The following is a 56497-nucleotide window of genomic DNA, read 5'->3' on the forward strand; positions in this document are numbered from 1 at the left end:
ACCCCATACACACCCCACCCCCACCCAACCCCACGGAACCGCCGCCCCCGGCTCCGGCGTCCTTCCAGGCGTGCAACAGCGTCATGAGCTGGGCGGTAGTGCCGCCATACGACTCCGGGCCGTGAGCGGCGTACTGCTCTTCGCGCATCTCGCGCTGGTCGGCTGGCTGACTCTGCGCCCGCTCGACGTCCCCTGGGCCGCGGCCGCGAACCTGACGCCGCTGGAAGGCATCCGCACCGACCTCGCCTACGGCCCCGTGGAGGCCGCCCGCCGCATCGGCGAGGGCCTGGCCCTGCTGGCCCCGCTGGGGGTCCTGCTGCCCATGGCCGGCGGACGGCTCACACCCTCGCTGCTGGCGTCCTTCGTCCGCACCACCGCCGCGGCCGCGCTGATCTCGCTCGGGATCCTGTTCCTGCAGACCGGGGTGCCCGGCCAGGTCGTGGACGTGGACGCGGTCCTGCTGAACGCGACCGGGGTCGCGGTCGCCCACCTCGCCGTCGTACCGGCCCTCCGGTCCCGCCTGCGCCGTACGCACCCGGCCGCGGCCGCCGGCCCGGAACCGCACCCCGCACCTGGCACCCGCGGCGCGGCCCAGGGCCTCATCCCGCAGCCCGGCACCGGGGGCGGCACCACCCCCACCAGCAGCGGCGCCGGCACTCAGGGATCAACCCCGAGAATTCCCAGGGTCGGAATAGCTCCCTGGAGTGAGGTTCTCTCCGTCGTCCCACGCGAGTATTGAGACATCGCAGAAAGCGAGACGAACCCAAGGAGAGAAAGCCATGAGCGCGCCCCTTATCCGCCCGACCAACGGACGAATGATCGGCGGCGTCTGCGCCGGCCTCGCGCAGCGCTTCGGAACCTCCGCCACCACCATGCGGGTCATCTTCGTCGCATCGTGCCTGCTGCCCGGCCCGCAGTTCCTCATATACCTGGCCCTGTGGGCACTGCTGCCCTCCGAGAAGTCCCCCAAGGCCGCCTGGTAAACATTCGGAGGGCCGGGCCCAGCCCTCCGAAAAGGACCGAGGCCAGAACCGGCAACCAGGAACGGCAACCGGCACCCAGCACCCAGCACCCAGCACCCAGCACCCAGCACCCAGCACCCAGCAAAGGCAACCCGCAACCACCAACCACCCACCACCCACCACCCACCACCCACGGGCAACGGGCAACCGGCAGCCGACAACCGGCAACCCCCAACCCCCAACCCCCAGCCCCCAACCCCCAACCCGAGCAGAATTCCTCCCCCGAGCCGCCAACGCCCGAACGGAAGGAATGCAGCACCGCGTCAGCGAACCGCCGCGCCCAGCTTCTCCAACTGCCGGTCCGCGAGCTCGTGCGGGACCTGAACCGGCTGCCCACCACTGGTGGCAGCGACGTTCAGGGCCATCAGCCGCACCACCGTGCTGCCCTCGCGCACGACGACGACGTGGACCGGGGCGGAGACACCCGCCGCCGCGGCAGTGGTGGTCCAGCTGACGCTCTCGTCACCGCCGACCTTGTACGCGACGCCACGGACGTCCTTGTACGTCCCGGTCTGCTTCTCGACCGTGGCGGAGAACCCGTCGCCGCACGCCGCGATCGCCTCGCGCAGCCGGGAGACGAGGTGCTTGGCCTCCACCTCGCTGTAGGCACTCAGCGACACGGACACGGCAAGACCGAGCTGCTTCTGGGAGCCGACGCCCCGGTTGACGGTCTCGCCCGCGGCCGGGTCGGGCTTGTCACCCATGATGTCCGCGAGCGGCTGGCAGGTCTTCTTGTCGGCCTGGGGCTGCCCGTCGGGCGCATTGGGGTTCTTGGCCTGCGCGGAGATCTGGTAGCCGGCCAGGTCGCCCTGGACCAGTGCGGCCCGCTCCAGCGGCGTACGGGCGGTCGGTACCGCCGTCGACCCGGGTGCGCCGGGGCTCGCGCTCGCTGCGGGCGTCGCCGGCACGCCGGAGCTCTTCCCCTCGGGCCGGTTCTCCGTGCGTCCCCCTCCGCCACCACCACCGCTGCCGCTGCCGCTGCCACCGCCGCTGCCCGCACAGCCCGTGGCGAGCAGGAGAAGGGGCACGGAGAGGAGCGCGGCCGCGCCCCGAGCCGTCACACGCATGTCTCGGAACTTCTTCATCCGCGAACCTCATCATCCGCATGTCGTACGGGAGTTGGTGGCGATGCTGGCACAGCACGCGGCGGGGCGCACACCTCGTCGAAGAGGTGTGCGCCCCGTTCGGTACGCGTTCGATCGCCGCATGATTGACGACCACCACTACCCCGGTGCAACCGCCGCGCAGTCACCGCGCAACGCCCACGAACCGGCACACGAGCGGCAGCGCGGGCCCTCACCCGAGCCGACGGGCGCGCAGCGCGGGCAACCGAACGGTCACGCGCCGCCGTTGAGGAGACCGCCCGCGGCCGGGAGGCCGCCGAGGAGGCCCTGGACCGGGTCGGAGGCGTCGCTGCTGGACTGCTGGACACCCTCCTCCGAGGCCTGGGCGTGGTTGAGGGTGTTGCCGAGCGGCCCGGCGACACCGGTGACGGTGTTCAGTGCGTCGGCCACACCCACCGCCGGGGCGGCGGAAGCGGTGCCGGCGGCGGCTGCGGCGAAAGCGGCACCGATGACGGCGACACCGAGGGTCTTGGCAGCTGACTGCTTCATGAAATCTCGTCCTTGCGACGGGGAACTGAGCGGCTCCGCAAACTAGCCACCCCAAACCCCCTCCCGCAAACATCCTTAAATAAGAAGAAGCGCCCGGGAGTCGAACTCCCGAGCGCCTCCCTTCGCCGTACCGGATCGGCGATTCCGCCTTACGCGGAGACAGACCCGCTGGTGGAGGCGGTCTGCCGGAAAAGCCACTCGGACTTCAGCTCCGCGTAACCCGGCTTGATCACGTCGTTGATCATCGCCAGTCGTTCATCGAAAGGAATGAACGCCGACTTCATGGCATTGACGGTGAACCACTGCATGTCGTCGAGCGAATAGCCGAAGGTGTCGACGAGGTGCTCGAACTCCCGGCTCATGCTCGTGCCGCTCATCAGGCGGTTGTCGGTATTGACCGTGAGACGGAAGTGCAGGCGGCGCAGCAACCCGATCGGGTGCTCGGCGTACGAGGCCGCGGCGCCCGTCTGCAGGTTCGAGGTCGGGCACATCTCCAGGGGGATGCGCTTGTCGCGGACGTACGAGGCCAGCCGGCCCAGCGTCACGCTGCCGTCGGCGGCGACCTCGATGTCGTCGATGATCTTCACGCCGTGTCCGAGCCGGTCGGCGCCGCACCACTGCAGCGCCTGCCAGATCGACGGCAGGCCGAAGGCCTCGCCCGCGTGGATCGTGAAGTGGTTGTTCTCCCGCTTCAGGTACTCGAACGCGTCGAGGTGACGGGTGGGCGGGAAGCCCGCCTCGGCACCCGCGATGTCGAAGCCGACGACGCCGTTGTCCCGGTAGCGGTTGGCCAGTTCGGCGATCTCCAGCGCGCGGGCGGCGTGCCGCATGGCGGTGAGCAGCGCGCCGACGCGGATGCGGTGACCGTTGGCCTTCGCGCGGCGCTCGCCCTCGCGGAAGCCCTCGTTGACGGCCTCGACGACCTCTTCGAGCGTCAGGCCGCCCTCGAGGTGCTGCTCAGGGGCGTAACGGATCTCGGCGTAGACGACGCCGTCCTCGGCGAGGTCCTCGGCGCACTCGGCGGCGACGCGGAACAGCGCGTCGCGGGTCTGCATGACGGCGCAGGTGTGCGCGAACGTCTCCAGGTAGCGCGGCAGGGAACCGGAGTCCGCGGCCTCGCGGAACCAGATGCCGAGCTTGTCGGCATCGGTCTCGGGGAGGCTCTCGTAGCCCGCCTCGGCGGCGAGCTCGATGATCGTCCCGGGGCGCAGACCGCCGTCCAGGTGGTCGTGCAGCAGCACCTTCGGGGAGCGGCGGATCTGATCCGGCGTGGGCAGGTTGGGGGTCTCGCTCGTCATTTCCAAACTCTAACTCCTACGCGCGTAGAGCGAGCGGCCGACGGTCTGGGTCGATACGTAACAGTGACCGTGCGGACGGGTGGCGTACACCTACCCGTCTGAGAGTGTTCCGCCATGGCACAGCAGACGGCCCGTCTGGGACGGGCGAACGGCTCGGGCTCCGCGGTCAGCGGGGTGGTGCTCCTCCTCCCGGGATCCGCCCCCTTCGCTCCCGGCCTCCGCGCTTTACCCCCGTTCTTCTCCCTTCCTTCGTCATCACCAGCGCCGGCTCCCCCGCCGTCTCCCCGTCCCGCCCTCCTCCCGCCTTCACCCCTGTCCCCCCTCTCGCCCCTGTCCCCCCTCTCACCCCTGTCCCCCCTCTCACCCCTCTCCCCCGGCCCGCTCCGCGCCCTCGCCCGCGCGCTCGCCAAGGCCGGTGCGACGGAGGGGCTGGTCACGCACGTGGTGCAGTACGGCGGCCGGCGGGCGGACTTCGCCCTGGACGCGGCATGGGGCGCGGACGAGGCGCAGCGCCGCTACGGGGACGTGCCGATCTGCCTCGCGGGGTACGGGGCCGGAGGGCTGGCGGCGTTGCGGGCAGCCGGACACGAGGCAGTCAACTCGGCCCTCGCGCTCGCGCCTTGCATTCCGGAAGCCGAGGAGGGGCCCTCTCCCGAACCGGTGAAACACCTCGCCGGACGCCAGGTGTTGATCGTGCACGGCACCAACGACACCAGAACCGACCCGGAGTTGTCCTTCCGGCTCGCGGCGCGGGCGAAGAAGGCGAACCGCAGTACGTGCCGCTTCGAAGTGCATTCGGACGGACACGGGTTGCGCGAGCACCGCACAGAAGTCATAGCGCTGGCCGTGGACTTCGTACTGGGCGCGGTCTTCTCGGGCCGGTACTCACGACCGGTGACCGACGCGCTCGCGGCACCTCCGCCCCTGGGCCTGCGCATGCCCCTGGCCTCCGGATTCGGCCGCTCCCTGCGGGGGTGACGCGCCCGCGACCCGAGCCGGACCCACCAGACCCGCCGGACCCACCCCCACCCGTCGTCCACCCCACCCGTCGTCCACCCCACCCGTCGTCCACCCCCACCCGTCGCCGTCCACCCCACCCCTCGTCCACCCCCACCCGTCGCCCACCCCCATCCCACCCCTCACGCCACGTACGGCTCCTGCCCGTCCGGCAGGAGGCGCCCGCGGCGCGAGAGGAGGAAGCGCTTGAAGGCGGCGACCGGCGGGGTGTCGGGGTGGCCGTCGAGCCAGGCGACGCCGATCTCGCGGACCGCCCGCGGGGCCGTCACGGTCAGCTCGACCACCCCGGGCCGGGCCACCGCCGGGGGCGGCAGCAGGGCCACGCCGAGCCCCGCCGCCACCAGGCCGCGCAGGGTCTCGGCCTCCTCCCCCTCGAAGGCGACCCGCGGCCTGAAGCCCGCCTCGGCGCAGAGGTCGTCGGTGATCCGTCGGAGCCCGTAGCCCGGTTCGAGGGTGACGAAGGTTTCCTCGGCGGCCTCCGCGAGGCGGATCCGCTTGCGCGTGGCGAGCCGGTGGTCGTCCGGCACCACCAGCCGCAGCCGCTGCTCGTCGAGGCGCCGTCCCACCAGGTCCGGGGCCTCCGGCACGGGAGAGGTCAGGCACAGGTCCAACTCCCCGGCCCGCAACCGTTCCAGCATCGCCTCGCCGTAGTTCTGGACGAGGGAGAAGCGGACGTGCGGATGGTCCACCCGGAAGGCCCGGATCAGTCCGGGTACGGTCTCCGAACCCATGGTGTGCAGGAAACCGAAGGCGACGTGGCCGGTGGCGGGGTCGGCGTCCGCCCGGACCGCGTGCGCGGCCCGGGCGATCTCGGCGAGCGCCCGGTCGGAGCCGGCGAGGAAGGAACGCCCGGCGGGGGTGAGGGACACGCTGCGACCCCGGCGGGCGAACAGCGCCACGCCCAGATCGGCCTCCAGCCGGACCATGGCGCGGCTCAACGTCGGCTGCGGAACGCCGAGTTCGTGGGCGGCGCGGGTCACGTGCTCGTGGCGGGCGACGGCCGCGAACCAGGCCAGCCGCGGGGCGAGCAGGTTTGTCACGGCGATGTCTTCTTCGTAACGGCTCATTGACAAGCACCCCCGTGAGCTCCACTTATGCGGCAGCGTATCGATTTTCGCGATTCGACGCATTGGACGCATGAAATACGGCGGCCTAGTTTTGACGTATGCCTCCCGCTCATACCGGGGCACCCGTCACCACGGGTGCCTCCACCCCGTCGTCCCTCGAACCCGCCGAACCCGCCGAAGCCGCCGAAGCGCCCCGAGCCGCAGTCGCCGAAGCCCCCCGGCCGGCCCCCGAGCGGCACGAGCCCGGCTCCGCCGGCTACCGCCGCATGAGCCTCGCGCTCTTCGCCGCCGGCCTGGCGACCTTCGCGCTCCTCTACTCCACGCAGGCCCTGCTGCCCGCCGTCTCCGCCGGGTTCGGCGTGACGGCCGGCCAGGCCAGCTGGACCGTCTCCGCGGCCACCGGCGCGCTCGCCCTCTTCGTACTGCCGCTCAGCGCCCTCTCCGAGCGCGTGGGCCGCACCCGGATGATGACGGTCTCCCTGGCGCTCGCGGTCGGTGTCGGCCTGCTGGTGCCGTTCGCGCCGAACCTCACCACGCTGGTCGTGCTGCGCGCCGTGCAGGGCGCAGCCCTGGCCGGACTGCCGGCGAGCGCGATGGCGTACCTGGCGGAGGAGGTCCGGCCGAAGGCGCTGGTCGGCGCCATCGGACTGTTCGTCGCGGGCAACTCGATCGGCGGCATGAGCGGCCGGCTGGTCACCGGTTGGGCGGCCCAGCTGTGGGGCTGGCGGGCCGGGCTGGCGGCGGTGGGCGTGCTGGCGCTGGCCTGCGCGCTGGTCTTCCGGGCGCTGCTGCCCCGGGCACGCTTCTTCGCCCCCGCCGCGATCGACCCGCGGTCCCTGGCCCGTACCGTCGGCGGCCACCTGCGCGACCCCCTGCTGCTGCGCCTCTACGGCATCGGCGCGCTCTTCATGACGGTCTTCGGCGCGGTCTACACCGTGATCGGCTACCGCCTGGTCGACGACTTCTCCCTGCCGCAGGGCGTGGTGGGCTCGGTGTTCCTGGTCTACCTCGTCGGTACGGCCTCCTCGGCAGCCGCCGGTCAGCTGGTGGCCCGCACCGGCCGCCGCGGGGCGCTGTACCTGGCCGTGTCGACCACGGCGGCCGGGCTGCTGCTCTCGCTGGCGGACGGCCTGGCCCCGATCCTGCTCGGCCTGGTGCTGATCACGGCCGGCTTCTTCGCCGGTCACGCGGTGGCCTCGTCCTCGGTGAGCCGGGCGGCGAAGACCGGGCGGGCACAGGCCTCGGCCCTGTACCAGTCCGCGTACTACCTGGGGTCCAGCGCGGGCGGCACGCTCGGCGCGGTCGCCTACCACGCGGGGGGCTGGTCGGCCACGGTCGCACTGGGGCTGGTGGCGGTGCTCGGCGTCGTGTCGATCACCCTGTACGGGACCCGGGTGGCACGCCTGGAAGAGCGGCGCCTGACCCGGCACCGGCTGGCGCGGGCGGCCTGACCACCCGCACCGGACCCGGCCCGCACCAGGCCCGGCCCGTACCAGGCCGGCCGCACCGGACCCCGCCTGCACCGGACCCGGCCCGCACCAGGCCCGGCCCGCACGGGACCAGGCCCGCCCCGGACCTGCCCCCCCCCGCCTACGGTCCGTAGCCCCGCCTACACCGTAAGTACGGTCCGATCTACGGCCTCCCGGAGCGCAACTACGAGCCCTCCTCGTGCATCTCTTCTTCCAAGAGGACATGACGCACCGCGGGAGCACACGCCCGCGGGAGCAGGTGGAAAGCGGAGGGCGCCGTGGGGGCGACGGGCACGACCGGCACGAAGACGACAGAGGCAGCGGCGGCGGGGATACGGCGGTTCCGCCCCGGCCGCAGGGCCGGGCTGGCGGGGGCGGTGGCCGCGCTGACCGTACCGCTCGCGCTGGCGGCGGGCACGGGCTCCGCACATGCGGCCTCGTGCACCGCCGGCACCGGGCCGTACCAGAAGCAGGTGGAGAAGTTCCTCGGGCGACCGGTGGACGGCCGCCAGTCGGTCGCGGACTGCCAGGCGACCAAGGCCTTCCAGGCCAAGCACGGCATCACCCCGACCATCGGGTACGCGGGACCGGTGACGTGGCGGACGATGAACACGATGCTGGCGCAGCGGGCGGCCGGCCGTAACCCGAACAAGGCGGGCACCTGCCCGACCAACCGGGGCCGGATCGCGTGCGTGGACCTGACCCGGCAGCTCAGCTGGATCCAGGACGGGGCGACCCTGAAGTACGGGCCGGTGCCGGTGCGCACGGGCAAGGACGGCACGGAGACCCGGACCGGGCTGAAGAAGATCTACTACCGGGACATCGACCACTGGTCGAGCCTGTACCACGTGTCGATGCCGTACTCGCAGTTCTTCGACGGCGGGCAGGCGTTCCACTCGGTGACGAAGAGCATGTGGAACCCGCCCGGCTCGGCCGGCTGCGTGAACATGACGCCGACCGACGCGAAGGCGTACTGGAACCTGCTCAAGAACGGTGAGGACGTCTTCGTGTACGGGCGGAAGCCGGGCACCTGACGGCACCGCACCGGCATTCCGGTGCTTCGGCGGGCCGTTGTCAGTCCCCTCGGGTAGCTTCCCATGCGTAGGGATCTATCTGGGGGACTGATCACCATGAGCGACCTCGCCACACCCGCGGCGCGTCCGGACCTGGACGAGGCGTTGGACCGCTACCGCGTCGAGCTGACCGGGTACTGCTACCGGATGCTCGGCTCGTCCTTCGACGCCGAGGACGCGGTGCAGGACACGTACGTGCGTGCCTGGCGCTCGTACGAGAAGTTCGAGGGGCGGTCCTCGCTGCGCTCGTGGCTGTACCGGATCGCGACGAACGTCTGCCTGGACCTGCTCAACGCGGGGAACAAGCGGGCCCGCCCGATGGACCTGACCGAGCAGGGCCGGCAGGCCTCCGCGGTGCTCAACACCCGCCCCGAGGTCACGTGGCTGGAGCCGGTGCCGGACGCGCGGGTGCTGCCGCAGGCACCGGCCGACCCTGCGGAGCTGGCGCAGGCGAAGGAGTCGGTGCGGCTGGCGTTCGTGGCCGCGCTCCAGCACCTGCCGGCCAAGCAGCGGGCGGTACTCATCCTGCGCGAGGTGCTCGCGTGGAAGGCGGACGAGGTCGCGGAGCTGCTCGACACGTCGGTCGCGTCGGTGAACAGCGCCCTGCAGCGGGCGCGCGCCACCATGTCGGCGCAGCAGGTCAAGCGGACCGAGTCGGCGGACCCGCTGGACGAGGAGCAGCGCTCGCTGCTGGCCCGCTACCTGGAGGCCTTCGAGGCGTACGACATCACGGCGCTGACCGCGCTGCTGCACGAGGACGCGGTGCTGTCGATGCCGCCGTTCGACCTGTGGCTGCAGGGCCGGGCCGACATCGCGGCCTGGCACCTGAACCAGGGCATCGGCTGCAAGGGCTCGCGCCTGATCCCGACGACGGCGAACGGGATGCCGGCGTTCGGCCAGTACCGGCCGAGCGCGTCGGGCCAGGGGCACGAGCCGTGGGCACTGCAGGTGCTGGAGGTGTCAGGCGGGCGGATCGTGGGGCTCAACGCCTTCCTCGACACCGACCGGTGGTTCCCCCTCTTCGGCCTCCCGGAACGGCTCGCCTAGGCGCCCACCGTTTCGACCCGGTCCGGGCTCCGGGTCCCGTCCCCGTCCCCCGTCCGCTTCCGCGTCCGGGTCCAGCCGCGGGCCGGACTCGCGGTTCGGGTCCCGGGCGCCGGGGGCGAAGAGCTCGGCGAGCCCCGTCAGGTCCAGGAGCGCCGCCAGCCCGGGCGGGATGCCGGTCAGCCGGAGGCTTCCGCCCTGGCGGCGGGCGGTCAGCGCCAGGCGCGCCAGGGCGTCGAGGGTGGGCAGGCCGGGGCGGGTCAGCGCGCTGAGGTCGCAGACGACCTCGCGCACGCCGCGCCGGTAGCGGGCGGCCAGGGCCTCGCACAGTGCGGGCACGTCTTCGGCCCGCAGGGCGGGCCCGGGCAGGGGCAGCTCCTCCGTGATCGTCACGCAAGGTTGACCCGTGCGAGGCGCGTAACTCATCGGTAGCGCACCGTCCGCCGCCGGGCGGCCGCACGCGCCGCTTCGGCGCCGGCGCGCCATGGTGAGTGAAAGGGCGGGTGGGGGAACGACCCCGCAGGGCGACGGCCTCGCACGCCAGACGGCCCGCACCCGGCGCCGGGGGGATGCCGGGCCGGGTGCGGGCCGTCGAACGGTGGTGCCGTCAGGCGGTGCGCGAGCCGTTGAGCGGCGTACGGGCCGTCAGGCGGTGTGCGAGCCGACGACCGGTGTGCCGAGCTGTCGCGCGGTGTGCGAGCCGTCGCGCGGTGTGCGGGCCGTCAGGCGATGCGGTCCAGGACGATCGGGGTCGCGGAGAACGCGGTACCGGCCGGCGCGATGTCGTACGTGCCCTCCAGGGACTTCAGGGCGTAGTCGAACTTCTCCGGGGTGTCCGTGTGCAGGGTCATCAGCGGCGCCCCCGCCGTAACCGTGTCGCCCGGCTTCGCGTGCAGCTCGATGCCGGCGCCCGCCTGCACCGGGTCTTCCTTGCGCGCGCGACCGGCGCCCAGGCGCCAGGCGGCGACACCCACGCCGTACGCGTCGAGGCGGGTCAGGACGCCGGACGACGGGGCCGTGACGACGTGCTGCTCGCGCGCCACCGGCAGGGTCGCGTCCGGGTCGCCGCCCTGGGCGGCGATCATCCGGCGCCAGTGGTCCATGGCGGAGCCGTCGGCCAGCGCCTTCGCCGGGTCGGCGTCCTTGATGCCGGCCGCTTCGAGCATCTCCTTCGCCAGGGCGATGGTCAGCTCGACCACGTCGGCCGGGCCGCCGCCGGCCAGGACCTCGACCGACTCGCGGACCTCCAGCGCGTTGCCGGCGGTCAGGCCCAGCGGGGTGGACATGTCGGTGAGCAGGGCGACGGTCTTGACGCCGGAGTCGGTGCCGAGGCCGACCATGGTGCGGGCCAGCTCGCGCGCGTCGTCGATGTTCTTCATGAAGGCGCCGGAGCCGACCTTCACGTCGAGGACCAGGGAGCCGGTGCCCTCGGCGATCTTCTTGGACATGATCGAGGAGGCGATCAGCGGGATGGCCTCGACGGTGCCGGTGACGTCGCGCAGCGCGTAGAGCTTCTTGTCGGCGGGGGCGAGCCCGTCGCCGGCGGCGCAGATGACGGCGCCGGTGGTGTCCAGGACGTTCAGCATCTCCTCGTTGGAGAGCAGGGCGCGCCAGCCGGGGATGGACTCCAGCTTGTCGAGCGTGCCGCCGGTGTGGCCCAGGCCCCGGCCGGAGAGCTGCGGCACGGCCGCGCCGCAGGCGGCGACGAGCGGGGCCAGCGGGAGCGTGATCTTGTCGCCGACGCCGCCGGTGGAGTGCTTGTCGGCGGTCGGGCGGGACAGGGAGGAGAAGTCCATGCGCTCGCCCGAAGCGATCATGGCGGCGGTCCAGCGGGCGATCTCGGCCCGGTTCATGCCGTTGAGCAGGATCGCCATGGCGAGGGCGGACATCTGCTCGTCGGCCACCTCGCCGCGGGTGTAGGCGTCGATGACCCAGTCGATCTGCTCGGGGCTCAGCTCGCCACGGTCCCGCTTGGTGCGGATGACGGAGATGACGTCCATGGATGACTACCTTTCCGGCGGTGACGGCGGTGACGTGCCGTTTCGTACATCGTCGTACAGATACGCGACTCTACGCGCATAGAGGCGGGGCGCAAGGGGCCCCACGGAAGAGAGGAGGAGAAGCGGACGGCCCTCCCGCGTCCGTGCGGAAGGGCCGTCCTACGAGGCCCCGGGCCTAGGCCTACTTCAGGTGGTCCGGGCCGAAGGCCTGCGGCAGCATCGCGGAGAGCGGCAGGACGCCCTCCGGCGTGTCCACCTGCAGGTCCGGCCCGCCGAACTCGTGGAGGAGCTGGCGGCAGCGGCCGCACGGCACCAGGAGGCCGCCCCGGCCGTCCACGCAGGTGAAGTGCGTGAGCCGACCGCCGCCGGTGGCCGCGAGCTGGGAGACCAGCCCGCACTCGGCGCACAGGCCGAGCCCGTAGCTGGCGTTCTCCACGTTGCAGCCGGTGATGACCCGGCCGTCGTCCACCAGCGCGGCCACGCCGACCGGGAAGCCCGAGTAGGGGGCGTACGCCCGGGACATGGCGTCCCGGGCGGTGGCCCGCAGGGCCTCCCAGTCGACCGCGGAGGCCGCGGGCGCCGCAGACGCCGCGGAATCCTCGGACGCCGCGGAGTGCCCGGCGGCCGGACCGGAGCCGGACGTGGTCACTTGCCCTGGCCCTTGCGGTACGGCAGGCCGTCGGCCTTCGGCATCCGCAGTCGCTGTGCGGACAGCGCGAGGACCAGCAGGGTGGTGACGTACGGGGCCGCGTCCACGAACTGGCTCGGCAGGACGTCGGTGAGGGCGTACCAGACGAACACGCCGGCGCCGACGGCCAGCGCGATGCCGGCCTGCCAGTGCTTGCGCTTGTACAGCTGCCAGGCCGCGGCCAGGACGAGCAGGATGCCGACCAGCAGCAGCATCGCGTGGACGTTCTCGGCACCGCCGCGCAGCTTGAGGCTGTCGGTGAAGCCGAACAGGCCGGCACCCATGGCCATGCCGCCCGGCATCCAGTTACCGAAGATCATCGCGGCGAGACCGATGTAGCCGCGGCCGCCGGTCTGGCCCTCCTGGTAGATGCCGGTGGAGACGATGGCGAGGAAGGCGCCGCCGAGGCCGGCCAGGCCGCCCGAGACGACCACGGCGATGTACTTGTACTTGTACACGTTCACGCCGAGGGACTCGGCCGCGGTGGGGTTCTCGCCGCAGGAGCGCAGGCGCAGGCCGAACGCGGTCCGCCACAGCACCCACCAGGTGGCGGGGATCAGCAGGATCGCGATGATCGTGAGCAGCGACAGGCTGGTGACCAGGCCGCCGAGCACGCCGGCGAGGTCCGAGATCAGGAACCAGTGCTTGGCCTGCAGGTCGGACAGGCCGTCGGACAGTCCCGGGATCGTGATGTCGGTGATCGGGTCGATGCGCGGGGACTGCTTGGAGGAGCCGCCCGGAGCCTCGGCGAACGTGTAGTTCGACAGGTACTGGGTGATGCCGACGGCGAGGATGTTCACGGCCACACCGGAGACGATGTGGTTGACGTTGAACGTCACGGTGATGATCGCGTGCAGCAGGCCGCCGAGGGCGCCGCCCACGATGCCCAGGACGACGCCGGTCCACGGGCCCCACTGGTAGCCGGCCCAGGCACCGAACCAGGTGCCGAGGATCATCATGCCCTCGAGGCCGATGTTGACCACGCCCGCGCGCTCGGCCCACAGGCCGCCGAGGCCGGCCAGGCCGATCGGGACGGCGAGCTGGAGGGCGCCGGAGACCTGGCCGACGGAGGTCAGGTCGTCGGCGCCGGAGATGACGCGGACCAGGGACACCAGGGCGAGGCCACCGGCGATGATCAGCAGGATCCAGGGCAGGGTCAGCTTCTTGCGGTCGCCGCCCTTGGGCGCGGCGCTCGTCGCGGAGACGGTGCTGGTGCTCACGCCGCGACCTCCTTCTCGGTCTTCATGGCGCCGCCGGCGGCCAGCTCCTCGCCGACCTTCTGCTGCTGGCGGCGGATGCCGTAGCGGCGGACGAGCTCGTACGAGACGACGACCGCGATCACGATGAGGCCCTTCATGATCGTGGCGATCTCCTTGGCGTACCCGTACTGGTCCAGGGACGCGGACGCCTTGTCCAGGAACGCGATCAGCAGGGCGCTGAAGAAGATGCCGACCGGGTGGTTGCGGCCCAGCAGCGCGATGGTGATGCCGGTGAAGCCCACGCCGACCGGGAAGGACAGGCTGTACGTGTGCGTGTCGCCGAGCAGCGTCGGCAGGCCGGCGAGGCCGGCCACGGCGCCGGAGATGAGCATCGCGGTGAGGATCATCTTCTTGGCGTCGACGCCGGAGGCCTGGGCGGCGGACTCGCTGGCGCCGGTGGCGCGCAGGTCGAAGCCGAACCGGGTGCGGTTGAGGACGAACCAGTAGACGATGCCGAGCGCGAAGGCGACGAAGGTGAAGCCGTAGATCTCGCCGGCGTCGCCCATGCTCACGGACGGGAACCAGCCGGACTCGGGGATGTCGCCGGTGGTCAGGTCGTTGGAGCCCTCGGGCTGCACGCCGAGGTTCTTCGGCAGCAGCAGCCACGCGATCAGGCTGGTGGCGATGGCGTTCAGCATGATCGTCGAGACGACCTCGCTGACGCCGCGCTTGGCCTTGAGGACACCGGCGATGCCGGCCCAGAAGGCGCCGACGCACATGGCGACGACCACGATGAGCAGGATGTGCAGCGGGCCCGGCAGGGTCACGGCCGCGCCGACGACCGCCGACAGCATGGCGGCGAGGCGGTACTGGCCGTCGACGCCGATGTTGAAGAGGTTCATCCGGAAGCCGATGGCGACGGCCAGGGCTGCCAGGTAGTAGGTGCCGGTCTGGTTCAGGATCAGGACCTGGACGTCCTCGTACCCGGCGTTCTCGATCATCAGGCGGATCGGCTCGATCGGGTTGACGCCCGTGGCGAGCAGCACCAGGGAGGTCAGGAGGAACGCGCTGACCAGTGCGAGCACCGGTCCGGCGGCGCCCAGGATCAGCTTGTCCTTGTCGAATTTCTTCATCGCGCCTCGTCCTCCGGCGAATCGGCGCCCGCGGCGGAGTCGTCGTTCTGGGTCTGGGTCGTGGTGCCGTTCTCGCCGGCCTCCAGGTGCCCGCGGGCGGCGCCGGTCATGGCGGTGCCCAGCTCCTCCGGGGTGATCGTCGCGGGGTCGGCGTCCGCGACCAGGCGCCCGCGGTAGATCACGCGGAGCGTGTCGGACAGGCCGATCAGCTCGTCGAGGTCGGCGGAGATCAGCAGGACGGCCAGGCCCTCGCGACGGGCGTCGCGGATCGCGTCCCAGATCTGCGCCTGGGCGCCGACGTCCACACCGCGGGTGGGGTGGGCGGCGATCAGGAACTTGGGGTTGTGGCTCATCTCGCGGCCGACGATCAGCTTCTGCTGGTTGCCGCCGGAGAGGGAGGCCGCGGTGACCTCGATGCCCGGGGTGCGGACGTCGTACTCGCGCACGATCCGCTCGGTGTCCTTGCGGGCCGCCTTCGGGTCGAGGATGCCGCGCTTGGAGTTGGGCGCCTCGGTGACGTGGCCGAGGATCCGGTTCTCCCACAGCGGGGACTCCAGCAGCAGGCCGTGCCGGTGGCGGTCCTCGGGGATGTAGCCGATGCCGTCGACGCGGCGCTTGCGGACGGGCGCCTTGGTGATGTCCGTGCCGTCCAGCGTGATGACGCCCGAGTCGGGGAGGTTCATGCCCATCAGGGCCTCGATGAGCTCGGTCTGGCCGTTGCCCTCGACGCCGGCGATGCCCAGGACCTCGCCCTTGTGGATGGTGAAGCTGACGTCGTCGAGCAGCAGACGGCCGGCGACGGCCTTCTCCTGGACGTACGTGCCGCCCGGCGACAGCTCCGGCGCCGCCATGGTCTCGGGCTCGGCGGTGATGCCGGAGGCGGCCAGCGTCAGGTTCTCGACCTTCAGCATGGGGACGTCCGTGACCGTCGACTCGCGGGTCTCGGGGGTGGGCAGCTCGGCGCCGACCATCAGCTCGGCGAGCTGCTTGGTGGTGGCCGTCCTCGGGTCGGCGGTGCCGACCGTGGTGCCACGCCGGATGACGGTGATGTCGTCGGCGACCTTCAGCACCTCGCCCAGCTTGTGGGAGATGAAGATGACGGTCAGGCCCTCGGCCTTGAGCTCGCGCAGGTTGTCGAAGAGCGCGTCGACCTCCTGCGGGACGAGCACGGCGGTCGGCTCGTCGAGGATGAGGATCTTCGCGCCGCGGTAGAGGACCTTGAGGATCTCCACGCGCTGCCGGTCGGCGACGCCGAGGTCCTCGACGAGGGCGTCCGGGCGGACGCCGAGGCCGTACGCGTCGGAGATCTCCTGGATCTTCTTGCGGGCCTTGGAGCCGATGCCGTACAGCTTCTCGCCGCCGAGGACCACGTTCTCGAGGACGGTGAGGTTGTCGGCCAGCATGAAGTGCTGGTGCACCATGCCGATGCCGCGGGCGATGGCGTCGCCGGGCGTGTTGAAGGAGACCTGCTCCCCGTCGATGGCGATGGTGCCCTCGTCCGGCTTCTGCATGCCGTAGAGGATCTTCATCAGGGTCGACTTGCCGGCACCGTTCTCGCCGATCAGGGCATGCACGGTGCCCTTGCGGACGGTGATCGCGATGTCCTTGTTGGCGACGACGCCGGGGAAGCGCTTGGTGATGCCGTGCAGTTCTACGGCGGGGGGCGGGCTGGACGCGTTGATGACGCACTCTCCTTGGCGCGAAGGAGCTGGAAGGCAGGGGGCGGGCAGGCGGGCTGGCAGGGCAGGGGAAGGCGGTGAGAGAAAGTATCGCGTCCACGACACCTCTACGCGCGTAGCGCTGCCAAAAACGAAAAGATTGAGCCGCAAACACGGCCCGGGGCCCGGAGGTGGCTGCTGCCAGCCCTCCGGACCCCGGCAGATCGCGTCCTTACGGAGCGGTCTTGACCTGGACCTTGCCGGCGATGATGTCGGCCTTGGCCTTCTCCACCGCGGCCGTCAAGTCGGCCATCTTCTTGTACTCCGGGTTCGAGTCGGTCAGGCCGACGCCACCCTTGGCCAGGTTGTAGCGGATCTCGCCCGCCTCCGGCTTGCCGTCCTTGACCGACTTGATCAGGTCGTACACGGCGCCGGTGACGTTCTTGGTCGCCGAGGTCAGGATGTTGTTCTTGAACTTCGCCAGACCGGCCTGGTTGTACTGGTCGGAGTCGACGCCGATGGCCCACTTGCCCGCGGTCGACGCGGCCTCGATGGCACCGGAACCGGCCAGACCGGCGGCGGCGTAGATCACGTCGGCACCCTTGGACAGCTGGCCCTGGGCGGCGGCCTTGCCGAGGTCGGGCTTGGAGAAGCCCTCGAAGTTCGGCGGCTGCGACAGGTACTGGGTCAGCACCTCGGCCTTGGGGTTGGTGTCCTTGACGCCCTGGATGTACCCGGCCTCGAACTTCTTGATCAGCGGAACCTCGACACCGCCGATGAAGCCGACCTTGCCGGTCTTGGACGCCTTGGCGGCGGCCACGCCCGCGAGGTAGGAGCCCTGTTCCTCGTTGAAGACCAGGTTGGCGACGTTCTTGCCGGTCACCGAGGTGTCGTCGACGATGCCGAAGGTGGTCTTCGGGAACTTCGGGGCGACCTTCTTGATGGCCGGGGCGTAGGAGAAGCCGACGCCGATGACCGGGTTGGCGCCGGAGCGGGCCAGCTCGGTGAGGCGCTGCACCTTGTCGGCGTCGCTCTCACCCTCGGTCGGCTCCGCCTCCTTGACGTTCATGCCGAGGTCGGACTTGGCCTTCTCGGCACCCGCGTAGGCGGCGTCGTTGAAGGACTGGTCGCCGCGGCCGCCGATGTCGTAGGCGATGGCAGCGGTGGAAGAACCGGTCGACGACTCCGACGAACCCGCGTCCGTGGACTTCTTGCCGCCGCAGGCGGTGGCGGTAAGGGCGAGGGCCGCGGACGCGACGCTCACGGTTGCGATCCTGGTGATCCGGCGCAAGGGGAGGCTCCTTCAAAACCTGACCGAAGCGCCACTGACCGGCGCTGGTTTCGCGGCGATCGTAACGCGCGTAGATGTCAGTTAAAGACCCCTTCAGCTTCTGTTATCGGATCGTCGTGAACCGGACAGTGACCGATCAGTAACCCATCAGACGTGAACCCGCGTTGTACCAGGGGTTTCCCGGGCCGCCGGGCGGCCCGGGAGAACGTGGTGTGAGTTTCACCCGCCGGGCCTGGCGCGCCGCCCGTCGAGCAGCGCGGCGGCCGTGAACAGCTCGACGCCGACGGCGATCGCGGACTCGTCGACGTCGAAGTCGCCGCGGTGCAGGTCGCGCTTGACGGGGTCCCCGGGCGTACGGACGCCCAGCCGGGCCAGCGCGCCGGGCACGTGCTCGAGGTACCAGGCGAAGTCCTCGCCGCCCAGGCTCTGGTCGGTGTCCTCGACGGAGTGGGGGCCGCGCCGGGCGACCATGGCGTCCCGGAGCAGGTCGGCGACCCCCGGGTCGTTGACCACCGGCGGCACCCCGCGGACGTAGTTGATCTCCGACTTGGCCCGGTGCATCGAGGCGACCTCGTCGATGGCCGCGTGGATCAGGTCCGGGGCGTCGTGCCAGGCGGCGAGGTCCAGGCAGCGGACCGTGCCGCACAGCTCGGCGGTCATCGGGATCACGTTGCAGGCGTGGCCCGAGGCGATCTTGCCCCAGGTCACGGCGAGGCCCGAGCGGGTGTCCACCCGCCTCGAGAGCAGCGCGGGCACGTCCGTGGCCACCCGGGCGGCGGCGGTGACCATGTCGGTGGTCAGGTGCGGACGGGCGGTGTGGCCGCCGGCGCCTTCAAGGGTGATTTCCAGCCGGTCGCACGCGGAGGTCACCGGCCCGGCCCGCAGGCCGATCTTCCCGGCGTCCACGCGCGGGTCGCAGTGGACCATGATGATCTGGCCGACCCCGTCGAGCGCCCCGCACTCGATCGCGTCGGTCGCGCCGCCGGGCAGCACCTCCTCGGCGGGCTGGAAGAGCAGCCGTACGGGGCGGGGCAGCAGCCCCTGGCGGTGCAGGGCCGCGAGCACCAGGCCGGCGCCCAGGACCGTGGTGGTGTGGACGTCGTGACCGCAGGCGTGCGCCCGGTCGGGCACGGTGGAGCGGTACGGCGCGTGCGCCTTGGCGTCCGGGATGGGCAGGGCGTCGATGTCCGCGCGCAGGGCCAGCATCGGCCGCTTGCCGTCCCAGGTGCCGATGTCGCAGATCAGCCCGGTGCCGGTCTCGAGGACGCGGGGCTTCAGGCCCGCCTTCTCCAGTCTGGCCTTGATCGCTGCGGTGGTGCGGAACTCCTGGTGTCCCAGCTCGGGATGCATGTGCAAGTCCCGGCGGAACGCGATCAGTTCGGCGCGCAGGCTCTCCGGGAGCCGACCCGGCAGGGAGGGCTCTTCGGGGTTTCCGGGCAGGGCGGTCTGGGGGTCGCGGGACATCAACTGGTTCACCCGTTGAAGCCTAGGCGCACTTGACGGCCATCTGGCTGGAGATCATGAAAAGTTCAGCCCGTTAGGGTAAGAAAACCCGGCCGGTGGGTGCATGACCTACGTGTCCTGGGGGTAAACTCCGCCGCTCATCCGGCCGCGGCGGAAGTGGAAGCTCCGCCTGTCGTGGCGAGCCTTCGCACGTCACGGGCGGTGTCGGTGACCCCCGCGAGGAAGCTCTGGGCCCTCGGCGAGGCCGCTCCGGCGAGCCAGCCGGGGTCGATGTCGCACACCGCGACGGTCACCCCGGTGCCGGCCAGTGCGTAGGGCAGGGTGTGGACGACCGTAGACGGAAAGCTGACGATCGTACGACCGATGGGCCCGCGCCGGGCGATCAGCTCCAGCGGCAGGTCGGGCCGGACGATCTCCAGCCCGGTGGCCTCGCTGAGCGCCCGCAGCTTCTCGGCGCCCTCCCGGCGGTGCGCGAAGTAACGGGTGGCCCCGTGCACGGCCGCCAGCCGCCGGACCGCCTCGACGTACCGCTCGTGCGCGACCACGCCGGTCTCCACCAGCGACGTGCCCACCAGGTCCGTGCCCGCGCACAGCCGCGGCGGCCCGAAGGCGGACCGGGTCCAGGCGAACTCGTTCGCGACCAGCTCCACCCCCTCCGGGGCGGTCACCGGCATCGCGCTGAACACGGTGACCCGGCGGCGGCCGGAGCGCCCCGGGGTGAACCGGCGCCGCGCCTGCGCGGACACCGGCGCGTACGCCAGCTCCTTGACCTTGCCGGGCAGGCCCTGCGCGCCCACCCGGTGCCAGCGCACCAGCCGCTCGCCCCGGGCGATCTGCCCGACGAACTCCATGGTCGCGGTGCCGTCGTCGACGACCACCAGCTCCCGGGCCCGTACGGAGGTCAGGAGGAGCTGGACGAACCGCGAGAACGGGTCGCCCACCACGAGCCGCTCGGCCCGGCGCACCGCCCCGCGCAGCGAGCCGAGCGCCCGGAAGGGCGCCAGCGCCCCGCCGCGGGCCTCCTGCCACTGCACCGTGTGCCCCTCGTCGCGGGCCAGGGCGGCCATCCGCCGCAGCTGGCCGCGCGACATGGGGTCCACCGGCGGCAGCACGACGACGCGCAGGCCGGGCAGGGGCGCGGCGCGCCGGGTGCTGCCGCCGGCGGGCTGGGGGGGTACGCCGGGCAGCGGGGACCGCTCCCCCTGCCGGGCGGCGGCTCGTGCCCGGGATTCCGCGTGGGCCCACTCCAGGACGTTCAGGAGCTGGACCGGGCTCTCCACGAGGGCGAGCGTGCTCGCCTCGGCGGTCGCGTGCGCTGTCACCGTGTTCTCCTGGTTGTGCTCGTGCTCCTGGTGCGGAGCGGGCCGGGTGCGGCGGGTGGGGGTCAGACGCCGGCGAGCTCGGCGACCTCGCCCTGGACGCGGCGCAGCTTCCTCATCGGGCCGAGCTCGGACGCGTAGACCTTCTTGACGCCGTCGCCGAGGGCGGTCTCGATGGTGCGGATGTCGCGGACCAGCCGGGCGAGGCCGCCCGGCTCGACGGAGGCGGCCTGGTCGGAGCCCCACATCGCGCGGTCGAGCGTGATGTGGCGCTCGACGAAGCAGGCGCCGAGGGCGACGGCGGCGAGGGTGGTCTGCAGGCCGGTCTCGTGGCCGCTGTAGCCGATCGGGACGTTCGGGTACTCCTCCATGAGCGTGTTGATCACGCGGAGGTTGAGCTCCTCGGCCTTGGCCGGGTACGTGGAAGTGGCGTGGCAGAGCAGGATGTTGTCGCTGCCGAGGACCTCGACCGCGTGGCGGATCTGCTTCGGCGTGGACATGCCGGTGGAGAGGATGACGGTGCGGCCGGTGGCGCGCAGGGCGCGCAGCAGCTCGTCGTCGGTCAGCGAGGCGGAGGCCACCTTGTGGGCGGGCACGTCGAACTTCTCCAGGAAGGCGACGGACTCGACGTCCCAGGGGGAGGCGAACCACGCGATGCCGCGCTTCGCGCAGTGCTCGTCGATGGCGCGGTACTCGTCCTCGCCGAACTCGACGCGGTGCCGGTAGTCGATGTACGTCATGCGGCCCCAGGGGGTGTCGCGCTCGATCTCCCACTGGTCGCGCGGGGTGCAGACCTCGGGGGTCCGCTTCTGGAACTTGACGGCGTCGCAGCCCGCGTCGGCCGCGGCGTCGATCAGCGCGAAGGCGTTGCCGAGGTCGCCGTTGTGGTTGATGCCGATCTCGCCGACGACGTAGACGGGGCGGCCGGGTCCGGCGGTGTGCGGGCCGAGGGTGCGCAGACGGGCGGTGGAGGCGGTCATGGCAGATGACGTCCTTCGGTTTGGTACGGGGCGTGCTCAGGGGGTCGGTGGGTGTCTCGGGTCGGGGCGTGTCTCGGGTCGGGGCGTGCGGGGGCGGGCCCGGTTCGGGGCCGGTCAGGGCGCCGGGGTGCGGAGCGCCGGGGTGCGGGGCGCGGGCATGGCGTCCGGCGGGGGGTCGAGGAGCGGGGCCAGGGCGCGGGCCCGGTCCAGGTCGTGCGGGTCGTCGATCTCCAGCACGCGGGCCGGGTCGGTGCGGACGGGCACGATGTGCCCGAAGAAGCGGTGCCGGGCCGTACGGAAGCCGGGGACGGACATCGCGTACGCGGCGCCGGTCTCCAGCAGGTCCTCGGGCCGGTCCTGGCGGCGCGGCCGGTGGGCCTCGTCGTGGTTGACGCCGTACCCGCTGCGGCCGGCCGGGGTGGCCGACTCGCGCCACAGGAAGCCGTGGAAGGGGGCGACGGTGAGCGCGCAGTCGGCGCCCCGGCGCACGACCGCGGCCGCCACCCCGTCGATCTCCTCGCTGGTCAGGAACGGGCTGGTGGCCTGGACGAGGAGGACCACGTCGGCCGGCCGCCCGTGCAGCGCCTCGTGGGCGTCGAGGGCGTGCAGCACCGCGGACTCGCTGGTGGCGGTGTCGCCGGAGAGTTCGGCCGGGCGGCTGACGACCTCGGCGCCGGCTTCCCGGGCGGCGGCCGCGACGGCCGCGTCGTCGGTGGAGACGACCACGTCGGTGACCTCGGCGGCCGCCCGGCAGGCCCGCACGGCGCGGGCCACCAGCGGCAGTCCGCCGACGGGGGCGAGGTTCTTGGCCGGGACGCCCTTGGAACCGCCCCGGGCGGGGATCACGGCCAGGACGCGGGGGCTTCGGTCGGGGTGTGCGGGGGTGCTCACAGGTCTCCCATCCGCCGGATGACGGGGGCCACGCGCTGGACGCCCTGCCGGTAGGCGCCGCGGGCGGCGTCGCGCAGCCAGGAGCGGGCGGCGCGCCGCAGCCGGGACTCCCCGGTGGCGGGCCGGACCGCGCCGGGCAGCGGGCGCCCGTCGGTGCCGAGGTGCTGGCGGGCGAGGATGCCCGGCAGGTAGCCGGGGGCGGTGGCGCACGTGTAGTAGGGGGCGGGGGCGGGCAGTTCGGGGAGCGCGGCCAGGGCTGCGAGCCGCTCGCGCGCGGTGTCGAAGGCCCGCTCGTACGGCCCGTCGGCGGCCACGCCCTGACGGGCCAACCAGTCGGGGTCGGGCTTCGGGCGGTGGCCCTCGTCGAGCTGGTCCCAGCTGGCGAGGCAGCCGGAGCCGACGAAGTGGTGGTTGCCGAGGGCCTCGCGGACGCCGAGGTCGGTGAGGACGGCGGTGGGGACGCCCCGGTGCAGCGACTCGAGCGCGGCCGTCGAACTGACGGTGACGAGCAGGTCGGTGCGGTCCAGGACCTCGCCCATGTTCCCGTACACCAGGCGGAGGTTGGCCGTGGTCCCGGGGAGCTTCTCCACGAGCTTCTGGTACGGCAGCTCTTCGAGGTGTGTGGTGTGTTCGCCGGGCTTGGAGCGCAGCTTGAGCAGCACCTCGCGGTCCGGGTGCCGGCGGGCGTGCTCGACGGCCCGGCGCAGCAGGTACGTGCGGTCGGCGCGGCTCTCCGGGACGGAGGGCTGGGCGGCGAACACGACGGTGTACGGGCGGTCGCCGGCGGCGTCGTACGGGGCGCCGCCCAGGAAGGGCAGGGCGGTCTCGGTGACGGCGGCCGCGTCGGCGCCCACTCCCTCGTACACGGCGCGGAACCGGTCGGCGTCGTGGCGGGAGTTGGCGAGGACGAGGTCGGCTCCGTGGCGCAGGAGCAGTCCGTCGGCGAGCTTCTCGTACACGACGCCGACGTAGCCGGTGACGAGGACGGGGCGCTCACCCGGCTCGGGCCACAGGGCGCGGGCGCCGTGCAGCACCGCCTGGACCGCGCCGCCGACGAGGGCGAGGACGACCACGTCGTACGGTTCGCGCTCCAGCTCCGCGAGGAACTCGGGGCACGTCACCTCGGTCAACCGGTCGGCCCGGACGCCCACTTCACCGAGCTGGCGCGGGGTCGGGGTGGCCCGGCCGCGCAGCAGGAAACCGGTGAGGTGGAGGTCGGGGGCGAGGCGGTGCGCGGTGAGTGCGCCCCATTTCCATCGCGTGTCGGAATCGGCGAGTACGGCGACCCGCGTCTTTCCGCGGGGGCTTTCGCCACTGGTCCTTGCTGGCACGTCGGTGAAGCTATGCGGGAATTCCGGTGATCGGCCCAACTGACCGACAACAGGGGGTTAACAGCCCGCCGACACGATGCGAATACGATCGCGGCGGCCCCGGAATTACCGGCAGCCCGACCGGGTTAACCATCCTGCCATTCTTCGTTCACGTGCAGTCCCCGCCCGGTCCATGGTGAATGCCGCGCCACGTCCTAGTGTCGGGCAGGTGGTCAAGCTCTCCGTCGTCGTGCCGTTCTACAACGTGCAGACATATGCGCCAGACGCCCTGCGAAGCCTCCGCGCGAACGCGCGGGACGACTTCGAGTTCGTCCTCGTGGACGACCGGTCGACCGACGGGACGCCGGAGCTCCTGGAGCGGGCGGCCCGGGAGCTGCCCGGGGCGGTGTTCATCCGGCACGAGGAGAACGGCGGGCTGGCCACCGCCCGCAACACGGGGCTGGACGCGGCCCGCGGCGAGTACCTGACGTTCATGGACGGGGACGACTGGCTGGCACCCGGCCATTTGGCCGGCGTCCTGGCCGAAATAGAGGCCCTGGGCTGCGACTTCGTCCGCGTCGACCACGTCCGGTCGACCGGCCGGAACCGGCTGGTGCAGCGCGTGCCGCACGGCCCGCAGGGCGAGGTGTCGGTGCCGCGGGAGGCGATCCTGCCGGCCGACCGCTCGACCTCGGTGGACTACCCCTACGCCTGGGCGGGGATGTACCACCGGCGGCTGAAGGACCGGGGGCTGCTGCACTTCACGGACGGTCTGCGGACGGCCGAGGACCGGCCGTGGATCTGGCGGCTGCACCGGGAGGCGGAGTCGTTCGCGGCCGTCGGCCGGGCCGGGATCTTCTACCGGCGCGGAGTGGCGACGTCACTCACGCAGATCGGCGACGTGCGGCAGCTGGATTTCGTCCGGGCATTCGATCAAGTCGTGTCCGAAACGGCTGCGGACCGCGACGCCGATCTCCTCCTCCCCAAGGCCGTTCGCACATATTGCGCAATTATTTCGCACCATATGGGTTCCATCGAAAGGTTCGAACCGGCCGTGGCCAGAAAACTCCGTGCGATGAGCGCGGCCGCGCTGAGGCGAATGCCCCAGGACGTTCTCGACGATGCGCTCGATTCCATGGACGTGCCCCGTGCGGTGCTGCTGCGCCGACTCCGTCGGCGTGCCTCGGTGGGCGCGGGGGTGGGTGCGTGAATTCCGCCCGCGCGACCCGTACGACGCAGGTCTTCCTGGCCTCGACCCTGTACGGCGCGGCCACCCTGGCCGCCGCCCTCGACGCCGGCCGCTTCCCGGCCGCCGACCGGCGCGTCCTGCTGGTCAGCAACAACGCCGCGGTGCCCGAGACCACCCCGGGACCGGCCGCCACGCCGGGTTTCGCGCTGCTGGCCGCCCGCTTCGACGACGTACTGGACTGGAACGCCACCATCGAGCCGCTCCACCCCAGCGGCTGGCTGCCCCGCCCCGACGACGTCCCCCTGTGGGAGCGGCAGCTGCGCGCCCTGTGGGAGCTGGGCGAGGACCGGGTCGAGCTGGTCGTGGAGTCCCTCCAGGTCGCGCCCGCGCAGGCACTGGTGCAGCTGTTCCCGGGCTCCCCGATCGACGTGTACGCCGACGGGCTGATGAGCTACGGACCGACCCGCAGCAAGCTGGACCCGCAGATCGGCGGCCGGGTGCGGCGACTGCTGCACCTGGACCTCGTACCGGGGCTGGAACCGCTGCTGCTCACCGAGTTCGGGGTGCCGGCGGAGCTGGTGCCGGCCGAGTCGTTCCTGAAGGTGCTCGCCGAACTCGCCGAAGAGGCCCCGGCCTCCCCCGCCGCCGCGGGCGGGGCGCTGCTGCTGGGCCAGTACCTGTCGGCGCTCGAACTGATCAGCCCGCAGGAAGAGGAGGAGCTGCACGTCCGGATGGTCCGCGGCGCACATGCGCTCGGCCACCGCGACCTGGTCTTCAAGCCCCACCCCAGCGCCCCGGCGCGCTGGTCGCGGCGGGTGGAGGAGGAGGCCGAGCGGCTCGGGGCGGCGCTGACGGTGGTCGACACCCCGGTGCTGGCCGAGACGCTGTACCAGCGGGCCCGGCCCGCCCTCGTGGTGGGCTGCTTCTCCACCGGTCTGCTGACCGCCGCCACCCTGTACGGGATCCCCGCCGCGCGCACGGGCACCGGCCCGCTGCTCGACCGGCTGGCCCCGTACCAGAACAGCAACCGGGTGCCGCTGACCCTGGTCGACGCGCTGCTGCCGGAGCTGGAGGACGCGGCGGCGGTCGGCGCCTGGGCCCCGCCCACCGCCGAGCGGATGCCGGCGGAGCTGTCCGGACTGGTCACGGCGGTCGGGTACGCGATGCAGTCGCAGATCCTGGCGGCACGGCGGCCGGACGCCGAGCGCTACCTGGCGGCGCACCTCGACGAGCGCACCTGGCGGTACTTCAAGCGACGGCGGCTGACCGCGCTCGGCCTGCCCGGCGCGGTGCCCTCGCAGCTCGCCTTCCTGCCGCGCAGCCCCGCGGTGCGGCGGGTGGTCCGGCGCGTGAAGCACCTGCGGCGGTCGGTCCGGCGCACGGCGGCGGGGTGACGGCCGGGATGGCGGCCGGGGGGACGGCGGAGACGGCTCCGGGAACGGCGGAGACGGCTCCGGGGACGGCGTCGGGGACGGCTCCGGGGACGGCGTCGGGGACGGTCACGGACGCGGCTGGGTCCGCGGCGGAGCTGCCCCCGCCCCGGGTGTCCTCGGGGCGCGCCCCGGGGGCCGGGTCCCGGCTCCGCGCCCTGGACGGGCTGCGGCTGGTCGCGGCCCTGATGGTGGCCGGCTACCACTACGGCGGGCGGGACGGGGAGATCGCCCGCTCCTGGGGCGCCTCGCCCCGGGAGCTGTTCCCGGCGGCCTCGCCGTGGCTGGCGTACGGGTGCCTGGGCGTGCAGGTCTTCTTCGTGATCAGCGGGTTCGTGATCTGCATGAGCGCATGGGGGCGCCCGCTGCGCGCCTTCTTCGCCTCGCGGGTGGCCCGCCTCTACCCGGCGTACTGGGCCGCGATCGCACTCGTCACGCTGGTGTTCGCGCTGCCCTGGCTGCCGTACAGGGCCCTGGGGCTGAGCGACGCCCTGGTGAACCTCACCATGCTCCAGCAGCCGCTCGGCGCGCCCCGGGTGCTCGGGGTGTGCTGGACCCTGTGGGCGGAACTGCGCTTCTACGCCCTCTTCGCGCTGTTCGTGGTCCTCCCCGGCGGGGGGCGGCGGCGGACGCTGCTCTTCTGCGGGGGCTGGACGGTGGCGGCGGCCCTCGCGGACGCGGCGGACCAGCCGTTCCTGACGCAGGCGCTGATGCCGGAGTACGCGCCGTTCTTCATCGGCGGGATCGGCCTCTACCTCGTGCACCGCGACCGGCGGGACGTGCTCGCCTGGGGCGTCGCGGCAACGGGCTGGCTGATCGGCCAGCACAACGCGGTGGCCGGCCTGTGGCACGCCCCCGACCCGCGGTTCTTCTCGTACCGCAGCGCGGCGGTGATCGTCGCCGTGGTGACCGCCGGCTTCGCGGCCGTGGCGCTGATCGCGGTGGGCCGCACGCACAGGGCGAACTGGCGCTGGCTCACCGTCGCGGGCGCCCTGACGTACCCCTTCTACCTGGTGCACGAGCACCTGGGCTGGGCCGTCATCCGCGTCCTGCGCCGGTCCCTGCACCTCCCGGCGCCCGCCGTCTTCGCCGCCACGCTCGCCCTGATGCTGGCCCTGGCCTGGCTCCTGCACCGCTACGTCGAACGCCCCCTGACCCCGCGCGTGCGCAAGGGCCTGGGCTGACCTGGGCCTCAGGTGCTCTCGGCAGCACCGTCGAGCAAGCGGTCGACCAGCAGCTCAACGCTCACGCCCCGCGTCTCGGGCGGGGAGACGGTCATGCCCCGCTTGAACACCTCGCGCGATGCGTACACACCGCTGCGCGGACGTGTGCACAGCAGGACCTCCTCGTGCCGACGATCGGCAATCAGGTACACGGGAATGCCCGCCTGGGACCGAGCTCAGCCCGTCGCGAGCTTCGCGGCGAAGCCGAGGAAGAGGACGCCGACGGCGGAGGTGGCACCCGCGGAGAGGCGCTTGCGCCGGCGGAAGGCGGCGGCCAGGCGGGTGCCGCCGAATATGAGGGTGGAGAGGTACAGCATGCTGGCCAGCTGCGTCAGGACGCCCAGGAGCAGGAAGGACAGCGCCGGGTAGGCGTAGTCCGGGTCCACGAACTGCACGAAGAAGGACAGCAGGAACAGGATGGCCTTCGGGTTGAGCAGGCTGATCAGCAGCGCGCGCCGGTACGGGTGCTCGGAGTCGGCCGGCGGCTCGCCGGTCATGATCTCCTCCTGCCGGGCCGCCCGCTCGCGCCACATCGTCCGCGCGGCCCGCATCATGCCCACGGCCATCCAGGCGAGGTAGCCCGCGCCGAGGTACTTCACGACCCCGAACAGCACCGGGCTGGCCTGGAGAAGCGAGGCCGCGCCCACCGCGGCCAGCACCATCAGCACCGTGTCGCCGGTGAACACGCCGGCGGCGGCCTTGTACCCGGAGCGCACGCCGCGGCGGGCCGCGACGGACAGCACGTACAGCGAGTTCGGCCCCGGCAGCAGCACGATCAGGACGAGGCCGGCGAGGTAGGTCGGAAGGTCGGTGACACCCAGCATGCGGCGAGTGTCGCACGCAGGTCCGACACCGCCCATGTCAGTTCCCTCACATGAGATGGCACCTGACACCCGGGTGCCCCGGGAGGCGCGCCGACCTCAGAAGGACTCCACCGGTACGTACGTCCCCCACACCTCCCGCAGCGCCCCGCACACCTCGCCGATCGTGGCCCGCGCCCGCAGCGCCTCCCGCATCGGGTAGAGGACGTTCCCGGTGCCGGCGGCCGTCCTGCGCAGGTCCGCCAGGACCCGGTCCACCGCCGCCCCGTCCCGCTCGGCCCGCAGCCGGGCCAGCCGCGCCGCCTGCTGCGCCTCGATCGCCGGGTCCACGCGCAGCGGCTCGTACGGCTCCTCCTCGTCGAGCACGAAGCGGTTCACCCCGACCACCACCCGCTCGCCGCCGTCCGTCTCCTGCGCGATCCGGTACGCGTTCCGTTCGATCTCGCCCTTCTGGAACCCGCGCTCGATGGCGCTGACCGCGCCGCCCAGGTCCTCGACCCGTCCCATCAGCGCCACGGCCGCCGCCTCCACCTCGTCCGTCATCCGCTCGACCGCGTACGAGCCGGCGAACGGGTCGACGGTGGCGGTCACGTCCGTCTCGTACGCCAGCACCTGCTGGGTGCGCAGCGCGAGCCGCGCGGCCTTCTCGGTGGGCAGCGCGATCGCCTCGTCGAAGGAGTTGGTGTGCAGCGACTGGGTCCCGCCCAGCACCGCCGCGAGCCCCTGCACGGCCACCCGCACCAGGTTCACCTCGGGCTGCTGGGCCGTCAGCTGCACCCCCGCGGTCTGGGTGTGGAAGCGGAGCATCAGGGACTTGGGGTCCCTCGCCCCGAACTCCTCCCGCATGGTCCGCGCCCAGATCCGGCGGGCCGCCCGGAACTTCGCCACCTCCTCCAGCAGCGTCGTGCGGGCCACGAAGAAGAAGGACAGCCGGGGCGCGAAGTCGTCCACGTCCATGCCCGCCGCCACCGCCGTACGGACGTACTCGGCCCCGTCGGCCAGCGTGAAGGCGATCTCCTGCACGGGCGAGGCACCGGCCTCCGCCATGTGGTACCCGGAGATGGAGATGGTGTTCCACCTGGGGACCTCCGTCCGGCAGTACCGGAAGATGTCGGAGGTCAGCCGCAGCGAGGGCTGGGGCGGGAAGATGTACGTCCCCCGGGCGATGTACTCCTTCAGCACGTCGTTCTGGATCGTGCCGGTCAGCCGGTCGGCCGGCACCCCCTGCTCCTCCGCCACCAGCTGGTACATCAGGAGCAGCACCGCGGCCGGCGCGTTGATGGTCATGGACGTCGAGACCCGGTCCAGCGGGATGCCGTCGAAGAGCACCCGCATGTCCTCGACCGAGTCGATCGCCACCCCGACCTTGCCCACCTCGCCGTGCGCGAGCGGGGCGTCGGAGTCGTGGCCCATCTGGGTGGGCAGGTCGAAGGCCACCGAAAGGCCGGTCGTGCCGTGCTCGATGAGCTGCCGGTAGCGGGCGTTGGACTCCACCGCCGTGCCGAAGCCGGCGTACTGGCGCATCGTCCACGGCCGTCCGGTGTACATGGAGGGGTAGACGCCGCGGGTGAAGGGGTACGAGCCCGGCGCGCCGAGGCGCTCGGCGGGGTCCCAGCCGCGCAGGTCGTCCGGGCCGTAGACCGGTTCGAGGGGGAGGCCCGACTCGGAATGCCGCGTCATCGTTACCGCTCCTCCATCAAGAGGTGTGCCGGGTACTGGTACAACCTGTCCCGCACCGGAGCCATTCGCAACCTTCAGGGCCCGGGAAGCATCCCTATGGACACAGTCGGAAAACGGGGGGAACACATGTACCGCCAGAAGGTCTTCAGAGCCGCGCTGGTGGCGGCCGTCGCCGCGGCCGTCGTGACGGGCTGCGGCCCGCAGGACTCGGGGGCCGCGGGGGCGTCCGGGGGCAGTGCGGGCGCGTCGAGCAGCCCGTCGCAGGACGACAAGGGCGGGGCGACCCCGTCGGCGTCGGAGTCCGCGTCGCCGTCCGGGTCCGCCTCGGACTCGGCGTCCCCGTCGGCCTCCGCGTCCGCCTCCGCGGACAAGCCCCTCATGGCGGAGGGCACCGAGAACGACCAGGTCCGCGAGCTCCAGGCGCGGTTGCGCCAGCTGGACTACTTCAAGCGCTCCCCCACCGGCTTCTACGGCAGCATGACCGCGACCGCGGTGAAGGGCTTCCAGACGAAGCGGCAGCTGACCGCCACCGGCAGCGTCGACCAGAAGACCTGGGACAAGCTGCTCGGGATGACGCACGAGCCGACCGCGGACGAGCTGACCCCGCCGACCACCAACGAGCTGGACAAGCCGGACGCGCGCTGCCTGACCGGCCGCGTGATGTGCATCAGCAAGGAGAGCCGCACCCTCGCCTGGATGATCGACGGCAAGGTGCAAATGGCCTTCGACGTGCGCTTCGGCTCCGAGAACACGCCCACCCGCGAGGGGCTGTTCAACGTGGAGTGGAAGGCGAAGGAGTGGACGTCGACCCTCTTCCACACCCCGATGCCGTACGCGATGTTCTTCAGCCGGGGCCAGGCGGTCCACTACTCGGCCGACTTCGCGGCCCGCGGCTACGCCGGCGCCTCGCACGGCTGCGTCAACGTCCGCGACAAGGTGAAGCTGTCCCAGCTCTTCGACGCGGTGAAGGTCGGCGACAAGGTCGTCGTCTACTGGTGACCGTCGCGTCCGTCGCCCCGTGAGGCTACTCGGCCCGCGGGGCGGCGGCTCGCAGGATCTGCTCGACGTCGAGGGTGACCTCGGCCCCGATCGACTCGGGCAGGGTCACGAGCTCGCCGGGCGCGTGGACGCGGTGGGTGGCGTAGTCGTCCTGCGCCGGTTCGGTCAGTACGTGCAGACGGCTGTGCCTCCGGTCGACGATCACGTAGACGGGGACCTTGGCGTTGGCGTAGGCGGTGACCTTGTCGCGCAGGTCGGTCCTGTAGTTGCTGGAGGTGACCTCCAGCACCAGGCGGAAGACGACGGGGTCGTAGCAGTTGTTCTCGACGTGGCGGTCTTCGAGGTCGGCGTCGACCACGGAGAGATCGGGGATGGCGTAGTCCTCACGCCCGTCGGGCAACCAGAGGCCGATGGCCTGCAGCACCTGCGACTCGTCGCCGTGCAGCCCGGCCGTGAGGAACGGGAGCATGAGGTCGGTCAGGGCTCGCGCGTGGGCGCCGTCCGCTGGTGGCGACACGAGGATCTGTCCTCCGATGATCTCGACGCGGACGCCTGGGTTCTGCTCCATGAGCCGGTTGGCCATGTCGATGAGCGGCCATTCGCCGTGGGGCCCCTCAGCGGGTGTTGCTGACATCACGTGCCTCCCGTGGGCTGCCGTCGAGAGCATCATCGTAGGGCGCCCCCGGGACCCCGATGCCGGATCCGGCGCGCTCACCCGAACGGGCGAGGGCCCCGTCCCCCGGTGTCGGAAACACCGGGGGACGGGGCCCTCGTACGACCTGCGGGACCGGGAAGGTCAGAAGCGGCGCGTGATCAGCGCGCGCTTGACTTCCTGGATCGCCTTGGTGACCTCGATGCCGCGGGGGCACGCGTCGGTGCAGTTGAAGGTCGTGCGGCAGCGCCACACGCCGTCCTTGTCGTTCAGGATCTCCAGCCGCTGCTCGCCGGCCTCGTCACGCGAGTCGAAGATGAAGCGGTGCGCGTTGACGATCGCCGCCGGGCCGAAGTACTGGCCGTCGTTCCAGAACACCGGGCACGAGGACGTGCACGCGGCGCAGAGGATGCACTTGGTGGTGTCGTCGAAGCGCTCGCGGTCCTCGGCGGACTGCAGGCGCTCGCGGGTCGGCTCGTTGCCCTTGGTGACCAGGAACGGCATGACGTCCCGGTACGCCTGGAAGAAGGGCTCCATGTCGACGATGAGGTCCTTCATCACCGTGAGGCCCTTGATGGCCTCGACCGTGATGGGCTTCTCCGGGTTGATGTCCTTGATCAGCGTCTTGCAGGCGAGCCTGTTCTTGCCGTTGATCCGCATCGCGTCGGAGCCGCAGATGCCGTGCGCGCAGGAGCGGCGGAAGGTGAGCGTGCCGTCCAGGTTCCACTTGATCTTGTGGAGACCGTCGAGCACGCGCTCCTTCGGGTCGATCTCGATCTGGAAGTCCTGCCACTCCGCCTGGTCGGAGACCTCGGGGTTGAAGCGGCGGATCCGGAAGGTGACCGTGATGTACGGGGAGGCGGCGGACTCCGCCTCCACCTTGTCGAGGGTCGGGGTGGCCATCAGTACTTACGCTCCATCGGCTGGTAGCGGGTGGTGACGACGGGCTTGTAGTCGAGCCGGACGGAGTCCTTGCCGTCGGCGGCCACCTCGCGGTACGCCATGGTGTGGCGCATGAAGTTGACGTCGTCGCGGTTCGGGTAGTCCTCGCGGTAGTGACCGCCGCGGGACTCCTTGCGGGCCAGGGCCGAGACGGCCATGACCTCGGCCAGGTCGAGCAGGTTGCCCAGCTCGATGGCCTCCAGCAGGTCCGTGTTGAACCGCTTGCCCTTGTCCTGGATCGAGACGTTCTTGTAGCGCTCGCGCAGCTCCGCGATCTTCTCGACCGCGGTCTTGATGGTCTGCTCCGTGCGGAACACCGACACGTTCGCGTCCATCGTCTCCTGCAGCTCGTTGCGCAGGTCGGCGACCCGCTCCGAGCCGGTGGAGTTGCGCAGCTGCTCGACCAGGTCGGTCACCAGCTGGCCCGGGTTCTCCGGCAGCTCGACGAAGTCGGCCTTGGCGGAGTACTCCGCGGCGGCGATGCCGGCGCGGCGGCCGAAGACGTTGATGTCGAGGAGCGAGTTGGTGCCCAGGCGGTTGGCGCCGTGCACGGAGACGCAGGCGACCTCGCCGGCCGCGTACAGGCCCGGGACGACGGTGGTGTTGTCCGACAGGACCTCACCCTCGACGTTGGTCGGGATGCCGCCCATGGCGTAGTGCGCGGTGGGCTGGATCGGGATCGGGTCCGTGTAGGGCTCGATGCCGAGGTAGGTGCGCGCGAACTCCGTGATGTCCGGGAGCTTGGCGTCCAGCTGCTCCGGCGGCAGGTGCGTCAGGTCCAGGTAGACGTGGTCGCCCTCGGGACCGCAGCCGCGGCCCTCGCGGATCTCCGTGTAGATGGAGCGGGAGACGACGTCACGGGACGCGAGGTCCTTCATGACCGGCGCGTACTTCTCCATGAAGCGCTCGCCGTCCTTGTTGCGGAGGATGCCGCCCTCACCGCGGGCGCCCTCCGTCAGCAGGATGCCCATGCGCCAGATGCCGGTCGGGTGGAACTGGAAGAACTCCATGTCCTCCAGCGGCAGGCCGCGCCGGTAGCAGGCCGCCTGGCCGTCACCGGTGAGGGTGTGCGCGTTGGAGGTCACCTTGAAGAACTTGCCGTTGCCGCCGGAGGCGTAGATGACGGCCTTCGCCTGGAAGATGTGGATCTCGCCGGTGGCCAGCTCGTACGCGACCACGCCGGCGGACTTCTTGACGCCGTCGACCTCGGTGATCAGCTGGTCCAGGACGTAGAACTCGTTGAAGAACTCCACGCCCTCCTTGACGCAGTTCTGGTACAGCGTCTGGAGGATCATGTGGCCGGTGCGGTCCGCGGCGTAGCAGGACCGGCGGACCGGGGCCTCGCCGTGGTTGCGCGAGTGGCCGCCGAAGCGGCGCTGGTCGATGGTGCCGTCCGGGGTGCGGTTGAACGGCAGGCCCATCTTCTCGAGGTCGAGGACCGCGTCGATGGCCTCCTTCGCCAGGATCTCGGCGGCGTCCTGGTCGACCAGGTAGTCACCGCCCTTGACCGTGTCGAAGGTGTGCCACTCCCAGTTGTCCTCCTCCACGTTGGCCAGCGCGGCGGCCATGCCGCCCTGCGCGGCGCCCGTGTGGGAGCGGGTCGGGTAGAGCTTCGTCAGGACCGCGGTGCGGCTGCGCTTCGTCGCCTCGATGGCGGCGCGCATGCCCGCGCCACCGGCGCCGACGATGACGGTGTCGTACTTGTGGATCTTCATGCGATGTGTCGCCTCAGCCCCGTTGCCTAGCGGATGTTCGGGTCGAAGGTGAAGATCACCAGCGTGCCCAGGAGGATGGTGAACACCGTGGCGGTGTAGAGCAGGCCCTTCAGCCACAGCCGCGTGTTCGCGCGCTCCGCGTAGTCGTTGATGACGGTACGCAGGCCGTTGGCGCCGTGCAGCATGGCCAGCCACAGCATCAGCAGGTCCCAGACCTGCCAGAACGGGGAGGCCCAGCGGCCGGCCACGAAGGCGAAGCCGACCTTGCTCACGCCGCCGTCGAGCACCAGCTGGATCAGCAGGTGGCCGATGACCAGCACGACCAGGACGACGCCCGAGAGGCGCATGAAGAGCCAGGCGGCCATCTCGAAGTTGCCGCGGGTGGCGCGGGGCGTCTTGCCGGTGCGCTTGCGCGGGGCCTCGATGTACGGCGCCGGGTTGTCGACGTCGTACAGGCTCACGCCCTCGACGGCGCCGATCGCGGAAGAAGAGGTGTCTGCGGACATCTGTGTCACTTCCCGAACAGCTCGAGGTAGGCGTGGTGGAGGATCGGGTAGACGGCGAAGGCCATCAGCACGATCCACACGCCCACTACGGACCAGAGCATCTGCTTCTGGTAGCGCGGGCCCTTGGACCAGAAGTCCACGGCGATGACACGGAGACCGTTGAGCGCGTGGAAGAGGATGGCGGCCACGAGGCCGTACTCCAGCAGCGCGACGATCGGCGTCTTATAGGTGGCCACGACATCGTCATACGCCTCGGGGGAGACGCGGACGAGAGCGGTGTCGAGGACGTGTACGAACAGGAAGAAGAAGATGAGGACGCCGGTGACTCGGTGAGCCACCCAACTCCACATTCCTTCCCGGCCGCGGTACAGCGTTCCAGCCGGCACGGAAAACCCTCCGGAAGCGAGGCGAGGGCCGCCGGCTTCGTTGTCGGTCGGGCCCGGCCGGGTACGGTCCACCGGCCCCCGACATCGTAGCGACGACTTGTCGGTTCCTTTGCCCGGGGTCCGGCGGTGTGATCAAACAGGCACGGACGGGCTATCGGACAGGTCCGAACCTGCCCAATTCGGGCGTACGCCCACGCCTCCGGGCGGGCCGGGCGCGGGTGCCGCGGAAGGCATGAGGACGCCGGCGCCGACGAGCGTCCCGACGAGCGCGAGGATCCGGCCGCGCGCCAGCCGCCGCAGCTCCTCGGCCGCGATCGTGCGCTCCTCCTCGGGGTCGTTCGCCATCCGCCGGTGGAGCGCCTCCAGCACCTGGTCGGGATGCTCCTCGGCGGGGTGGTCGTCCAGGCAGATGAGGAAGGCGTAACCGAACGTCCGCTCGTACTCGTCCTGGGCCGCCGCGAGCGCCAGATGGGCGGCGGGCAGCGCGTCGCGGTGCAGCTCGGCCGGGAACTCGTCGGCCAGCGCCTCCGTCAGGTCCGCCCGCGAGAGGTCGTACGCCGCCTCGTCGGCCGCGGCGAGCAGCGCGTCCAGGTCCGGGTACGGGCGGTGGGCCGCGACCCGGTGCGCCCAGCGGCGGCTGCCGCAGCAGTGGAGGAGGGCCTCCTCGGCGGCTTCCGGGGTCGCCGCGTTGAAGAGGGTCAGCCCCGAGCTGCCGCGGACCTGTCCCGGGAGATGGCTGGACAGCGTGGGGCTCCTCGGGGCGCGACGGGGGTGTGCCGCCACGCTACCGAGCGCCGATACGGGCCGGGCGCTCAATCAGCGGATTTTCACTCGCACGGGTAGGCGTGGTGTGCTGGGGCGCGAAGAGGTGCTCACCTGAGGGCTCCGGAGGCGGCCGAGGCCGCCACCCCCCACAGGAGAGGCCCCGGCCGCCGTCCGTTACGGGCTCGTGCGACAAGCCCGTATACCTGTCAGCGCCAAGGCTGCGGTTTGTGTCACACCCCGCTGCGCTCACGGGTGGTTGCTGGTTGTACAAGTCGTGGACGAGACATGCAGGAACGCCGTAACGTGCTGATTTGCGCAGGACGGACAGGACAGTGAACGGGTTGGGGAGTTGCTGGGGGACGACGCGGAGCTGACCGCCGCAGTGCTCGCGGCACAGGACGGCGACGAAAGCGCGTTCCGTACTGTGTACCGCGCCGTACACCCGCGCCTGCTCGGGTACGTACGCACGCTCGTGGGCGAATGGGAGGCCGAGGACGTGACGTCCGAGGCCTGGCTCCAGATCGCCCGCGACCTCGCGTCCTTCGAGGGCGACGCCGACCGGTTCCGCGGCTGGGCCGCCCGGATCGCGCGCAACCGGGCACTCGACCACATACGCATGCGCGGCCGCCGGCCCGCGGTCGGCGGCGACGAGACCGAGCTCACCGGCCGGGCCGCGGACTCCGACACGTTCGGCGAGGCCATGGAGTCCCTCTCCACCGGCCGCACCATGGAGCTCATATCCCGGCTGCCGCAGGACCAGGCCGAGGCCGTCGTCCTGCGCGTGGTGGTCGGGCTCGACGCCAAGAGCGCGGCCGAGACGCTCGGCAAGCGCCCCGGCGCCGTCCGCACCGCCGCCCACCGCGGACTGAAGAAGCTCGCGGAACTGATCGGCACCGAGTTCGGCGATAATGCCGATGCTGTCGGCGGCCCGCACGGAACCGACGGTTCCGGTGGCGCGGGAGGCCAGGGGGGCGGCGAACTGGACGCCGTACCCGCACAGCGTGTCCCCACACGGGGTCAGAAGGTGCGGACCAGTGTGACGCAATCGCGTTGGCGGACGCAGAGGGACATGTGATGGCCGACGATCGCTACGGGTGGCTCGACCGGGCCGCGGCGGAACAGCTGCTGCGCGGTGGCCCCGTCCTGCCCGGCGACGGCGGTCCCGCCGGGACCGCGGCCGACCGGACGGCGGGCAGGCGGACGACGCGGGACGACCGCGCCCGCAGCGACGCCGAGCGGCTCGCCGAAGCCCTGGACGCGCTCGTCCCGCCCACCCGCCTCGACACCGAGCTGCCCGGCGAGGCCGCCGCGCTGGCCGCCTTCCGCAGCGCGCGCGCCGGCGAGGCCCGGATCCGCGCGGCCGCGGAGCCGACCGTACGGCTCGGCGGCGCCGCCCACGGCACCACCGAACTCCCCGCCCTGACCGTTCCTGCCGCCGTGCCCGTACGGGAGCACGGCCGCCCGGGCGCGTTCCGGCGCCGCCCGCTGCGGCTGGTGCTCGCGGCGGCGGTGGCGGGGCTGGCCGTCGGCGGGGTGGCGGCCGCCGCCACGTCCGGACTGCTGCCGCAGAGCGTCATCGCCGGCCCCGCGCCGTCGGTGTCGGTCTCGGAGCTGCCCTCCACGGGCCCGAGCGGCTCGGCGACCGACATCGCCGAAGGCGACCCGGTCTCGCCGAAGCTGCTGCCGGACGGCCCCGCGACCGGGTCCGCCTCCGGCACGCCCGGCTCCGGCACCGCCACGGGCGGCCCCGCCACCGGCGGCACGCCGGCGAGCGAGGACCCCGAGGACAAGTCCACCGGCGGCACCGGCACCGGGACCGGCGGCGCGGACACCGGCGGCACGGGCGCCACCACGAGCCCCGAGCTCCGGGCCAAGCTGACCGAGCACTGCAAGGACCTGCGAGCCGGGAAGCTGGACCGGAAGCGGCGGCTCGACCTGGAGAGCGCGGCGGGCAGCAGCACGCCGGAGCGCTTCTGCGACCGGCTGCTGGGCGGCACGGACGACGACAAGGACAAGGGCAAGAGCGGCGACAAGGGGAAGAACGGCTCTGCGCCGCTCGGCTTCAACCCCCGCACGGCCGGTACGGGCGCGCCCGTCACCCCGAAGGCCGCGCCCGCCCCCGCGGCCACCGCCCGCACCACCGCCCCCACCGCGAAGCCCACCACGAAGGCCACGGCCGCGCCCGCCGCCGACCCCACCGCGAAGGCCGCCGCCAGGACGGCCGGCACCGCTGGGACGGGTATCGCCGGGACCGCCTCGAAGGCCTCCGCCGCCGGGTCCGCCACGGGGTCCGAGGCAGCCTCCGGCCGGGCCGGGGACGCCGCGGGCGCGAGCTCCGCGAACCGCTGACGCGCGGGTGTAACACTTTTCGCAGCCCCGGCGCAGTACATAACGAGCCGACTGGTCATCGGCCGCGCATGAGCCGGGGTTCCCCCCGTACCCCGGGGCTCTGCGCAACCCGGCGCGGGTGGGGCACGTTCCCCCGGCCCCACCCGCGCCCCTTACGTACGACGGCCGAGGCCCCGGGACTTCCCGGGGCCTCGGCCGTTTCGTCGTACCGGGTCGTTTCGTCGTACCGGGCCCCGCCCCTCCCTCCCCTCCTCTTCTCCCGGCACACCCCACCCTCTCCCTGAACATGTTCAAATCACGGCTTGAACGTGTTCAAAAGGAGGGCTACAGTCAGTCCTACCAACCGTTTGAACACGTTCAAGAGGGGGGTGGGGTCATGGACCTCACTGTTGTCGCGTACGTCGCCTACCTGCTCGTCAGCGTCGCGCTCACCGTCTGGGTCGCCCGCACGCTCAGCCGCAACGGCCGCATCTTCATCGCCGACGTCCTCCAGGGGAACGAGAAGCTCGCGGACGCCGTGAACCACCTGCTGGTGGTCGGGTTCTACCTCGTCAACCTCGGCTTCGTCAGCCTCTACCTCAAGGCCGCCGAGGACATCCCCGACGCCGCCCGCCTCCTGGAGGCGCTGTCGGCCAAGCTGGGCGTCGTCCTCCTGGTCCTCGGCGTCATGCACCTCGGCAACGTCTGGGTGCTCAACAAGATGCGCCGCCGCGGGATCCTGGAGCGGGAGAACACCCCGCCGGTGGCTCCCGACGCCTGGACCGCGCCGGCCGGGGCCTGAGCCATGGCGACGGCCGCCGCGCCGACCCCGGCGCCCCCCGTCCCGACCCGCACCCCCGTGCGCCGGCTGACGGTGCTGTACGACGCCCAGTGCCCGCTCTGCGTGCACCTGCGCAACTGGCTGCTCGGCCAGAAGTGGCTCGTCCCGCTGGCCCTCGTGCCGGCGGGGTCGTACGAGGCCCACCGCCGCTTCCCACGGCTCGACCACGCCGCGACCCTCCGCGAGATCACGGTGGTCGGCGACAAGGGCCAGGTCTGGCGCGGCACCGGCGCCTTCATCGTGTGCCTGTGGGCGCTGGCCGAACACCGGCCCAAGGCCCGCTGGCTGGCCACCCCGACCGGCCTGCCCTTCGCCCGCGCCACGATGCTCGCCGCGGCCAAGGTGCGCGCGGGCACGGCGGGCACGGCGGGCACCGCAGGCACAGCGGGCACAGCGGGCACCACCGCGGGCACCGCGGGCTGTTCCGACGGGTGTGCGGTGCCCGGATAGGCTCGGACACCGTGACTGAAGCAAAGCCCGCCAAGAGCGAGCAGACCCGCACGCTCATCCTCGAGACCGCGCTCCGGCTGTTCCAGGAGCGCGGTTACGACAAGACGACGATGCGGGCCATCGCGAAGGAGGCCGGCGTCTCCGTCGGCAACGCGTACTACTACTTCTCGTCCAAGGAACACCTGGTCCAGGGGTTCTACGACCGGATCGGCGCGGAGCACCAGGCAGCGGTCCGGCCCATCCTCGACCGCGAGAGCGACCTGCAGGCCCGCATGTCGGGGGTACTGACGACCTGGCTCGACATCGCGGAGCCGTACCACGAGTTCGCGGCCCAGTTCTTCAAGAACGCCGCCGATCCGGAGAGCCCGCTCAGCCCCTTCTCCCCCGAGTCGGAGAACGCCCGCGAGGCGGCGATCGCGCTGCACCGCGAGGTGCTGGCCGGCTCCAAGGCGAAGGTCCCGGACGAACTGCGGGACGTCCTGCCCGAGCTGATGTGGCTCTCCCAGATGGGCCTGGTGCTGTACTGGGTCTTCGACCGCTCGGAGAACTCCGAGCGCACCCGCCGGCTCGCCGAACGGGGCTCCGCGCTCACCACGCGGGGCGTGGCCCTGGCCCGGTTCCGGGTGCTGCGGCCGCTCGTCCACGAGGTGCACGAGCTGTTCTCGGACTTCCTGCCGGGGATGGCGGCCTCGGCCGCGACGCGGGCCACGAAGGCCACGCAGGCCGCGAAGTCCCGTACCGGCGCGAAGGACGAGAAGGCGGGGGACTCCGTGGAGTCCCCCGCCGAGGGCTGAGCGGTACGGCCCCCCGGGGCCGTACCCGCCGGTGCCGATTTCCCCGTCAGAGCCAGTTCAGGTCGCCCAGGCGCCACACGCCCGTACCGTCGGACAGGAACTGGGCACCGGTGACCGCCTCGCGGCTGACCACGTAGTCCTTCTTCTGCCAGATCGGCAGCATGGGGACCTTCAGGGCCACCTGCCGCTGCAGCTCGCGGAAGTCGTTCGCGGCCATGCCGCGGTCGCTGTAGGACTGGGTCCGGGTGATCAGCTTCTGGACGACCGGGTCGGAGAAGCCGCTGAGCATCGAGGAGTCGGAGCCGATCAGCGGGGCGGTGAAGTTGTCCGGGTCCGGGAAGTCCGGGATCCAGCCGACGTTGTACGCGTCGAACTTGCCGGCCGCGTAGGCCTTCTGGAACGTGGTGAAGTCCGGCTGGACGTCCACCTTGACCTTGAAGAGGCCGGACTCCTCCAACTGCTTCTTGATGTTCTCGGCCTCGGCGACGTTGGTGCCGCGCTTGTTGATGCCGAGGGTGAAGGACACCGGGGTGCTCACGTTCGCCTCGCGCAGCAGCGACTTGGCCGTGGCGGGGCTGGGCTGCGGGTAGGCGTCGTAGAACGCGGTGCTGTGGCCGCTGATGCCCTGCGGGATCAGCGAGTACAGCGGGGTGACGGTGCCCTCGAAGACCAGGTTCGCGATCTGGGAGCGGTCGAGCACGGCGGCGACGGCCTGGCGCACGGCCCGGTCCTCGAAGGCCGACCCCTTACGGGCGTTGAAGACCATGTTGCGGGTCTCTGAGCCGCCCGACTCGTGGTAGCGGATGTCCTTCATGCCCGGGTTGAGGCCGGCCAGCACGTTCGGCGGCAGGTCGCGGTGGGCGACGTCGATCTCGTGGCCCGTCCACGCGTCGTTGAGCTGGTCGGAGTCCTCGTAGTACTTGATCGTGACCGGCACGTGGGGAGCGCGCGAGTTCCCGCTGTACGAGTCGTTCGGTACGAGCTCGATCTGGCCCTTGGTGAACGACTTGAGCGCGTACACGCCGGAGCCGTCGACCTCGGAGCCGGTGCGCAGACCGGCGGCCGGGTACTTGTCCTTGTCCACGATCGAACCGGCACCCGAGGCGATCTTGAACGGGAAGGTCGCGTCGCGTGCGGAGAGGTTGAAGGTGATCGTGCGGCCCGAGGTGCTGACCGACCGCAGGGTGTTGAACAGTGGGCCCGGGCCCTGGTCCGACTTGATCGTCTTGATGCGGTCGAACGAGAACTTCACGTCCGCGGCGGTGATCTCCCGGCCGTTGGAGAACTTCACGCCCGGCCGCAGCTCGCACTGGTACGTCGTGAGCTTCTGACCGATGAACCGGCAGGAGCTCGCGGCGTCCGGCACCGGCACCTGCGAGCCCGTCTTCATGGTCAGCAGCGACTGGTAGACGTTGCTGAACAGTGCCCAGGAACCGGCGTCGTACGCGCCCGCCGGGTCCAGCGACGAGACCTCGTCGGTCGTGCCGACCGTGATCGCGTCGTTCTTGTCCCCTACGGACGGAAGGAGCTGCCAGGCGCCGACGCCGGCGACCAACAGAACCGAACCGGCCGCCAGGCCTATGACTGCTACACGCCGCATGGCGAGAATTCCTCCATCAACCCCCGAGCCGGCGGCCCCCATAGCCGACAGCTCAAAGCCGTCGGCCAACCCGCAGCCGACAGCTCCTGGCCGACGGTCCCTAGCCGTCGCCCACTGGGCCGGTGGCTCCCTATAGCCACCGACAGAGGAGCCAACGGCCCCCATAGCCGTCAGCTCCTGCAAACGTTGCCCACTCAACCACGGAAATTTCACAAGTGGAAGGGCGTGTCGCTACAGGTTTGGGCAAGTTACGCCTGATACGACGCAAGCTCTACGACTGTGATGTCCGACGGCGCTCCGACCCGTACCGGCGGCCCCCAGGCCCCGGCCCCGCGCGAGACGTACAGCTGCGTGTCGCCGTAGCGTTCCAGACCGGCCACCGTGGGGTTGGCGAGCGCGGCGACGTACTCCCCCGGCCAGAGTTGGCCCCCGTGCGTGTGCCCGGACAGCTGGAGGTCGACGCCGTGGCGGACCGCGTCGTCGATCACCACCGGCTGGTGGGCGAGCAGCACGGCCGTGCGGGCCGGGTCGCGGTCGCCGAGGGCCTTGGCGAAGTCGGGGCCGTGGCCCTCGCGTTCGCCGGCCACGTCGTTGACGCCGGCCAGGTCGAAGCCGGGCAGCTCGGTCCGGGCGTTCTCCAGGGGGTGCAGGCCGAGCTCCCGGACGTGGTCGACCCACTGCTGGGCGCCGGAGAAGTACTCGTGGTTCCCGGTCACGAAGTACGCGCCGTGGCGGGCCCGCAGTCGGGCCAGGGGTTCGGCGGCGGGGCCGAGGTCCGCGACGCTGCCGTCGACGAGGTCGCCGACGACCGCGATCAGGTCGGGCTGGGTGGCGTTGATCCGGTCGACGATGCGGGTGGTGTGGGCCCGGCCCAGGATCGGGCCGAGGTGGATGTCGCTGACGACGGCGATGCGGAAGCCGTGGGCCGCCCTCGGGAGCTTGGCCAGCGGCACGGTGATGCGCTTCACCGCCGGGCCGCGCATGACCCCGTACGTCCCGTACGCGACCGTGCCGGCCGCCGCCGCGACCGCCGCCCCGGCCAGCGTCCGGGCGACGAACACCCTGCGGGTGGGGCCGGCCCCGGCCCGGGCCGCTTCCGGCTCGGGCTCGGGCTCCGGCGCCGGCGCGGGCGCGGGCGCGGGCTCGGGCGCGGGCGCGGGCTCGGGCTCGGACGGGGGCTCGGACGGGGGCTCCGGCGCCGGCTCCGCCGCAGCCACCGGCGGGGTCGGAGTCGGGGCTGCAGCCGGGGCCGGGGCCGGCGCCGGAGCCGACCTCCGCAGCCACAGCGCGCGGACCGGTTCGGCGACCAGGAGGGCCAGCGACAGGTACAGGAGGACGGCCAGCCAGAGGTACCCCGGCCAGGCCAAGGCCTGCTGGCGCCAGAAGGGGGCGCCGGCCCGGCCGGAGACGAGCGCGCCGACCGTCAGCAGGGGCAGGGCGACCAGGGCGCCCGTACCGAGCGTGCGCCACCGCCCCGCGAGCGCCGTGTCACGGACCAGCCGGACCCACAGCCACCGGTGCACCAGCACCAGCACGCCGAGGACCGCCAGCGCGACCGCGGCGAAGAGGACGACGGTCACCGTGACTCGCGCCGCAGCGCGCGGACCCCGCGCAACCCGATCACTCCAACGCCCGTCCCCAGGAGAAAGGAAGTGACCGCGAGCGCAAGATGCACCCAGAAGTAGGCGGTCGGGTCCCCGGCGTCGTCGAAGGCGAGGCCGCTGCCGTCCTTCCACAGGTTCTTGACGAAAGTGGTCCAGATGATCCAGCTCCACACCCCGAAGGCGAGCAGGAACCAGGAGGCGGAACGGCTGAGTCTCATGGGGCCAGTATCGGCTCCGTCCCCAGGACGGCGGCGCCGGGGTGGGCTGTCTCGGCAGACGTTGCGGCGGTTCGGCCCGCCCGGCTCCGCTTCCCGGCGGACTGCATGTACGTTCACCTGCGTGTCTGCAAAGAAGACCGTAGTGACGGCCGTCGCCGCCGCGCTGCTGCTGCCCGCCCTGACCGCCGGCCCGGCCCTCGCCGCCCCCAGGCCGGACCCCAAGAACCCGGTCGGGAAGGCCAGGAAGCAGCCCGCGCCGCCCGCCTCGATGTCCACCGTCGGCGGGAGCCTGCTCGGCAAGCCCGGTACGCAGGTCAAGCTGGGCCCGGGCGCGCCCGCCCTGCCCGCCACCCTGAGCGGGCTGTCGTGGATCGTCGCCGACGCGGAGTCGGGCGAGGTGCTGGCCGCGCACAACGCGCACTGGCGGCTGCCCCCGGCCTCCACGCTGAAGATGCTCTTCGCGGACACGGTGCTGCCGACCCTCCCCAAGAACCAGGTGCACAAGGTCAAGGACGAGGAGCTGGAGGGCGTCGGCGCGGGCTCCAGCCTGGTCGGCGTCAAGGAGGACCTCGACTACACCGTCCACGACCTGTGGCTCGGGGTGTTCCTGCGGTCCGGGAACGACGCCGTGCACGTGCTGTCCGCGATGAACGGCGGCGTCGAGAAGACGGTCGCCGACATGCAGGCGCACGCCGAGGAGTTGCAGGCCCTCGACACGCACGTGGTCTCCCCCGACGGGTACGACGCCCCGGGGCAGGTCTCCAGCGCCTACGACCTGACCCTGTTCGCCCGCTCCGGGCTCCAGAAGAAGGACTTCCGCGAGTACTGCGCCACCGCCCAGGCGGAGTTCCCCGGCGAGCAGAAGCCCGGCAAGCCGCGCGAGCACTTCGCCATCCAGAACACCAACCGGCTCATGACCGGGGCCTACGGGGTGAACCCCTACAAGGGCATCGCGGGCGTCAAGAACGGCAACACCACCAACGCCGGCGCGACGTTCACGGGCGTGGCCCAGCGCGGGGCGCGCAAGCTGCTCGTGACGGTGATGAACCCGGCCGAGGGCGCGAACGCCGTCTACGAGGAGACCGCCGCCCTGCTCGACTGGGGCTTCGCGGCCGCCGGGAAGGTCACGCCGGTGGGCGAGCTGGTGCCGCCGAAGAGCGCGGACACCTCCTCGCTGGGCTCGCCGGCGCAGAGCCACGAGCAGGAGCAGCAGGCCGCGGCCGAGCAGTCCTCGGGCGGGGTCGGGACCGCGCTGGCGGTGGCCGGCGGGGTGCTCATCGCGATCGCGGGCGGCGGTTTCGTCGTCAACCGGCGCTGGCCGAAGGGGCGTCGGGGCCGTCGGGCCGCGCACGACTGACGGGTCCGGAGGCGGGCTCCACCGGCTCGGCCTCCGCCTCCGACCTCTCATCCGACCCCGCCGCCGACCCCTCCTCCGGCTTCTCCTGCGACCCCTCCTCCGGTCCCGTCGCGGTCCACGCGGCGCAGTACAGCAGCAGCTTCGCGCTGAGGTTGATCCACAGGAGCAGGGCCACCGGAACGCCGAAGGCCCCGTACATGCTCTTGGCCGCCACCCCCTGGATGTAGCTGCTGAGCAGGAGCTTCAGGAGCTCGAAGCCCGCCGCGCCGATGAGGCCCGCCACCAGCAGCCGCCGGCGCGGGGGATCGACGCCGGGCAGCAGCGTCAGGAGGTACAGCAGCAGGAGGAAGGCGGCCAGCACGGCGACCAGGAACCCGGCGACGCGCAGCAGCACCCCGCCCGCGCCGCCGCGCGGGAGCCCGATCCAGTCGGCCGTGCGGCCCACCGCGCTGGAGCCGAAGACGGAGGCGGCGGCGGAGGCCAGGACCACGCCGCCCAGGCCCAGCAGCACCAGGACGTCCTTGCCCTTGCGGACGATCGGGTTGCCCTCGTCCTCGTCGTCCTTGTCCCAGACCGCGCGCAGGCAGTCCCGCATCGAGCCCACCCACCCGACACCGGTGACGAGCAGCAGCAGGGCGGAGACGACCCCGACGGTGCCGGCGTTCTGCACCAGGCCCTCGATGTCCAGCTGGTCGGAGATGCCGGGGACCTGCTCGGTCAGCTTGGCCTCCAGCTGGTCCAGCTGGCCGCGGGAGAGCAGGGCGGCGCCGACGGCCGCCGCCAGGGTGATCAGGGGGAAGAGCGCGAGGAAGCTGATGAAGGTGATCGCGGCCGCGAGCCGGGTCCAGTGCACCCGGTCGAGCCGCTCGTACGAACGCCAGGCGTGGGTCCGCACGAGGCGGACCACAACCGGGCCGATCACCGGGAGGTTCTTCAGCCAGTCCATGGCCCTCACCGTAGGGGCGGCGCTGCGGGAAAGCCGTCAGGACCGGTACGGATCGTCCGCAAACGTGTGGACGATCATCACCGGCCCGTCGAAAGAAATCACCGGAATCGTCATGTTCGGCCGCTACGGTCGGGGCCATGATGCGCCCCGACCGCACGCACCCGTTCCACGACGTCGTCCTACGGACCCTCCGCTTCCGCGCCCGCAGGATCCGCGGTTACGCCTGGAGCGTCGGCTCGTCCCGGTGAGCGTCCCGGGGCAGCTGGGCCGGGACCCCGGCCGCCGCGACGCCGAAAGGGTACTCGCGCAGCTTGCGCCAGACCCCGTCCGAGCCCTGCTCGTAGAGGGCGAAGCCGGTGGACAGCCACTCCGCCTCGAAGTCGGCGAGCTCCTCGTACGCCCGGTCCATCGCCTCTTCGGAGATGTTGTGGGCGACGGTCACGTGCGGGTGGTAGGGGAACGCCAGCTCTCGCAGCAGCGGCCCGTCGGGGTCGCGGACCTGGCCCTGGAGCCGGGCGCAGGCCTCGCCGCCCTCGACGACCTTGACGTAGACCACCGGCGAGAGCGGGCGGAAGGTGCCGGTGCCCGCGAGCCGCATCACGAACGGCCGGCCGGCCGCCGCGACCTCGGTGAGGTGGGCGCGGATCTCCGGCAGCCGGTCCGCCGCCACCTCGGTGGGCGGGACGAGGGTCACGTGCGTGGGGATGCCGTGCGCGGCGGCGTCCCCGAAGCCGGCGCGCCGCTGCTGGAGCAGGCTGCCGTACGGCTCCGGGACCGCGATCGAAACGCCGAGCGTTACGGTCCCCACGTGTTCTCCTCCGTGATCGTCTGCTGTGCGTGGCCTGTGGTGCGGGATGGTGCCGGTCCCAGTGTGGGGCCAGCACCCCCGAAACGGCCAGGGGCCCAGGTCGACAGTGCTGTCCCACTGCCGTCCCGGACCTGTGACATCCGGCCGGACCGGTGTTCCCTCAGTGCTTCGCGGGCAGGAAACCGAGCCGGTCGTAGGCCTGGGCCAGGGTCTCGGCGGCGACCGCGCGGGCCTTCTCCGCGCCCTTGGCCAGGATGTTGTCCAGCGTCTCCGGGTCGTCGAGGTACTCCTGCGTGCGCTCCCGGAAGGGCGTGACGAAGTCGACCACGATTTCGGCCAGGTCCGTCTTCAGCGCGCCGTACCCCTTGCCCTCGTACTTCTCTTCGAGCTCGGCGACCGGGGTGGAGGTGAGCACGGACTGGATGGTCAGCAGGTTGCTGACGCCCGGCTTGGCCTCGGGGTCGAAGCGGATCACGGTGTCGGTGTCGGTGACCGCGCTCTTGATCTTCTTCGCGGTGGTCCTGGGCTCGTCGAGGAGGTTGACCAGGCCCTTGGGGTTGGCGGTGGACTTGCTCATCTTGGCCGTCGGGTCCTGGAGGTCGTAGATCTTGGCGACCTCCTTGACGATGTGCGCGGCCGGGATGGTGAAGGTCTGGCCGTAGCGCTGGTTGAAGCGCTCGGCGAGGTCGCGGGTGAGCTCGATGTGCTGGCGCTGGTCCTCGCCGACCGGGACGGCGTCCGCCTGGTAGAGGAGGATGTCGGCGACCTGGAGGATCGGGTACGTGAAGAGGCCGACCGTGGTGTTGCCGGCGCCCTGCTTGGCGGACTTGTCCTTGAACTGGGTCATCCGGCCGGCCTCGCCGAAGCCGGTGAGGCAGTTCATGACCCAGCCGAGCTGCGCGTGCTCGGGCACGTGGCTCTGGACGAAGAGGGTGCAGCGGTCCGGGTCGAGGCCGGCCGCCAGCAGCTGCGCGACGGACAGGCGGGTGTTCTCCCGGAGCGCGGCGGGGTCCTGCGGGACGGTGATCGCGTGCAGGTCGACGACCATGTAGAACGCGTCGTGCGTTTCCTGGAGGGCGACGTACTGGCGGATGGCACCGAGGTAGTTCCCGAGGTGGAACGAACCCGAGGTCGGCTGGATACCGGAGAGCGCGCGAGGACGAGTGGCCATGGGGCCATTCTCTCAGGTGCGGCGGCGTCTCCCGGCCGCGGTGGGTCCGCCTCACGTACCGGCGGGGCTGGACTTGCAGCCCCGCCGGTACGCGGGCGCGGGGTCGGGGCGGAGCCCCGTCAGGCGACCGGCAGGCCCGGGGCCGGGTAGGCGGTCAGCAGCTCGGCGACCTCCTTGCGGATGACCGCGAGGGCCGCCTCGTCGCCGGAGGCCGCCGCGGCGACACCGCGGTCGATCCAGGCGGCGACGGCGGGCATGTGGTCGGGTGCGAGGCCGCGCGAGGTGAGGGCCGGCGTACCGATGCGGATGCCGGACGGGTCGAAGGGCTTGCGGGGGTCGTACGGCACCGTGTTGTAGTTCACGACGATCCCCGCCCGGTCCAGCGCCTTCGCCGCCACCTTGCCCGGGACCTCCCGGGAGGTCAGGTCCATCAGGACCAGGTGGTTGTCCGTGCCGCCCGACACCAGGTCGAAGCCCCGCGCCAGCAGCGCCTCGGCCAGCGCCTTGGCATTGGCCACGACGGCGTGGGCGTACGAGGCGAAGGAGACCTCCGCCGCCTCCCGCAGCGCCACCGCGATGCCCGCCGTGGTCTGGTTGTGCGGGCCGCCCTGGAGGCCGGGGAAGACCGCCTTGTCGATGGCCTTGGCGTGCTCCTCGCGGCACATCAGCATCGCGCCGCGCGGGCCGCGCAGCGTCTTGTGCGTGGTGGTGGAGACCACGTCGACGTGCGGGACCGGCGAGGGGTGCGCCCCGCCCGCGACCAGGCCGGCGATGTGCGCGATGTCGGCGACCAGGACGGCCCCGGCCTCCTTCGCGATCTCCGAGAACGCCGCGAAGTCGATGGTCCGCGGCAGCGCCGTACCACCGCAGAAGATCACCTTCGGGCGCTCCCTGAGCGCGGTCTCGCGGACCTCGTCGTAGTCGATCAGCCCGGTGTCGGCGCGCACGCCGTACTGCACGCCCCGGAACCAGGAGCCGGTCGCCGAGACGCCCCAGCCGTGCGTGAGGTGGCCGCCCATCGGCAGTGCCATGCCCATGACGGTGTCCCCCGGCCGGGCGAAGGCCAGGTAGACGGCCAGGTTGGCGGGCGAGCCGGAGTACGGCTGGACGTTCGCGTGGTCCACCCCGAAGAGCGCCCTGGCCCGCTCGACGGCCAGCGCCTCGATGCGGTCGATGTTCTGCTGGCCCTCGTAGTAGCGGCGGCCGGGGTAGCCCTCGCTGTACTTGTTCTGCAGCACGGTGCCGGAGGCCTCCAGCACGGCCGCGGACACGTAGTTCTCGCTCGGGATCAGCCGCAGGGTCTCCGCCTGGAGCGTCTCCTCGGCGCCGATCAGGGCGGCGAGGTCCGGGTCGATCGCGGAGAGGGCGGGGTGGCGGGCGTCGCGCGGGCTCATGGGGAGCTCCTCGTCGTGGGGTCGATGGCGGTTCGTCCCCGCGGCGGCCCAGGCGAGCGGCCCGCTGGTGCGGTCGTACGCGCACGGCTCCCCCGGAGTTCGTTCTCCGTACGCCAGTCGCCGTGCGTACGGACACCATACCGAGCGCGCCGTGCCGGAAGGTTTCCGCGTCCAGGATCCGAGCGACGATAGGAGTTGGGGCGCCACCCCCGCCCCTCGATCCTCGCCCGCAGCACGAACGGAGACCCCGTGTCGAACACGTCAGACGCCATCCGCTCCGCCGAGGCCCACAGCGCGCACAACTACCACCCGCTGCCCGTGGTGGTGGCCTCCGCCGAGGGCGCGTGGATGACAGACGTCGAGGGCCGCCGGTACCTCGACATGCTCGCGGGCTACTCCGCGCTCAACTTCGGCCACGGCAACCGGCGCCTGCTCGACGCGGCGAAGGCGCAGCTGGAGCGCGTCACGCTGACCTCGCGGGCCTTCCACCACGACCGCTTCGCCGACTTCTGCACGCAGCTCGCCGCGCTGTGCGGCAAGGACATGGTCCTGCCGATGAACACCGGGGCGGAGGCGGTCGAGACGGCCGTGAAGACCGCCCGCAAGTGGGGTTACGAGGTCAAGGGCGTGCCGGACGGCCACGCCAAGATCGTCGTGGCGGCGAACAACTTCCACGGCCGCACCACCACCATCGTCAGCTTCTCCACCGACCACGAGGCCCGCGACCACTACGGCCCGTACACCCCCGGCTTCGAGATCGTCCCCTACGGCGACCTGACCGCGATGGAGGCGGCGGTCACCGCGCACACCGTGGCCGTGCTCATCGAACCCATCCAGGGCGAGGCCGGCGTACTGGTCCCGCCGCCCGGCTACCTCGCCGGCGTCCGGGAGCTGACCCGTCGCAAGAACGTGCTGTTCATGGCGGACGAGATCCAGTCCGGACTCGGCCGCACCGGCCGGACGTTCGCCTGCGAGCACGAGGGCGTGGTCCCGGACGTGTACGTCCTCGGCAAGGCGCTGGGCGGCGGTGTCGTGCCGGTCTCGGCGGTGGTCGCCGACCGGGACGTGCTCGGGGTCTTCAAGCCCGGGGAGCACGGCTCGACCTTCGGCGGCAACCCGCTGGCCTGCGCGGTGGGCCTGGAGGTCGTCGCGATGCTGCGGACCGGCGAGTACCAGCAGCGGGCCGCCGAGCTCGGCGACCACCTGCACCGCGAGCTGGGGCTGCTGGTGGGCGGCGGGGCGGTGACCGCGGTCCGCGGGCGCGGCCTGTGGGCCGGCGTGGACATCGCCCCCGGGCACGGGACGGGCCGGGACGTGTCGGAACGCCTCATGGAGCGGGGCGTGCTGGTGAAGGACACGCACGGCGCGACCATCCGCATCGCGCCCCCGCTGGTCATCTCCAAGGAGGACCTGGACTGGGGGCTGGACCAGCTCCGGGCCGTCCTGGACGCGTAGGACGCGGGCCCGGCGCGGCGCCGGCCCGCACCGGGCCCGCGGCACGGCGCCGGCCCGCACCCGGGGTGCGGGCCGGCGCGCCGTCAGCGGATGACGTGCGGCAGGAAGCGCGCGTACTCGTCCGTGACCAGTCCCGCCGACTCCCGGATGCCGAGGCCGGCCGACTCGCCGTCGACCACCCACGCGCCGAGCACGGTGCGGTTGCCGTCGAAGTCCGGCAGCGGCGCGAGGGCCTGGAAGCAGTACGTCTCCTCCGGGTCCGGTACGAACGGGGCACCGCCCGGGCCGGGTCCGTGCACCGTGACCCCGGCGCCCTCGCGGCCGAGCAGCGGCTTGGCCACGTAGCCCGGGCCGTCCGGGCCGGCCAGCTCGCGGGGGCCGTCGAGGTAGGCCGGGAGCAGGTTCGGGTGGCCCGGGTAGAGCTCCCACAGGACCGCCAGCAGCGCCTTGTTGGACAGCAGCATCTTCCACGCCGGCTCGATCCAGCAGGTCGAGCCGGAGCCGCCGCCGTTGTCGAGGGTGTCGAGGACGTACGGGCCGAAGTCGTCGCTCGCCAGCCACTCCCACGGGTAGAGCTTGAAGCAGCTGCGGATGAACTTCATCCGCTCGTCCACGAACCGGCCGGCCAGCGCGTCCCAGCCGATCCGCTCCACGGCCAGCGCCTCGGTCTCCAGGCCGGCCTGCTCGGCGGTCTCGCGCAGGTACGCGACCGTCATCAGGTCCTCGCCGAGCTCGTCGCTCTCGGAGTGGGCGAAGTGCACCGGGCCGGGCGGCAGCAGCGGCGCCTGCCGGCGCCAGGCCGCGACGAGCCGCTCGTGCAGGGAGTTCCACTGGTCCGCGCCCGGGAAGCGGTCCTCCATCCAGAACCACTGGGGGCTGGCCGCCTCCACCAGGGAGGTGGGGGTGTCCGCGTTGTACTCCAGCATGAGCGCGGGGCCCGTGCCGTCGTACCGCAGGTCGAACCGGCCGTACAGAGAGGGCAGTTCGGCCCGGCGGCGCCAGGACTCGGCGATGAGCCCGGCGAGCCGGGGGTCGGTGACCCCCAGATCGGCGAAACGGTTCTGCTCCACGATGTGGCCGGCCGCGGCCAGACACATGGCGTGGAGTTCCTCGACCGTCTCCTCCAGCGCCTCGACCTCGGGCAGGCCGAAGGAGTAGTACGCGCTCTCGTCCCAGTAGGGGCGCAGGGAGCCGTCGGGATGGCGGGTGAGCGGGTAGACCAGGCCCTGCTCCTCGACGGTGCGCTGCCAGTCGGGGCGGGGATCGATGCGGTGGCGCTGCACGGTCCGCCTCAGCCGCCGCTGGACTTGCCGCCGCCGGACTTGCCGCCGCTCGACTTGCCGAAGCCGCCGCGCGAGACGGCCGACTTGTCGAAGCTGCCGCCGGAGAGCTTGCCGCCCTTGCCTACGCTGCCGCCGTAGTAGTACGAGCCGCGGCCCCCGCTCTTGCAGTCGGAGGTGGGCAGCTTCTCCAGCGTGACGCGGTCGGCGCACCGCTTGTCCGGGTCCGAGCCGCAGGCCACGAGCGTGGCCGCGAGCAGGCCCATGCCGCCGAGCACGACGGCGCCGGAGCGCAGGCGCCTGCCGGTGCGCTGTTCCATTGCGGGGTCCCCCCTGTGAAGCGTTTATGCGTTCCCTACAGCGTAGAACCAGCCGCAAGAGGGGCGGAATCCGGCCGGGCAGGGTGGTACGCATCCGATACGCGGCCGGGACGAGTCCGGTACGGACGACGGCGGGCCCCGCTGGACTAGAGTCCCTTTCGTGCTGCTCGGGATGATCTGTGCCCTCGCCTCCGCGGTCTGTTACGGCACGGCCTCCGTCCTCCAGGCCGTCGCCACCCGCGCCACCGCCCCCGGCACCGGCTCCGGCGTCGACCCCGCCCTGTTCGTGCGCGCGGTGCGGCAGTGGCGCTACGCGGCCGGGCTCGGGCTGGACGGCCTGGGCTTCGTCCTCCAGATCGTCGCGCTGCTCTCCGTGCCCATCTACGCCGTCAGCGCGGCCCTCGCCTCCAGCCTGGCCGTCACGGCCGTGGTCGCCGCCCGGCTGATGCGGGTACGGCTGACCCGGACCGAATGGGCCGCGGTGGCCGCGGTCTGCGCGGGGCTGGCGATGATCGGACTCGCCTCGGGGCCCGAGGGCGACCGGCCCGGCTCGGACGCCCTGAAGTGGGCGCTGCTGGGCACGGCCGTCGCGGTCCTGCTGCTCGGCGCGGCGGCCGGACGGCTGCCGGGCCGGTCCCGCTCGCTGGTGCTGGGCCTGGCCTCGGGCACCGGCTTCGGCGTGGTCGAGGTCGCGGTCCGGCTCATCGACGACGTCTCCCCCGCCGCCCTCACGAACCCCGCCTTCTACGCCCTCCTGCTCGGCGGGGCGGCGGGGTTCCTGCTGCTCACCTCGGCGCTCCAGCAGGGCTCGGTGACCGCCGCCACCGCCGGACTGGTGCTCGGCGAGACCATCGGCCCCTCGGTGGTCGGGATCGTCTGCCTGGGCGACGAGCCCCGGGCGGGGCTGGCCTGGCTCGCCGTCCTGGGCTTCACCGTGGCCGTCGCCGGGGCCCTGGCCCTGGCCCGCTTCGGCGAGCCCCCCGAGACGGCCTGAGCGGCCCTCAGGAAGTGGCCCGGAAGGCGTCCACCACCGCGGTCTCGGTCTGCGCCTGACGGGGCCAGTCGGTCTCGGGACCGGCGACGAGGACGGCGTACTTCTTGCCGTCGGAGGCCACGAAGACCCGCTCGATGCCCTTGCGGCGGCCGCCCGACTCCGCGTTGTCGTACGCGTACACGAGGTCGGCCGAGCCGTCGCCGTACTCCCGGGTGCGCTCCTCGCGGTAGCCCGGCTTGCCGGAGAGGCTCTGCGAGGCGCCGCGCACGGCGTCCAGCGGGGACAGGCCGGCCTCCTCGACCGTGAAGACCTGGAGCAGCCAGGCGCGGTCCGCGGACCGGTAGAACACCCCGGTGGCCTCCTGCGAGCGCTGCCAGTCCTCGGGGACCACGGTCGTGAACCCCGCCGCGTCCCGGACCTCCCGGAAGCCCGTCGGCACGCCGGACGCGGAGGGCGACGGGGAGGCGGAGGCCGGGTCGGTGGCCGGGGCCGAGGGGCTGCGGCTCCCGTCGCCGTTCGCCCCGTCCGTCGGGGTCACCGGGGCCGTCGCCCGGGCCTGCGGCGGGGCGTCGCCGACGCGCTGGACGAACCAGACGGCCGCGGCCCCGGCCACGAGAGCGGCCACCGCCACGCCGACGGTGAGCGGCGAGAGCCAGCCCGAGCGCGCCGGCGCCTGCGGCCGGGGCGGCAACGGCGGCGGCGCGGGCAGCACGCAGTCCACGCCCTGGTACGGCGCGGCCGGGTACGGCGCACCGGGCGCACCGGGGTACGGGCCACCCGGCCCGGCCGGGGCGGTCCCCGGTCCCGCGACCGGGGCGGCGCCGACCGGCGCGCCCGCGGCGGGCGGCGGCCCCGCCGGGGTCCCGGCGGCCGCTGCGGAGGACCCCGGCCACCCGCGCAGCGGGTCGTACGCGGGCTGCGGCGCGGCCGGGCCCGCGGGCGCGCCCTCGGCCCCGGCACCGGGGTCGGCGCCGGGGTCGGACGCCGGGGCGTGCGACACGGAGTCCGGGGCCTGGAGGTCCGCCGGACCGAACTCCCAGGTCTGGGTCTGCGGGTTCCAACGGGGACCGTCGGCCATGCCTCAGCCCCCCAGCAGCTGCGCGACGGACGCGGCCACCGCCGCACCCGAGGCCAGTACGTCCACCACGGGCGCCGCCTGCGTCAGCGCGTCCCGCAGCCGGGCCAGCCGGCCCGGCCCCGCCTCGCCCGCGGACTCCAGCTCCTCCTGCGCCCCGGCCAGTTCCCCGTCGAGCACCCTGGTCTGCTCGCTCGCGCGCACCCGCCCGAGGTCCTCCCGGAGCTCGCGCACCAGCCGCAGCAGCTCGGCGTGGGCCGGGTCCTGGCCGGGCACCGCGCCGTAGTTGTTGGTGTTGTGGGCCGTACCGCCCTGCCCGAAGTTGACGGCACTGCCGGAGATCGAGCCGATCCGGTACGACCCCCGCTCGTCACTGCTTGCCACCGCTGCTCCTCTTGGGCTTGCCCTTGTTCTTGTTCTCGACCGTGGCGCTGCCCTGCTCGCCGAAGTTCACGGCGCTGTCGTGCACCTCTCCGACGTAGGTGGCGCCCGAGCCCACGTTCACGATCTTCTGCTCGAACTCGCCCGTTTGCCAACCCGCTTCGTGCAGCGCCACCTTGACCCCGCCCGTCACGCGGTCCTCGATCGTCTTGAGGTAGCGCACCACGTCCATGTCCTGGAACAGCGACGAGTCAAGGTCGGTGGCCAGTTCCCGGACCGCCTGCCTGGGGCCCTCCGGACGTGCGCCGCCGTGGCCGGCCGTCAGCACCTGCCACAGGCTCACCACGCCACGCCCGAGGGTGGCCACGGACGTGGTGAGCGAGCGCGGCGCATGCCCCACGGCCCAGACGACCTTGCCGAAGCGGCTGTTGTTCCGGTAGCGCTGGGCGATGCCGTCCGCCTCCCGGTACGCCTCGCGCACCGGCATGAGCACGTGCGGGGCGACCTCCAGCATCAGCATCCCGCCCTGCGTGTGGACGCGCACGAAGACGGTGACGACCACGTCCTCGTCCCAGCCGCCCACGCGGATGCGCAGGAAGTGCCGGCGCTTCTCGCCGCCCTCCTCGATGGCCGCGGTGCGGTGCTCCTGGAAGTCGTCCGGCTCGCAGGGCACTTCGTAGCGGTCGCGAAGGCCGGCCACCGGCAGGAAGACGCACTCGTCCACCACCAGCTCGCGCAACCGGTCCAGGACCGTGGCGGCCGCCTGGGGACGGCGCCGGGGCGAGGGGACCCGCAGGGCCTCCACGAGCGGCACCACGTGCTCGAGGACGCGCTCGTTGTCGAGCGGGGCGGGCTCGCGGTCCTCCAGGTCCGTCCGGGGCCGCAGCTCGACCGAGAGGTTCCACACCTTGAACGGCAGCCCGGCGCCGCAGAACGGCTTCGCGGTCCCGTACAGGACCACCGCCGAGAACTGCTCGTTGCGGATCCACCGCTGCACCTTGGCGAACCGCAGGCCCGCGGCCTTCTCCGCCGGGTCGTTCTTGGGGTCGGGGTACTTCTGCGGGGACAGCTCGGCGGCCATCATCCGGGCGAACTGGCCGCGCTGCAGCCCGGCCAGGAGGGCGAGCACGGTGAAGAAGAGCAGCACGCCCCAACCGGACTGCAGCCCGCTGCCGTCGATGTCCCGGAAGAACTCGAACCGCCACTGCTCGGACATCAGCCGCTCCTGGACGTCCACGAACGACGACACGTCCCAGAAGGTGCGCAGGACGCCGTTGTCCTGGCGCTCGCGGTGGCCCCGCACCCAGATGCTGACGACCTGCCCGACCAGAGCGAGGACGAGCAGCAGCCGGCCGTAGAACCGCACCACGGCCGCGAGGACGCGCGTGCCCGCCGGGCCCTTGCGCGGCTTGGCGATGCCGGCCGCCAGGCTGAGCAGGAGGCAGGGCAGCAGCAGGTCCCACACGAACAGTCCGGCGGTCAGCTTCCAGGCCAGCAGCCAGGTGAGCAGGACGCCGACGGCCCAGCCGAGTTCGCTGCGTCTGGCGCGCAGGGCGTGGGCGAGGACCCGGGCGGCGTCCACGCCGTAGCTGGGAGCGACGACCCGCTCCTCGTGCACGTAGAGCTCGTCGATCACC

At 72.3% G+C, this 56497-nt stretch carries 54 protein-coding genes and 1 pseudogene (1 of these 55 cut by a window edge); 18 read left to right on the forward strand and 37 right to left on the reverse strand.

Going from position 1 to position 56497, the window contains the following annotated elements; all coding sequences use genetic code 11:
• Positions 1 to 70: 70 nt before the first annotated feature.
• Together IF43_RS0123380 and IF43_RS0123385 are read left to right on the forward strand one after the other, a co-directional pair.
• Positions 71 to 739 carry a VanZ family protein gene (locus tag IF43_RS0123380; protein ID WP_063753384.1) on the forward strand — a complete coding sequence of 223 codons (669 nt, stop codon included), beginning with the start codon at positions 71 to 73 and terminating at the stop codon, positions 737 to 739.
• Positions 740 to 779: 40 nt separating this feature from the next.
• Positions 780 to 983, forward strand: a complete 204-nt coding sequence (locus IF43_RS0123385; protein WP_030204024.1) for a PspC domain-containing protein — start codon at positions 780 to 782, stop codon at positions 981 to 983.
• Positions 984 to 1285: 302 nt separating this feature from the next.
• Here the strand turns inward: IF43_RS0123385 and IF43_RS0123390 are convergent, their stop codons facing one another.
• The 3 genes from IF43_RS0123390 to IF43_RS0123400 all read right to left on the reverse strand — a co-directional run bounded on the left by IF43_RS0123390 (position 1286) and on the right by IF43_RS0123400 (position 3933).
• A complete protein-coding gene (locus tag IF43_RS0123390) occupies positions 1286 to 2089 on the reverse strand; it encodes a hypothetical protein (protein ID WP_030204026.1) in 804 nt (267 codons plus the stop codon).
• Between the two features lie 270 nt (positions 2090 to 2359).
• Complete coding sequence (locus IF43_RS0123395) at positions 2360 to 2635, reverse strand: hypothetical protein (RefSeq protein ID WP_030204030.1); 276 nt, start codon at positions 2633 to 2635, stop codon at positions 2360 to 2362.
• Between the two features lie 149 nt (positions 2636 to 2784).
• The gene (locus IF43_RS0123400; protein ID WP_030204032.1) at positions 2785 to 3933 is read right to left on the reverse strand and encodes an adenosine deaminase; all 1149 of its coding nucleotides are present in this window, start codon (positions 3931 to 3933) and stop codon (positions 2785 to 2787) included.
• Positions 3934 to 4281: 348 nt separating this feature from the next.
• Here IF43_RS0123400 and IF43_RS0123405 point away from each other — a divergent pair, with 348 nt between their 5' ends.
• The gene (locus IF43_RS0123405) at positions 4282 to 4911 is read left to right on the forward strand and encodes a dienelactone hydrolase (RefSeq protein WP_051795943.1); all 630 of its coding nucleotides are present in this window, start codon (positions 4282 to 4284) and stop codon (positions 4909 to 4911) included.
• A 161-nt stretch (positions 4912 to 5072) separates the two neighbouring features.
• Here the strand turns inward: IF43_RS0123405 and IF43_RS0123410 are convergent, their stop codons facing one another.
• Complete coding sequence (locus IF43_RS0123410) at positions 5073 to 6053, reverse strand: LysR family transcriptional regulator (protein ID WP_030204037.1); 981 nt, start codon at positions 6051 to 6053, stop codon at positions 5073 to 5075.
• Positions 6054 to 6115: 62 nt separating this feature from the next.
• On the opposite strand from IF43_RS0123410, the gene IF43_RS0123415 reads away from it, so the two are divergent.
• The 3 genes from IF43_RS0123415 (at position 6116) to IF43_RS0123425 (ending at position 9606) form a co-directional block, all read left to right on the forward strand.
• Positions 6116 to 7468 carry an MFS transporter gene (locus IF43_RS0123415; protein WP_030204039.1) on the forward strand — a complete coding sequence of 451 codons (1353 nt, stop codon included), beginning with the start codon at positions 6116 to 6118 and terminating at the stop codon, positions 7466 to 7468.
• A 383-nt stretch (positions 7469 to 7851) separates the two neighbouring features.
• Positions 7852 to 8520, forward strand: a complete 669-nt coding sequence (locus IF43_RS0123420; RefSeq protein WP_030204042.1) for a L,D-transpeptidase — start codon at positions 7852 to 7854, stop codon at positions 8518 to 8520.
• A 96-nt stretch (positions 8521 to 8616) separates the two neighbouring features.
• Positions 8617 to 9606 (forward strand): sigma-70 family RNA polymerase sigma factor, encoded by a 990-nt coding sequence (locus IF43_RS0123425; protein ID WP_030204044.1) that lies wholly within the window; start codon positions 8617 to 8619, stop codon positions 9604 to 9606.
• Here IF43_RS0123425 and IF43_RS41015 read toward each other — a convergent pair.
• From IF43_RS41015 to IF43_RS0123485, 12 genes and pseudogenes are all read right to left on the reverse strand, one after another.
• Complete coding sequence (locus IF43_RS41015) at positions 9520 to 9996, reverse strand: STAS domain-containing protein (protein ID WP_063753385.1); 477 nt, start codon at positions 9994 to 9996, stop codon at positions 9520 to 9522. The two genes, IF43_RS0123425 and IF43_RS41015, sit on opposite strands and share 87 nt — an antisense overlap.
• 329 nt (positions 9997 to 10325) lie before the next feature.
• Positions 10326 to 11603 carry a thymidine phosphorylase gene (locus IF43_RS0123435; RefSeq protein WP_030204047.1) on the reverse strand — a complete coding sequence of 426 codons (1278 nt, stop codon included), beginning with the start codon at positions 11601 to 11603 and terminating at the stop codon, positions 10326 to 10328.
• 181 nt (positions 11604 to 11784) lie between these two features.
• The gene (locus tag IF43_RS42955; protein WP_078910383.1) at positions 11785 to 12252 is read right to left on the reverse strand and encodes a cytidine deaminase; all 468 of its coding nucleotides are present in this window, start codon (positions 12250 to 12252) and stop codon (positions 11785 to 11787) included.
• A complete protein-coding gene (locus IF43_RS42960) occupies positions 12249 to 13511 on the reverse strand; it encodes an ABC transporter permease (protein ID WP_030204051.1) in 1263 nt (420 codons plus the stop codon). The genes IF43_RS42955 and IF43_RS42960 overlap by 4 nt, the downstream gene beginning before the upstream one ends.
• Positions 13508 to 14623: an ABC transporter permease gene (locus tag IF43_RS0123450; RefSeq protein WP_030204052.1), complete on the reverse strand. Its 1116-nt coding sequence runs from the start codon at positions 14621 to 14623 to the stop codon at positions 13508 to 13510. Before IF43_RS0123450 ends, IF43_RS42960 begins: the two co-directional genes overlap by 4 nt.
• Positions 14620 to 16272 (reverse strand): ABC transporter ATP-binding protein, encoded by a 1653-nt coding sequence (locus IF43_RS0123455; protein ID WP_234332509.1) that lies wholly within the window; start codon positions 16270 to 16272, stop codon positions 14620 to 14622. Before IF43_RS0123455 ends, IF43_RS0123450 begins: the two co-directional genes overlap by 4 nt.
• Positions 16273 to 16513: 241 nt before the next feature.
• Positions 16514 to 17572 (reverse strand): BMP family protein, encoded by a 1059-nt coding sequence (locus tag IF43_RS0123460; protein WP_030204056.1) that lies wholly within the window; start codon positions 17570 to 17572, stop codon positions 16514 to 16516.
• 219 nt (positions 17573 to 17791) lie between these two features.
• On the reverse strand, positions 17792 to 19036 hold the full coding sequence (locus IF43_RS0123465; protein ID WP_030204059.1) for an amidohydrolase: 1245 nt from the start codon (positions 19034 to 19036) through the stop codon (positions 17792 to 17794).
• A 137-nt stretch (positions 19037 to 19173) separates the two neighbouring features.
• Positions 19174 to 20358: a hypothetical protein gene (locus IF43_RS0123470; protein WP_051795933.1), complete on the reverse strand. Its 1185-nt coding sequence runs from the start codon at positions 20356 to 20358 to the stop codon at positions 19174 to 19176.
• Between the two features lie 62 nt (positions 20359 to 20420).
• Entirely contained in the window at positions 20421 to 21335 is a 915-nt protein-coding gene (locus IF43_RS0123475) for an N-acetylneuraminate synthase family protein (RefSeq protein WP_030204062.1), read from the reverse strand.
• Positions 21336 to 21509: 174 nt separating this feature from the next.
• Positions 21510 to 22226: pseudogene (locus IF43_RS0123480) on the reverse strand (NTP transferase domain-containing protein); the annotation flags it as partial.
• Positions 22223 to 23557: a DUF6716 putative glycosyltransferase gene (locus IF43_RS0123485; protein WP_030204065.1), complete on the reverse strand. Its 1335-nt coding sequence runs from the start codon at positions 23555 to 23557 to the stop codon at positions 22223 to 22225. The pseudogene IF43_RS0123480 and the gene IF43_RS0123485, both read right to left, overlap by 4 nt.
• A gap of 208 nt (positions 23558 to 23765) precedes the next feature.
• Here IF43_RS0123485 and IF43_RS0123490 point away from each other — a divergent pair, with 208 nt between their 5' ends.
• The 3 genes from IF43_RS0123490 (at position 23766) to IF43_RS0123500 (ending at position 27339) form a co-directional block, all read left to right on the forward strand.
• Positions 23766 to 24746, forward strand: a complete 981-nt coding sequence (locus tag IF43_RS0123490; protein ID WP_030204066.1) for a glycosyltransferase family 2 protein — start codon at positions 23766 to 23768, stop codon at positions 24744 to 24746.
• On the forward strand, positions 24743 to 26119 hold the full coding sequence (locus IF43_RS0123495; protein ID WP_030204067.1) for a polysialyltransferase family glycosyltransferase: 1377 nt from the start codon (positions 24743 to 24745) through the stop codon (positions 26117 to 26119). Before IF43_RS0123490 ends, IF43_RS0123495 begins: the two co-directional genes overlap by 4 nt.
• 149 nt (positions 26120 to 26268) lie before the next feature.
• Entirely contained in the window at positions 26269 to 27339 is a 1071-nt protein-coding gene (locus tag IF43_RS0123500; protein ID WP_324605123.1) for an acyltransferase, read from the forward strand.
• 8 nt (positions 27340 to 27347) lie between these two features.
• Here the strand turns inward: IF43_RS0123500 and IF43_RS41020 are convergent, their stop codons facing one another.
• The 3 genes from IF43_RS41020 to IF43_RS0123515 form a co-directional block, all read right to left on the reverse strand.
• Complete coding sequence (locus IF43_RS41020; RefSeq protein ID WP_234332499.1) at positions 27348 to 27530, reverse strand: hypothetical protein; 183 nt, start codon at positions 27528 to 27530, stop codon at positions 27348 to 27350.
• Between the two features lie 24 nt (positions 27531 to 27554).
• The gene (gene leuE / locus IF43_RS0123510; RefSeq protein ID WP_030204069.1) at positions 27555 to 28202 is read right to left on the reverse strand and encodes a leucine efflux protein LeuE; all 648 of its coding nucleotides are present in this window, start codon (positions 28200 to 28202) and stop codon (positions 27555 to 27557) included.
• A gap of 96 nt (positions 28203 to 28298) precedes the next feature.
• Positions 28299 to 29879, reverse strand: a complete 1581-nt coding sequence (locus tag IF43_RS0123515) for a methylmalonyl-CoA mutase (protein WP_030204070.1) — start codon at positions 29877 to 29879, stop codon at positions 28299 to 28301.
• 126 nt (positions 29880 to 30005) lie between these two features.
• On the opposite strand from IF43_RS0123515, the gene IF43_RS36805 reads away from it, so the two are divergent.
• Positions 30006 to 30878 carry a L,D-transpeptidase family protein gene (locus tag IF43_RS36805; protein ID WP_107048580.1) on the forward strand — a complete coding sequence of 291 codons (873 nt, stop codon included), beginning with the start codon at positions 30006 to 30008 and terminating at the stop codon, positions 30876 to 30878.
• Between the two features lie 25 nt (positions 30879 to 30903).
• On the opposite strand, the gene IF43_RS0123530 is transcribed toward IF43_RS36805, so the two are convergent.
• From IF43_RS0123530 to IF43_RS0123555, 6 genes are all read right to left on the reverse strand, one after another.
• Positions 30904 to 31512 (reverse strand): Uma2 family endonuclease, encoded by a 609-nt coding sequence (locus IF43_RS0123530; RefSeq protein ID WP_030204074.1) that lies wholly within the window; start codon positions 31510 to 31512, stop codon positions 30904 to 30906.
• 162 nt (positions 31513 to 31674) lie between these two features.
• The gene (locus IF43_RS0123535; RefSeq protein ID WP_030204075.1) at positions 31675 to 32433 is read right to left on the reverse strand and encodes a succinate dehydrogenase iron-sulfur subunit; all 759 of its coding nucleotides are present in this window, start codon (positions 32431 to 32433) and stop codon (positions 31675 to 31677) included.
• Entirely contained in the window at positions 32433 to 34187 is a 1755-nt protein-coding gene (gene sdhA, locus IF43_RS0123540) for a succinate dehydrogenase flavoprotein subunit (RefSeq protein WP_030204078.1), read from the reverse strand. Before sdhA ends, IF43_RS0123535 begins: the two co-directional genes overlap by 1 nt.
• Before the next feature lie 26 nt (positions 34188 to 34213).
• Positions 34214 to 34693, reverse strand: a complete 480-nt coding sequence (locus tag IF43_RS0123545) for a succinate dehydrogenase hydrophobic membrane anchor subunit (RefSeq protein ID WP_030204079.1) — start codon at positions 34691 to 34693, stop codon at positions 34214 to 34216.
• 5 nt (positions 34694 to 34698) lie between these two features.
• Complete coding sequence (gene sdhC / locus IF43_RS0123550; protein WP_078910385.1) at positions 34699 to 35079, reverse strand: succinate dehydrogenase, cytochrome b556 subunit; 381 nt, start codon at positions 35077 to 35079, stop codon at positions 34699 to 34701.
• 132 nt (positions 35080 to 35211) lie between these two features.
• Positions 35212 to 35781, reverse strand: coding sequence for a 2-oxo-4-hydroxy-4-carboxy-5-ureidoimidazoline decarboxylase (locus IF43_RS0123555; RefSeq protein ID WP_234332510.1), 570 nt, complete (start codon positions 35779 to 35781; stop codon positions 35212 to 35214).
• Positions 35782 to 36193: 412 nt separating this feature from the next.
• Between IF43_RS0123555 and IF43_RS0123560 the strand changes: the two genes are divergently transcribed.
• The 5 genes from IF43_RS0123560 (at position 36194) to IF43_RS0123580 (ending at position 40257) form a co-directional block, all read left to right on the forward strand.
• Positions 36194 to 36919 carry an RNA polymerase sigma factor gene (locus IF43_RS0123560; RefSeq protein WP_030204085.1) on the forward strand — a complete coding sequence of 242 codons (726 nt, stop codon included), beginning with the start codon at positions 36194 to 36196 and terminating at the stop codon, positions 36917 to 36919.
• A complete protein-coding gene (locus IF43_RS0123565; protein ID WP_051795935.1) occupies positions 36919 to 38193 on the forward strand; it encodes a hypothetical protein in 1275 nt (424 codons plus the stop codon). The genes IF43_RS0123560 and IF43_RS0123565 overlap by 1 nt, the downstream gene beginning before the upstream one ends.
• Before the next feature lie 376 nt (positions 38194 to 38569).
• Complete coding sequence (locus IF43_RS0123570; RefSeq protein ID WP_030204089.1) at positions 38570 to 38974, forward strand: hypothetical protein; 405 nt, start codon at positions 38570 to 38572, stop codon at positions 38972 to 38974.
• A gap of 3 nt (positions 38975 to 38977) precedes the next feature.
• Positions 38978 to 39463: a thiol-disulfide oxidoreductase DCC family protein gene (locus IF43_RS0123575; RefSeq protein WP_199922770.1), complete on the forward strand. Its 486-nt coding sequence runs from the start codon at positions 38978 to 38980 to the stop codon at positions 39461 to 39463.
• A gap of 11 nt (positions 39464 to 39474) precedes the next feature.
• Complete coding sequence (locus IF43_RS0123580) at positions 39475 to 40257, forward strand: TetR/AcrR family transcriptional regulator (protein ID WP_199922771.1); 783 nt, start codon at positions 39475 to 39477, stop codon at positions 40255 to 40257.
• Positions 40258 to 40303: 46 nt separating this feature from the next.
• On the opposite strand, the gene IF43_RS0123585 is transcribed toward IF43_RS0123580, so the two are convergent.
• From IF43_RS0123585 to IF43_RS42970, 3 genes are all read right to left on the reverse strand, one after another.
• Entirely contained in the window at positions 40304 to 41857 is a 1554-nt protein-coding gene (locus IF43_RS0123585; RefSeq protein ID WP_030204096.1) for an ABC transporter substrate-binding protein, read from the reverse strand.
• A gap of 248 nt (positions 41858 to 42105) precedes the next feature.
• Entirely contained in the window at positions 42106 to 43437 is a 1332-nt protein-coding gene (locus tag IF43_RS42965) for a metallophosphoesterase (protein ID WP_030204098.1), read from the reverse strand.
• Positions 43434 to 43679: an SCO4848 family membrane protein gene (locus tag IF43_RS42970; RefSeq protein WP_030204100.1), complete on the reverse strand. Its 246-nt coding sequence runs from the start codon at positions 43677 to 43679 to the stop codon at positions 43434 to 43436. The genes IF43_RS42965 and IF43_RS42970 overlap by 4 nt, the downstream gene beginning before the upstream one ends.
• Positions 43680 to 43800: 121 nt before the next feature.
• Between IF43_RS42970 and IF43_RS42975 the strand changes: the two genes are divergently transcribed.
• The gene (locus IF43_RS42975; RefSeq protein WP_030204101.1) at positions 43801 to 45036 is read left to right on the forward strand and encodes a D-alanyl-D-alanine carboxypeptidase family protein; all 1236 of its coding nucleotides are present in this window, start codon (positions 43801 to 43803) and stop codon (positions 45034 to 45036) included.
• Here the strand turns inward: IF43_RS42975 and IF43_RS0123605 are convergent.
• From IF43_RS0123605 to glyA, 4 genes are all read right to left on the reverse strand, one after another.
• Positions 44984 to 45982 carry a YihY/virulence factor BrkB family protein gene (locus IF43_RS0123605; protein WP_030204102.1) on the reverse strand — a complete coding sequence of 333 codons (999 nt, stop codon included), beginning with the start codon at positions 45980 to 45982 and terminating at the stop codon, positions 44984 to 44986. The genes IF43_RS42975 and IF43_RS0123605 overlap by 53 nt on opposite strands.
• 217 nt (positions 45983 to 46199) lie before the next feature.
• Positions 46200 to 46790: a 2'-5' RNA ligase family protein gene (locus IF43_RS0123610; RefSeq protein WP_030204103.1), complete on the reverse strand. Its 591-nt coding sequence runs from the start codon at positions 46788 to 46790 to the stop codon at positions 46200 to 46202.
• A gap of 160 nt (positions 46791 to 46950) precedes the next feature.
• Positions 46951 to 47961: a tryptophan--tRNA ligase gene (gene trpS / locus IF43_RS0123615; RefSeq protein WP_030204104.1), complete on the reverse strand. Its 1011-nt coding sequence runs from the start codon at positions 47959 to 47961 to the stop codon at positions 46951 to 46953.
• A gap of 119 nt (positions 47962 to 48080) precedes the next feature.
• Positions 48081 to 49355: a serine hydroxymethyltransferase gene (glyA, locus tag IF43_RS0123620; RefSeq protein WP_030204108.1), complete on the reverse strand. Its 1275-nt coding sequence runs from the start codon at positions 49353 to 49355 to the stop codon at positions 48081 to 48083.
• 249 nt (positions 49356 to 49604) lie between these two features.
• Between glyA and rocD the strand changes: the two genes are divergently transcribed.
• Complete coding sequence (gene rocD, locus IF43_RS0123625) at positions 49605 to 50810, forward strand: ornithine--oxo-acid transaminase (protein WP_030204109.1); 1206 nt, start codon at positions 49605 to 49607, stop codon at positions 50808 to 50810.
• 83 nt (positions 50811 to 50893) lie between these two features.
• Here the strand turns inward: rocD and IF43_RS0123630 are convergent, their stop codons facing one another.
• On the reverse strand, positions 50894 to 52093 hold the full coding sequence (locus IF43_RS0123630; protein WP_030204110.1) for a glutathionylspermidine synthase family protein: 1200 nt from the start codon (positions 52091 to 52093) through the stop codon (positions 50894 to 50896).
• A gap of 8 nt (positions 52094 to 52101) precedes the next feature.
• Positions 52102 to 52410 (reverse strand): hypothetical protein, encoded by a 309-nt coding sequence (locus tag IF43_RS0123635; RefSeq protein ID WP_030204111.1) that lies wholly within the window; start codon positions 52408 to 52410, stop codon positions 52102 to 52104.
• Between the two features lie 172 nt (positions 52411 to 52582).
• Here IF43_RS0123635 and IF43_RS0123640 point away from each other — a divergent pair, with 172 nt between their 5' ends.
• Positions 52583 to 53404: a DMT family transporter gene (locus IF43_RS0123640; protein WP_030204113.1), complete on the forward strand. Its 822-nt coding sequence runs from the start codon at positions 52583 to 52585 to the stop codon at positions 53402 to 53404.
• Between the two features lie 7 nt (positions 53405 to 53411).
• On the opposite strand, the gene IF43_RS38240 is transcribed toward IF43_RS0123640, so the two are convergent.
• The 3 genes in view from IF43_RS38240 to IF43_RS0123655 are tightly spaced (at most 3 nt apart) and all read right to left on the reverse strand, a layout consistent with a single transcriptional unit that may run on beyond the window.
• A complete protein-coding gene (locus IF43_RS38240) occupies positions 53412 to 54482 on the reverse strand; it encodes a hypothetical protein (RefSeq protein ID WP_051795937.1) in 1071 nt (356 codons plus the stop codon).
• A gap of 3 nt (positions 54483 to 54485) precedes the next feature.
• Positions 54486 to 54863: a hypothetical protein gene (locus IF43_RS0123650; RefSeq protein ID WP_030204118.1), complete on the reverse strand. Its 378-nt coding sequence runs from the start codon at positions 54861 to 54863 to the stop codon at positions 54486 to 54488.
• A protein-coding gene (locus IF43_RS0123655; protein ID WP_158939471.1) for a hypothetical protein crosses the window boundary here: on the reverse strand, positions 54850 to 56497 show its 3' portion. The gene runs 146 nt beyond the window's last position; 1648 of the gene's 1794 nt are visible here — the last part of the coding sequence; its start codon lies beyond the right edge, outside the window; the stop codon is at positions 54850 to 54852. The genes IF43_RS0123650 and IF43_RS0123655 overlap by 14 nt, the downstream gene beginning before the upstream one ends.

Origin of the sequence: Streptomyces sp. NRRL S-87 (assembly GCF_000719335.1) — a bacterium.
Taxonomy (GTDB): domain Bacteria; phylum Actinomycetota; class Actinomycetes; order Streptomycetales; family Streptomycetaceae; genus Streptomyces.

Excerpts from the sequence above, each read along its gene's own strand:
- IF43_RS0123605 (WP_030204102.1), bottom strand. The coding sequence starts at position 45,982 with ATGGACTGGCTGAAGAACCTCCCGGTGATCGGCCCGGTTGTGGTCCGC.
- IF43_RS0123545 (WP_030204079.1), bottom strand. The coding sequence starts at position 34,693 with ATGTCCGCAGACACCTCTTCTTCCGCGATCGGCGCCGTCGAGGGCGTG.
- IF43_RS0123535 (WP_030204075.1), bottom strand. The coding sequence starts at position 32,433 with ATGGCCACCCCGACCCTCGACAAGGTGGAGGCGGAGTCCGCCGCCTCC.
- IF43_RS0123465 (WP_030204059.1), bottom strand. The coding sequence starts at position 19,036 with ATGTCCCGCGACCCCCAGACCGCCCTGCCCGGAAACCCCGAAGAGCCC.
- IF43_RS0123575 (WP_199922770.1), top strand. The coding sequence starts at position 38,978 with ATGGCGACGGCCGCCGCGCCGACCCCGGCGCCCCCCGTCCCGACCCGC.
- IF43_RS0123570 (WP_030204089.1), top strand. The coding sequence starts at position 38,570 with ATGGACCTCACTGTTGTCGCGTACGTCGCCTACCTGCTCGTCAGCGTC.
- IF43_RS0123395 (WP_030204030.1), bottom strand. The coding sequence starts at position 2,635 with ATGAAGCAGTCAGCTGCCAAGACCCTCGGTGTCGCCGTCATCGGTGCC.
- IF43_RS0123425 (WP_030204044.1), top strand. The coding sequence starts at position 8,617 with ATGAGCGACCTCGCCACACCCGCGGCGCGTCCGGACCTGGACGAGGCG.
- IF43_RS0123635 (WP_030204111.1), bottom strand. The coding sequence starts at position 52,410 with ATGGAACAGCGCACCGGCAGGCGCCTGCGCTCCGGCGCCGTCGTGCTC.
- IF43_RS36805 (WP_107048580.1), top strand. The coding sequence starts at position 30,006 with ATGTACCGCCAGAAGGTCTTCAGAGCCGCGCTGGTGGCGGCCGTCGCC.
- IF43_RS0123450 (WP_030204052.1), bottom strand. The coding sequence starts at position 14,623 with ATGAAGAAATTCGACAAGGACAAGCTGATCCTGGGCGCCGCCGGACCG.
- leuE (WP_030204069.1), bottom strand. The coding sequence starts at position 28,202 with ATGCTGGGTGTCACCGACCTTCCGACCTACCTCGCCGGCCTCGTCCTG.
- IF43_RS0123640 (WP_030204113.1), top strand. The coding sequence starts at position 52,583 with ATGATCTGTGCCCTCGCCTCCGCGGTCTGTTACGGCACGGCCTCCGTC.
- IF43_RS0123515 (WP_030204070.1), bottom strand. The coding sequence starts at position 29,879 with ATGACGCGGCATTCCGAGTCGGGCCTCCCCCTCGAACCGGTCTACGGC.
- IF43_RS0123435 (WP_030204047.1), bottom strand. The coding sequence starts at position 11,603 with ATGGACGTCATCTCCGTCATCCGCACCAAGCGGGACCGTGGCGAGCTG.
- IF43_RS0123585 (WP_030204096.1), bottom strand. The coding sequence starts at position 41,857 with ATGCGGCGTGTAGCAGTCATAGGCCTGGCGGCCGGTTCGGTTCTGTTG.
- glyA (WP_030204108.1), bottom strand. The coding sequence starts at position 49,355 with ATGAGCCCGCGCGACGCCCGCCACCCCGCCCTCTCCGCGATCGACCCG.
- IF43_RS0123415 (WP_030204039.1), top strand. The coding sequence starts at position 6,116 with ATGCCTCCCGCTCATACCGGGGCACCCGTCACCACGGGTGCCTCCACC.
- IF43_RS0123530 (WP_030204074.1), bottom strand. The coding sequence starts at position 31,512 with ATGTCAGCAACACCCGCTGAGGGGCCCCACGGCGAATGGCCGCTCATC.
- IF43_RS0123475 (WP_030204062.1), bottom strand. The coding sequence starts at position 21,335 with ATGACCGCCTCCACCGCCCGTCTGCGCACCCTCGGCCCGCACACCGCC.
- IF43_RS38240 (WP_051795937.1), bottom strand. The coding sequence starts at position 54,482 with ATGGCCGACGGTCCCCGTTGGAACCCGCAGACCCAGACCTGGGAGTTC.
- sdhA (WP_030204078.1), bottom strand. The coding sequence starts at position 34,187 with ATGAAGATCCACAAGTACGACACCGTCATCGTCGGCGCCGGTGGCGCG.
- IF43_RS0123400 (WP_030204032.1), bottom strand. The coding sequence starts at position 3,933 with ATGACGAGCGAGACCCCCAACCTGCCCACGCCGGATCAGATCCGCCGC.
- IF43_RS0123565 (WP_051795935.1), top strand. The coding sequence starts at position 36,919 with ATGGCCGACGATCGCTACGGGTGGCTCGACCGGGCCGCGGCGGAACAG.
- IF43_RS0123385 (WP_030204024.1), top strand. The coding sequence starts at position 780 with ATGAGCGCGCCCCTTATCCGCCCGACCAACGGACGAATGATCGGCGGC.
- trpS (WP_030204104.1), bottom strand. The coding sequence starts at position 47,961 with ATGGCCACTCGTCCTCGCGCGCTCTCCGGTATCCAGCCGACCTCGGGT.
- IF43_RS0123390 (WP_030204026.1), bottom strand. The coding sequence starts at position 2,089 with ATGCGTGTGACGGCTCGGGGCGCGGCCGCGCTCCTCTCCGTGCCCCTT.
- IF43_RS42970 (WP_030204100.1), bottom strand. The coding sequence starts at position 43,679 with ATGAGACTCAGCCGTTCCGCCTCCTGGTTCCTGCTCGCCTTCGGGGTG.